Raw genomic sequence first — 57,671 nt, forward strand, 5'->3', positions numbered from 1 at the left:
AAATAAAACTATTTCTCCGCAAAACATCATAAAAAACTGAAAATCAACATATTAATATCATATATAATTATTTCAAGGCTCCGTCAGTATTTTTTAGCTTTTGGTTCAGGATTTCAGCAATTTCAAAAAAATCTACTTTACTTTTCAATTATTTACCCAAATTTTGTTCTTAAATCCTCCTTAAATCAACAGGCGCAATATGCCTTTTTTCAAGCCTTTACAAAACATACAATTCCTTATTTTTAAAAAGTGCCCATCAAAATTAGCATTAGACCGGTTTATATTTGAATAGTTTCTGATAAATGAGTAAAAAAAATGAGTGACCCTTTCGGATCACTCTATTTAAGCTTTCCAGTCTGAATTTTTATTACAGACCAAATTTGTAATTAAGTTTTACCGCAAATGATGTTCTGTCTATACCGTAAAGGTCTGTTGCTTCCTGAGCATTATACATCTGCCCCCATCTTAAAGAATGAATTGATTTTGCACCTGCTAAGAGATCATAAGCATAAACTGAGAAAGAAAGTTTTTCATTTGCCTGAATGTTAACACTCATATTCCATTTCATTATCAGGTGGCTTTGAACCCCATAAGTTGGATATTGATTATTCCAAGCATAAGAGCTTCCATAATCTGCCTGAAGGATTGGGTTAGTTGGATTTGCCGCGCTATAATTATAGATATCACGACGACCAGTCAACCCCCAGAATAATCTAGCATCTGTGTGTACTGTTAACCAATTTGTAACTTTATAATCAAGGTAAATTTTAGTAACGTTAGATGCTAAACTTAAGAAGTTCTTGCTATCAACAGTCACCTGATCACGCACTGAGTTTACAGAGATAGTTGTTACTGAATCTTTAGTTGGATCTACCTGGCTTTTCAATGGTTTTGGGGTATATTTATAAACACCATTTCCCACAGAAACTGAATCATAACCGCTAAACGCAGTTAGCTGATAATTCTCATAATAATCCGAAACTTTAGTGTTAACAAGCTTCGACAACACATGATTAACACCAAACGAAACTTTTGAGGTATTGTATCTCACATCAAGTTCTGCATTAGCAAAATTATAAGAACCGGAATTTATAACTCTGAACAACTTCTGATTCCAAGCAAACAAATCTTTGATACTTGTATAAGAAAGAGACGGTAACACACTTAAACGATTATCTAACATTGAGTGAACAGAAGTAAGCTCAATTGAATTAGACCTTTCTGGTTTCAGCTTATGAAGGATTTCATTTGATACAGGAGGAATTATGTTAGAACCTGAACCTGGCCTTTGAGTCGGATTTTCATAATGATAGTCATTTCCTGCAAATGGTTGACCATTGTCTCCTATAGTATTTCTGTTAAATTCATAATTATCTGCACTACCATTATTGGCTGATGTCTGGTAGATTAATTTGATGATGTTGTTTTCATTAGCTTTTGCAACCAAAGCAATTTTTGGAGTTATAACACCACCTAATTCAGCTGTACGAGTGTGTCTGTCATACCTTAAACCAAACTGCGCATTAAGTTTTTCAGTCAGTTTATACATACCTTCTGCAAATATTGCATGGTTTGTATAAAGTATATTTGAAACAATCGGGTGATTTGCTTTTTCCTCCTGAGAGTTATATCCTGCCATATCTTTCCCGATATCAAATAATCTAAACTGATAACCAAGGGCGAGTTGAAGTTTCGGAACAGTTTTGAGAACATACATTGCAGAGGCATTATACCTGCGCTCTCCGAAAGTTTCAATTCTCATTGTATGTCTGTCTGCAGAATAACTGTTAGCATTTGCGACCACAGCGCTTTTCATATCCTCAAGCTGAATACGATTTGTATTCATATCAAAGCCCGCATTCAGCAATATACTGTTATCTTTAACTGGCAATTCGTAAGAAAATTGATTAGTAAAGTTGTTTACTACATATTGTCTTCTGTTAGTGTTACCTGGCTCTATTTGACCGTAGAACCCTTTAACGCTCTGTAGTTTTCCGTCTATCATTCTATCCGGAGCAAGTGAATCTGTATTCACATAATCTGGCCATCCATCTATAGGGAATAAGCCTGAAGCATTAGTAACCTGATGTGTGTATCGGCTATAATATCTGAAATTTTTGTAGTTGAAATCAACTCCAAATCTATAATTACCAGGAGTTGACCAGGCACTTCCTGAAGTTGGAACTCCATCTGCAGGAGGATTTTCCATCCACTGAGGATATGGCCAAGATGGTCGACCTAACAATCTACCTCTCTCCGTTCCTATACCGTCTGACTTTCTGAAACCGCCAGTAACAACAATGTTGGAATGTTCATTAATTTTTTGAGCAACAGAACCCTCATATTGCTGAGAAAAATTTTCTCCATTCCAAGTACCCTGAGTAGTTGAAATTTTCGCTTCGTCCTTCTTATATTTTTCTGTTACCACGTTCACAACGCCCCCTATAGCACCGGAACCATAGATAAGTCCCGCTGGCCCACGGATAATCTCAACTCGTTCGATATCTCCAAGCATACCAAGATCCAGCTCCATATTTGCACCATCCCTTGCTTCAGTGTTCATTTTATGGCCGTTTACAAGGAAGATAAATTTAGTATTTCTATCGGCTGCAACTCCTCTCATCCCCCATATAACACCATTCCATTTATTATACATATATTGAAAGCCAGGCACATAAATTTCAAGTAATTCGGAAAGGTGTCTTGCTCCTGAAAGGTGAATTTGCTCCTGATTGATTACTGTTAAACTCAAGGCTGAATTCTTAAGATCGAGATCAAGAAAGGATCCCGAAGTCACCTTCATATTCAACAATTCTTCTAATGACAATTCCAGGAGATCACTTTGGGTCGATTCCGTCGTTTCGGTCGGGGCTTGACCGAAAACCTTGGTTGATTCTAAACTTGTCAGCGATGCTATTGCTATAGCTACCCCAACAATTCTTTTCTTGCTCATACTTGCTATCTGGTTAATTTTCTGATACTTGTTCGTGGTCGGTTTTTACGCTCGCCTATAGCATTAGTTAAATAGAGGTTAACCAGCAGCAAAAATACCATGTAATAAAAAAATGTACATTTTAACACGAAATAAGCAACAAGATCACATATTCATCTTCAAAACTTATCACTCGTCTGGCAGATCTCCAGTTTCAAAGGGATAAAGAAAGGGTTGTGTAAAAAATCAATAAAAAATAAGACTATTTCTCATCACCCAACATAAAACACTCAGAAACAAAATATTATATAAAATATAATTATTTCAAGTTTCTGTCAGTATTTTTCATTTTTCACCAAATTCCTCAAAATTTCTGCACTTATTTTACCTTCACTTTTTCAATCAGTTAAACAAATATTGTTCTAAAAAATTTCAAAAAATGAACGTTGTAACATTCATTTTTTTAAAAATATTAACTTTTTCATCTTTCAGGCTAAATAAACCTTTGCATTGTCCAGAGGTTACTCCTAATGCAGAAACTTAAATCATTCCCAAATGTGGATTGTAAGATTAGCATTAGACAGGCCTTATACTTTTGTAGTAGTTTCTCTGCTGATTCTGATACTTGGATTGGTAGCCATCACTCGAATGGCGGTTGATATATTTCCGAACATCAACATTCCTGTAGTAAGTGTTATATGGAGTTACAATGGCATCTCTCCTAAAGAGATGGAGCAAAGGATTGTAACAGTATGCGAAAGGGCCTATACAACCACTGTAAATGACATTGAGCACATCGAATCTCAATCCTATCGGGGAGTATCAGTAATCAAAATCTATTTTCAACCCGGAGCAGAAGTGGAAGCAGCGGTTGCACAGCTTGCATCTAGTTCGCTTAGCTTGTTGCGAATTCTTCCTCCCGGAACTACTGCGCCTTTGATATTAAGATACAATGCTTCCAATGTACCAATTTTGCAGATCGCATTAAGTAGTAAAACATTACCAGAACAAGCTATTAATGATTTAGCTACAAACTTCATCCGCACTGGATTGGCGACAGTTCAAGGGGCACAGATTCCACTTCCATATGGAGGGAAACAACGAAACGTAATGGTAGACCTTGACATAGAAGCTCTCAATGCAAAAAATCTATCTCCAACAGACATATCAAATGCTCTTGTCGCGCAAAACCTGATATTGCCTGCAGGAACAGTAAAAATGGGCGAAAAGGAATATGATGTAAAACTTAATTCCAGCACAGATGTCATAGATGCACTCAACTTCATGCCAGTAAAGGAAGTTAATGGAGCAGTGATTTACGTAAAAGATGTAGCCTATGTACATGAAGGTTATTCCATACAAACAAACATTGTCCGATTTAACGGAAAAAGAGGCAGTTTCCTTACCATTTTAAAAGCTGGCTCCGCCTCGACAATTGACATTATAGACCGTGTAAAAAAAGCCCTTCCGAAAGTATTATCGACAGTAACCAATGAGCTTGAATTAAAATTGCTTTTCGATCAGTCTTTGTTTGTGAGAGCTTCCATAAACAATGTTGTAAAAGAAGCTGCCATTGCTGCATGTCTTACAGGACTTATGATTCTTCTGTTTCTTGGAAGCTGGAGAAGCACTTTAGTTGTTGTACTTTCTATTCCTCTAAGTATTCTTACTTCCATCATTGTATTATATGCACTTGGACAAACATTAAACATCATGACCCTAGGTGGCCTGGCTCTTGCAGTGGGAATACTCGTAGACGATGCTACGGTAGAGATAGAAAATACTACAAGGAATCTGATACTTGAGAAACCCTTGAAACAGGGTATTCTTGATAGTGCTGAAGAAATAGCCTTGCCTGCCCTGGTAAGTACCTTTTCAATCTGCATAGTATTTCTTCCTATCTTTTTTCTTTCGGGTGTCGCTCAGTCTTTATTCTCACCTCTTGCTATTTCAGTAATCTTTGCAATGATGGCTTCTTATTTTCTTTCGAGAACATTTGTACCTGTCTCCATTCAATACCTTATGGGTAAAGAGTTACATCTATATCAACCTCATCGTTATCCTGATAAAAAAATAAATTCTCCCATATGGAAAATACATAAGCGATTTGACAAAAGATTTGAACAAATGAGAGAACGCTATAGAAGAACTCTTGACAGAGCTCTTGCAGGTAAAGCTTTTGCAATCATCATCTTTCTTTGTTTTTGTATTATAAGTGCTGCTTTATTTCCATTTCTCGGAAAGGACTTTTTTCCAAAAGTTGATGCTGGACAATTTAGGCTCCACGTAAGAGTTCCCAGTGGAACAAGAATTGAGCAAACAGAAATAATATTTGGCAAAGTAGAAGACATTATTAAAGAAGTGATACCACCTGAAGAGCTGGATCTGATGCTCGATAATATGGGATTGCCCAATAGCGGAATAAACCTTGCATGGGGAGGCTATTCATCAATAGGATCCTTTGAAGGCGAGATACAGGTTTCTCTAAAGGACCAAAGTGTTCCTTCTGAAGTATACATGAAAAAAATCAGAAAGATTGTTAACGAAAGAATACCTGGACTGGAGATTAGCTACCCTCCTTCTGACATCGTAACACAGATTCTTAACTTCGGTATTTCAGCTCCAATAGATATACAAGTAGTAGGAAGAGATCAACAATCTAATTACAAAATAGCACTTGACATTGCCAATAAGGTTTCAAAAATTCCTGGAGCTACAGACGTTTATATTCCACAGGTTTTCAATATTCCGCAGGTTAAGGTAAATGTAGACCGAACCAAAGCACAACAAATAGGTTTGACCCAAAGAGACGTTGCCAATAGTGTATTAATATCCCTTTCCTCCAGCGGGCAAACAGCACCTAACTTCTGGTTAGATCCCAAAAACGGGATTAGTTATTTTGTCGCAGTTCAAACACCTCAGTATAAAATAAATTCAATAGAAGATCTGGGCAAAACAACAATAACGTCAAGTCAGTTGAAACAGCCACAGTTGCTTACTAACCTGTCTGAATTTGACAGGTCAGTTACTGCAGGTCTTATTTCTCATTATAATGTGCAGCCAGTCATTGATGTGTTCGCAAGTGTTCAGGATACAGACCTTGGAAGTGTATCTGACAAGATCAACGAAATTATAAAGGAAATAAAATCAAAACTACCTAAAGGCACTTCTATTGAAATTAAAGGGCAGGTAAAAAGTATGGATTCCTCTTTTACAGGTTTGGCATTGGGCCTGATCTTCGCCATACTATTGGTTTATCTGCTCATGGTAATCAATTTTCAGTCGTGGCTGGATCCTTTCATCATACTGCTTGGACTTCCGGGAGCTTTATCCGGAATAGCGTGGATGTTATTCTGCACACAAACACCTATAAGCGTTCCCGCACTCATGGGAGCCATCATGTGCATGGGAGTGGCTACATCTAATAGTATTCTTTTAGTAACTTTTGCAAACGACGAAATCCTTACAGGTAAAAATGCATATGAATCAGCTTTATCCGCAGGATATACTCGATTAAGACCAGTAGTAATGACAGCTTTAGCAATGATCATTGGAATGCTTCCTATGTCATTAGGATTGGGAGAAGGTGGAGAACAAAACGCTCCACTCGGCAGAGCAGTAATTGGAGGACTCATAGTTGCTACGTTTACCACTCTTTTTATAGTTCCGGTATTTTATAGTGTATTCAAAAGCAAAAAGAAAGAGATTGAATGAAGAGGCGTAAAATAAAAATAATACCGATACTCATATTGTTAGTAGTACTGGCCGGATTTTTCCTTATCGGTCTGTTACCCAAAATCAGAAATAAAAAATTGCTTAATGAGGAAGCAAATGAAAAAATCAATTCAACTCAACCTGTAATTCTGGTAAAAGCAATAAAAACGAGAGATACGACAACCATAGAACTTCCAGGTGAAGTAAGAGCCTTTAAAGAGACTCAGATTTTTGCGCGGGTAAACGGATACATAAAAAAATGGTACACAGATATAGGTACCTCTGTTAATAATAATCAATTGCTTGCAGAGATTGAAACTCCTGAAATAGATCAACAGCTTGCTCAGACCAAAGCTTCGCTGTCACTTGCAAAAGCAAACTACGACAGGATTTCCAGCGTGCGTATTCCAGGAGCAGTTTCCAAACAAGAGATAGATCAAGCAAGAACAAGCTATGAAGCAAATCTGGCTATTGTAAGACAAACAGAAGCTATGCTTTCCTTTAAAACAATTAGAGCTCCCTTTGCAGGAATTGTTACTGCAAGAAATGTTGATTTCGGAAGTCTCATAAGCCCATCGAATACTATTCCAATGTTTAAGGTAGAACAAATTGATATATTAAGAACTTATGTAAATGTTCCTCAGGTATACTCTTCTAGTATCACACCAGGTATTACTACAGAAGTTATTCTTGAAAAATTTCCTGAATATTCAATTAAGGGACAAGTAGCAAGAACGGCCGAAGCTCTGGATCCAGCAAGCAGAACTTTACTTACAGAAATACACGTTAAAAATTCCGATCTTAAACTTAGACCGGGCATGTACGTGCAAGTCCGATTTAAACCTGCACGAGAAGGTGAAGTTGTATTTATTCCTGCAAACACACTCATCATAAGAGCTGAAGGCACTGAAGTCGCCACATTGGACAAGGATAATACTGTAACACTTAAAGAGATTAAAATTGCGCGTGATTATGGTAAATTTCTTGCGATATACAGCGGAATCAATGGTGATGAATGGCTCGTCACAAACCCTACTGATAAGCTTACAAATGGGACCAAAGTTAATGTAGTTGGAAAACAACAAGCATCTTTCCTTCAAAATACAGGTGACAAAAAATAGAAGAAATGAAGGCCTGTGAACATATCATTCGCAATTGTCCTTACCCGAATCTGCTGGTATTGAGTATTTATCTTTTATTATCATGCTCCTTTCGTCCCAATAATACAAGATTAAAAGAAATTAAAGAGAGCTACGGAGGAGGAGAATGGAAAATTTATTCTTCTCAAAGATTTTCAGACACCATAAAACCCTCAAGCAATGGTGATTTTTATGCATGGTGGACCATATTTAATGATCCTATTTTAGATTCTCTGGAAGACCTTGCTGTAAGTTCAAATCCTGATATCAGAAATGCTATTGCAAGGTTAGATGAAGCAAGAGCCAATATAAAACTTTCTGCCTCAGATTTGTTTCCTGCTATACGATTTTCTCCATCAGCAACAAGAAATCAACTCTCTCAAAACAGACCAAATCCCTTCCAGGCTTCAGGAAACCAACTCCCGGGCACAATCATCAATACTTTTCAACTTCCTTTGGCCTTTGATTATGAGATTGACTTATGGGGAAAATACAGAAATAATGTACAGGCCGAAAGGTATGGCTATGCCTCTTCATCTGCAGACATGAATGGGGTTCTTTTATCCATAACCACTGATGTAGCTTATTACTATGTGTTGGTAAGAATTACGGACATTAAAATTGATATATATACCAAAGCCCTCCAAACCAGAAAAGACAATCTCATTCTTACCGAAGAGCGATATAGAGTTGGCTTAATAACTTTACTTGATCTGAGCCAGGCACAAACTGATTATCAAACTATTCAATCACAGTTTTATGATCTGCAAAACTACAGAAATGCGGCGGAACACGCACTTGCCATGCTATGCGGAGTTCCGGCTTATAGCTTTTCCCTGTCTAAAAAAAATTGGAGCATTCAGCTTCCACACATACCCGAAGGTATCCCTTCAGATCTTTTAAAACGAAGGCCAGATATACAGAGTCAGGAACAGATTGCAGAAGCGGCCAACGCTTCGATTGGAGTTTATAAAGCATACAAATTTCCATCTCTTATGCTCACAGGGTCAGCCGGCACATTGAGTAGAGATGTCAATACCCTACTTTCTTCTGAAAGCAAAACCTGGTTGCTTGGGGCAACTCTATCTTTACCTATATTTATGGGAGGAAGGAATACAGCTTTGATTCAAATCGCAAAAGCCCGGTATTTACAGACAACAGCTCAGTATGAAAGAGTTGTATTAGCATCTTTCAGAGAAGTGGAAGATGCGTTGAACACACTTGCCCAAAGAAAAGAACAATCTATTCTTCAGGATTCAATCATTAAAACTACTGAACTAACTGCAATGCTTTCAAGAGAGAGATATTCCAAAGGTTTGGTGACATACTATGAAGTGGTAAACAATGAAAGAACAGCGCTGAATGCTCAAAGCATAGCAGCACAGATTCGTGGCGATCAGTTTACCTATACGATTTACCTGATAAAAGCTTTAGGGGGCAGCTGGCGATAGTTCTAGTCTGAAATCCACAAACTTTTTATTTCTTTATAATCAGCCGAAACCTCTTTTTTAATTCTTAAAAGCACACCTATAGATGCCTCATCAGCATCCGGTGAATTTTCAATGATTTCTGTAATTTCCTCGATAGTTCCTTCTTCAGCCTGAACAAATGCATCAAGAACAGTTTGTTCTTTATTGATGCCACCATTTTCTATAGCGCTGCCAAGATCAGTCCAGATATTTTTAGAAAACGATATTTCAAGCCGATCTTCAATATTTTCAGTTCCCTGCATTTTGTTTAACTCTTCTTTTAAAATAAGAGATTTTCTGAAATGGTTATGTATTAGATCATGTACCGGACGAGCAAGAGTGAGTGAAAAAGCTTTTCTATAAGCCTCCTGTCTGGATGAAAGCATTTCATTAAGCGCATTAACAGAACTTACAGCTATATTTTTCATATAGAATATCCTCCTTTATCCAAAAACATCATGTAACCGGAAATTAGTTTGAATTATGCAAGCAAACATTCTAACGGAACTTCCGGTCACAGATTTTTCTAATAAAGGATTCCTTGTATGGAGAACAAAATGATGAAATAAGATTCAGTTCATTTAGACTCCACACATTAAATTCTTCTTGCTTCATAACCAGCATTGTGAACCAGTTCTATAATTGATTGTTCGTTCAGCTCCTCACTGGAAACAGTCAATTCAGGCTCATCCCCAAATGGCTCAACATACCAGTAATCTATACCTGGACTATTGTCAAATACAGATCTGATATCCTGAATACATGGTACACAATCTATATTAGTTTTAAATTTAAAAGTTCTTGTTCTCCCCTCCATATTGCTCTCCTTTCTTCGATTTATTCATCCTCCTCCTGCAGATCGTCAAATGAAAATTCAACACTTGATGTGTAGTTAAGATCTATTTTGAATGTAGTGGAATTGCCCCCCAGTGATTGTTCATTTACAATTGCTGATTTGCTTTTTTTCTCATTCAGATTACCTGATTCCGCGTGTTTTCCAGAGATTCTGTTTTTCTTACTCTTTTTCATTCGATCCACTTGTTAATTATACAACACTGCCACAAAAAGAAATACTTCCCTAAAAGAAAATAAAAAAATCCTGAGAAGTCATTTTAGAATAAAGACTAATCTCAGGATTCAAATGTTATGAAAGAACAAGTTAAATTTTCAGGAAAATATTAAAAACAGTGCCCTCACCGGGATTAGAGTTGACTTCAATTTTACCTCCATTATTGTCTACAATTCTTTTAACTATAGACATTCCGATTCCAGTACCTTCCACACCATAATCGATTCTTTTAAAGGGAGCAAATACCTTTGGATAGTCCTCTTTCCTTATCCCTTTGCCGTTATCCTGAATTGCAAGAAGAATAATATCTTCAGAAACAAGCTCCGTTCTGATTCCCACGACAGGCTTTCGTTCTATTGACTTATATTTTATAGCATTGGAGAGAAGATTGAACAAAATACTTCTCATATTCTTCTTTCTGAACTTAAGAGATTTGACTTTGAAGTCTTCCAGAATTATTGCTTCGCTTCCTTCTATCAAATCCTTAATGCTGTCTTTTACTTCTTCAAGTACTTCGTCCAGATTTACTTCCTGAATAAGGAAAGGATCTTCTTCTGTTTTGGCCACTTCAGAAAGGTCGCTTATTGTTTTCTTAAGAATGCTAATGGACCTTGTTACAAGGTTAATGAGGAAATTTAGTTTAACATTATTAGGATCCGGGTTTAACTCATTCAAGAGTAGCTCCATTAATGATTCTAGATTTCTCACTGGTGAGGTAAGGTCGTGAGATGCCATGTAAACAAAGTTGTCCAGCTCTTTATTTATTTTCTTAAGCTCTTCATTTTTTGTATTAAGCTGGTTATTGATATCACTTAATTTTACCTGAGCAGATGCGAAATTATTCAGCATCATCCTTTGATCATGTATGTCAGTGGAAGTCCCTACCCATTTTACATTCTTTCCATTTTCACCTTTAATGGGCACTGCTCTTGAAAGAAACCATCTATAATCGTTTAGGCAGTTCTTAAGCCTGTATTCTACGCTATATTCAGCGCCAGTAGCAAGACTTTGATTCCATTTGTAAAGCGCCTTACTCAGATCATTCTGATGAATAAAGTTGAACCATCCGTTGCCCTTCAGATCGTCAAATGGTTTACCTAAATACTCTTCAGACTTTCTATTGGTAAAAATTATCTCTCCGGTTTCATTTGTAATCCAGACAAGCTGCGGCATTGACTCGGCAAGAGTTCTGTATGTTTCTTCACTTTCAAGAAGTCTGGACTCTATGGCTTTGATTTCCGTGATTTCAGTAAGACATCCTACAATTCTAATAACCTTCCCCTTCTCATCTCTTATAACAAAGCCTCTATCAATCACATAACCATAGGTTCCATTATTCTTACAAAACTTATATTCATTTCTCCAATTTGATTCTTGAGAAAAGAATATGCAGTCAAAGCTATCGAGAATGCGGGCTCTGTCATCGGGATGTATTCTGGTCTTCCAGTAGTCAAGCCCCGCCTTGCCTTCAAGATTTTCAAAACCAAAATGCGCTTTATAAGCATCGTTAAACCAGAATTCATTAGTGATAAAATCCCAGTCCCACATAGAATCATTAGTCGCATTGGATATCAGCCTGAACCTTTCATTGCTTATGGACAAATCAAGAGTTCTTTCTTTCACTTTTATCTCAAGTTCCTCATTCAATTCCTTAAGCGCTTTGGAAATCCTCTCAAGCTGAAGCTTTGACTTTTCCAGATCCAATTCAGCTTTCTTTCTTTTGGTGATATCCATGATACTTCCTACGAGCTTTTTCTCACCTGCAGTATCGATGAATATAGTAGCCTTCATCCAGCAATAAATTTCCCTACCCATGATGGTCTTCACTTTGCATTCAAGCTCCCAGGGTTCATTTGTTTCAATGATGGTTTCAACAAAGGTCATTATGTTAGACCTATCATACTCTTCAACGCAATTTTGAATATCCTTGAAAGTAATAGTTCCTTTGGAAGGATAGTCAAACATCTTTCGCAACTCTGGAGTGACTTTGAAATTATCAGATTTTAATTCCCATTCGAAAGAACAAATATTCGCGGCTTCTTGAGATTGGTAAAGAAAGATTTGATTTTTCCTTAATTCTTCAAGGGCATCAACTCTCTCAGTATAATCTTCAAAACTTATGATACATGAATCTTCATTTCGCACTGCTGAAATCCTTAACCAATTTGAAAACCCATCTTCTCCATAATAGACTTCATTAGTACTCGCCTCTCCCGTTGTCATTACATCTTTGAACTGATCCAGAATGCCCAGTTTTGCCAGACCTGGATATTCTGCAAAGAACCATTTCCCACGTAATTCTCTAAACTTTTTATTAAGGAACTTTTCAGTAAAATGGTTAAAAAATACAGGTTGAAAATCTATAACATCTTTATCTTCATTTCTAACAGGCTTGAGCATCATAAAGCCCATCCCGGAGGAATGTACAATACCTGACAAAAGACTGTCCGTGCGTTTTCTATATGTGATGTCCTGAAAATACCCAAGAAGGCGGACAAGTTTGCCAGCTTCATTAATTACAGGCTTGGCTTTTCCCAGTATGTATTTCAGATTCTCATTAGGAGTTATAATTCTGTAATTAAAATCAATAGATCTCTTTTCTTCACGGGCACAATCAATGACTTGAATAACTTTTGAAATATCTTCGGAATGCACATAGCAAAAAAGATCCTCCAGACGTACCGGTCCCTCCGGATTAATTTCGAATATCTCATAGATCTGATTAGAGCAAAAAGTATAGCCAGTCATTATATCCATTTCCCAGCGCCCCACTCTGGCAAGCGATTCCACCTCTTCAATAAGACCATCTTCACTTAACACCTCCGCTTCTACAAAACCAGGACCAGTAAGTTGGGTAAGACATCCTATACCTCCGAAAAATTTCCCTTCATTATCTAAAACAGGAAACAGATTTCCCTTGAAATAAACTTTTTTACCAGGTTTAAAAGAATATCTAGTAAGTGGAATTTCTACTATTTCTCCATCTTTGACTTTATTATAAAAGGCAGCAAAAGAATCGGGCCAGAAAACATCATTATAACTTAGTTTCACTGCCAGACGAGGTGAATAGTCTGTCAATAATTCCAGAGATTTATTCCAGAAAAATATCTTCCCGAATTCATCAAAAGCAAATATTCCATCGGAAGACCTTTTCAGTGTTTTGATGAAGGTCTCCTTCCACAAAACTGATTCATCTATCATTATCTCGGAAGGGTTCAACATAATTGAATCTTTAAAAGATTTGTTTAATTGAATTTAAAAGACTTTAAAGATAAAAGTAAAAAAAACTCTTCGACCTTAGAGAAGCCAACTTATTAATAATTAAACACTTAAACAATACCCAAAATTAAGTATTTTAGAATACTCATAACTAAAAAGGCCTCTTATTGTTTTTTAACTATTCCAATAAAGAGTTTAACAATTCATCGAAATTAAGATTCTCATTCCTATCAGTTAAATTTATAGGCGAAATTTATCTCGATAGAGTTAAATCCATATTTTAATTTACTTAAAACACCTGTATTATAGGCAAAACAAATAAAAATTTTATCATCCCCAAGATTGGCCTCCACAGACCCAATTAAAGCAAGTCCTTCCCTGCTTCTATATGCCCCACCTAAACTGAGAATGTCATTGTAACTTCCTTCCAAGACCAAGTTTAAAAGATTTGAATTGGATGGTAAAAGCTGATACATAAAATTACCTCTCAACTTTAGTGAAGGGCTTAAGTCTTTTTCCTGCCTAAGTATAAGATTGTAGTACCTTCTTAGTTTTACATTTGACTTTATCGGATTAGACTCAGCATTGAAAACCTGCTGAGAAGAGATCCCTGTAAAAAACTTTTTTCTCCTGAATGTAATACCGAAAGCCCCGTCTGGCATCGTTGAATTACCGGACGCTGTTGCTGAGGGTGCAGAAAAATACACCTGAGTAAATCCTGCAGATAAACCTGCAGACAGTGAAGTCTCCTCTGCTAGCGGAATCACATAAGCATAATTAAAATAAGCTCTGGGCTTATTGATATAGGGACCTTCTTTTTCATTGGAAAAAAATACCCTGGCAAGATGCGCTGTATTGTTTTCTTTTCTGAAAACTTTACTGCAAGTCAGTGAATAGCTGGCAATTTTCTGGAATGCACCGGTTCTTTGTCGGTACATGGAAAAAAATTCTGCTTTGGAATCTTCCGGGACAAATCCGGGATTTACAATTGCCGTATTATTAAAGTAGGTTGTATAGTTCTCAGGAAATATGTCTGTAACCTGCGCAGAAACAGTTAGATATAAAAAAAAGAAAATATTTAAAAGATAAATGCGCATCCGGTTTTAAAATTCAAAAGTGAACATTTTAAATTATTTACCCAACTTCGTTACCTACCGTTTCCTGAAATGTATTAAAAGTAACTTGTGAAAATTTCAGAAGAACAAATACCGGAATTAATACGCAATGGTAAAGATAAGGAAGTTATTCCTCATCTTTATAAAAAAGTATTTCCTCTTGTTGAAAATTATATCCGAAAAAATTCGGGGAGAAAAGAAGATGCTTCTGATGTATTTCAGGACTGCCTTCTGCTTTTCTATAAACAAGTAATAAAGAATACATTTGATCCCAAGTATAGGGTATACGGCTATCTATACAGGATCAGTATTAATCTTTGGATTAATAAAATCAAGAAAGAACAAAGAATTCAGTACCTGGAAACGGTCGGCGATGAGGCATTTGAAGAAGAGCCTTCTCCCTGGGATCGGCCACCAGAGCGTACTGATGAGAATGTTATTAAATCATTATTCTCTGGGATCGGAGAAAAATGTGTAGAGCTGCTTACCAATACTGTTTATTATAACCTTATGATGGAGGATATCATGATCAGGATGGGCTTTAGTTCTGTTGATGCTGTAAAAATGCAACAACAAAGATGTAAGCAAAAATTGATCAAAGAGATAGAAAACAATCCTGCTCTTGCAGATAAGCTAAAAGGAATATGATGAGTGAAGATTCTACATACAGTCAGGTTGAGGATTATATCCATGGAAGGCTTACAACTGAGGAGCTATTAGCTTTCGAAGCGAAACTGTCAAATGATCCTGATCTTGCAAGACAGGTAAAACTTCATGAGCTTGCGGATAACCTTGTAATAGAAAACAGGTTACTTGAGGTTAGTGCAATTATAAAAAATCAGTCTGGCAATTCTGCTTCCGGCAAGATTAAATATACAGCCATCTCAATCTTTGCTGCGGCGACTCTTGGCGTAGGCGGATGGCTCTTGATTCAAAGCAACTCAGAAAACTCAGAACAAGTATTAATGCAGTCAAATCAAGAGATTATTCCTGAAAACAAACAATATTTTCATTCTCCATCAGAACCATTGTATGAAAGCGGTACCGTTCCTGCTCAAAAAAATTCAGTAAAGACAAAAACAAATCAGGAAGAGGTATTGGAAGAAGCTGCCTCTTCTAATACAATTGACAGTATGTCTGTCAAAGTTGAAACAACTGTGCGACAAGAAAAGGATCTTTCTATATCAAATGCTTCTGAAAAAAGCCTTCCAAGTGAAACGACAAATTTAAATCCCTGTGAAAAAACAGAGCTGTCAGCTGCAATAAAGACAATCGAAACCTGTGAAGGAGAAGAACAAGGTGCAATCAAGGTTCAGCAAATTAAAGGAGGAATCGAGCCATACTCCTATTCAGTATTCGATGGAGAAGAAATAAAAGATGCAGCACATTTACAATCCGGCTCTTATAAGGTTGTAATTGTAGATGGAAACGGATGTAGAAAAACTTATGATCATCTTACAGTGAAGGATAAAAACTGTCCTAAAGATTATTCCTTTAACCCGTTCATTGAAGAAAATTGGGAGATACCGTCACATGGTAAAGCAGGTAAACTCCTGATATATGATGCTTCGGGAAATATATATTTTGAAAAACAAATTGTAGAAGGTGAAAAAGATCATTGGTCCGGAGAAGGTAAAACCGGAGAAATTAAGCCGGGATATTATATCTTTGTTATTGACAGAGGTAAGGGAAGTTTGATACAGGGTAGCGTAACCATAGTAAAATGACAAAAAAGGCCTCCATATTCATTATTCTTTTTCTCGGAATTCAAAGTATTCTAAATGCTCAGAATATTTCGATTCCTGACAAAAACTTTCTTGCCTTTTTGAAAAAAGAATACTCTGATGTCATTAAAAATGATAGTCTGATTTTAGAAGAAGCGAAATTAATAGATGGTACTCTTGACTGTTCAGAAAAAAATATTCAGTCACTGGAAGGCCTTCAATATTTTACTAGCCTTGAAGTATTAAAAGCAAACAACAATGTAATTGCTACCCTTCCAGATCTGTCAGGTTTGAAAGAGCTGACAAGGATAGAACTTACGTTTAACAATCTCATTTCTGTTCCTAGTCTATCTAATCTGACCAAACTCAGGACACTCTTTCTTTACAACAACAAACTTACCTCTATACCTGATCTGAGTGGGGATACAGCGCTGGTTTCTCTTATTGCCTCCAACAATTTTCTGACTGCTCTTCCTGAATTAAGCACTTTTGTAAACCTTAAAAAACTTGATGTCGGAAATAACCAGATAACAGCTTTGCCTTCTATAGATAATCTTACTTTACTGGAAGAATTAACAGTCTGGAAAAACCAACTACAGGTCCTTCCCGATTTGCAATACAATGTTAACCTTATTAAAATCAATGCTGGTACTAATAATATTGCAACTACACCTGACGTAAGTAAAAATGTCAACCTGCAAGAGTTTTCCCTTGATAGAAACCTCTTAACCAAAGCACCAGATATCAGCACTCTTACAAAGCTAAAGAAGGTTGAATTTCATTTAAATCAATTTACATTTGAAGATTTTACTCCGCTTACCGGATATCCAAACTTCAAAAACGTATTTATAATTTCCCCCCAGAAAGATTTAGATGTCATTAATCAGAATGGTAAAGAATTTTCAGATCTTACTATTCGTACTGGTATTGATTCCTCAATGAATAGTAATATATATGAATGGTATTTTAACGGAAATAAAATAGCGACAACAAATAAGGATCTCCTTAATATACCGTATGTAACAACTGCCAGTGAAGGTAAATATTTTGTCAAAATAACAAACCCTTCCTTCCCTGGTGTGACACTTAGAACCGATACCTTTTTAGTTTCTGTTTCTACTTGTCTTGATCTGAGTAAGCTTACATTCAACATATCAGGAATCAATTGCCTGGGAACCGGATCTGTATTAATTAAACTGGAAGGTGAAAATCCGGCAACTCTTGTTTATGAATTAAAATCCCAAAGCACTGCGAATATTTACAAGTCGAGCTTTGGATCCTTTACAGGGCTTTCTGACGAATCCTACAACCTGAAAGTATCACTGGACGCTAATTGTCAAAAGGAGTTTCCAGATGCAATAAAAATTCCACTTGAACCATGTAACGAGACCTTCATCACCCCGAATAATGATGGAGATAAAGACGGATTCTTCTTTTCTGAAACTGGAAAGGCTGTCATCTATGATAAAAGTGGCAATAAAATAAAAGAGCTATCTATTCCTGCAGAGTGGAATGGCACGTCTGAAAAAGGAAATCTAGTGGCTATAGGTTACTACATAGCTAATATTAATAACGGGGAAAATTATATCCGAATAAGTGTTCTCTATTAACTAATTTTCCAGATTTAAATTCCTACTGACATAAGGCTGTCATAAACCGGCTTTAGGTTTGTGTTAATATTAACATAAACTAAAAAGCAAAAATGGAAACTAAACTCATCCCATCAAAAAATTATCTTTGTTATACTACCCAAACAACACTTAACAAATTACAGGAATTTGCAGATAAAGCTGTTGATGGTGTGTATGAAGCTGTTGCAAAAGGCGGGTTAAAAGCTTCCGGTCCAATGGAGTTTATTTACTTGAACTGTTCTAATGACAGAGACAAGGAATTTACCCTGGAAATTGCACTTCCGATAGAAAACAGTACGAATTTTAATAGTGAAAACCACAGAATTAAAAAATTCGAAGATTTTAAATGCCTGTCTCACACCCATAACGGAGATCTCCTGAATCTTCCTGGCATTTATCAAAGACTCTTTGAAGAAGTATTCAAAAACGGAATCAAGCCTACTAACCAGATAAGAGAAATTTATAAAAGTTTTTCAGGTATGGAATCTAATGATAATATTACCGAAATTCAGATCGGAATAAATTAAAGATATGAACAGAGTAGATCGCCTTCACGCGATACTTACAATACTGCAAAGCAAGAGGGTGGTAAAGGCTGAAGAGCTGGCCACCCACTTCAATCTCAGCATTCGTACGGTATACAGAGACATAAGAGCGCTTGAAGAAGGCGGGATCCCCATCGGGGCAGAAGCAGGAGTCGGATATTTTCTAACAGACGGTTTTCACCTACCTCCAGTTATGTTTACCCATGAAGAAGCAAGAGCACTGCTGCTTGCAGGAAAATTCATTGAACAGCAAACAGATCAGGGAACAGCTAAAAGTTTTAATGATGCACTAACGAAAGTCAGAGCAGTCATTGACAACGACAAAAAAGATGAGCTGGACAGCCTTAATCAAAAAATTCTTATTCAACCGTACCCTAACTCCAAACCAACGGTGGAGGACCTGAATCTCACGCTCATAAAGGGCGCTTTGATTAATAATAAAATTTTAAAACTGGATTATTCCACTGCAAGAGAAACTACGGAGCGTCAAGTAGAGCCATTAGGAATCTGCTTTTATCGCACCAACTGGCACCTGATAGCATATTGCAGGCTCCGAAAAGGTTACAGAGACTTTCGCCTCGACAGGATCAATAAAATAAATGTTTCCTCAGAAACATTTCTCAGGATCAAACATCCTACTCTTAAGGAATACTTTGATAAAATGCTGCAGGAAGAAGAGCTTTTCTCTGTAGAAATTAAAGTCAGCAAAGATATTCTTGCCCACCTTCAGGAAAGCAAATATAACTTTGGCCTGATCGAAGAAAACCTGGAAGAAGATGGAGCCCTAATGCGATTCGCCACCTATAGCCTTGACTACTTCTCGAGGTGGTTATTGATGATGGGAAATAAAGTGGAGATCATATCTCCTCCTGAACTCAAAGACAAAACCTTAAAACTAGTTGAGAATCTTTCTTCTCATTATTTAAATAGATGATTTATTTTATCAATCTATATGTTAACCAAAACACAAAGACATTAATGAAGTTAAATTAATATGCGGATATCTTGTTTCCTTTTATTACTAACTGCTATCATAGCATTTCATAACTGCGTAGCACAAAGCTCCGGAGAAAAAGAACTGACAGGCAAAACAGATATAAAAGAAGTTGATGCAAATTTTCCGTGGTTTTCTGAAGGTTATAAAGTTTACAAACCCGACAGTACAGTTATAAAGGCAATATCAGACAAAGGAAGTAAACTCACCTTTATTGTCTTCGGAGGTACCTGGTGCGGAGATACAAAAAGAGAGCTTCCCAGATTTTATAAAGTCACAGATCAGGCCAATATCAAGAGTGAGAGGATAACCTTGTATTTACTCAATCACGATAAAAAATCACCGGAAAAGCTAGAGAAAAAATATAAGATACATTCTATTCCAACCTTTATTATTTTTGTTAATGGCAAAGAAGCCGGAAGAATTGTAGAAAGCCCAAACAACACTCTGGAAAAAGACCTGCTGGACATTATAGATTAAATTATAACCCTGCATAATAATCATACCCACGTTCAGCCCAATAATCAGCTGGCTGATTCCCTACAAATGCTATTTTCCCTATTCTCTTGATACTTTTGATACCATACTTACAAGGCACTATCAATCTCAAAGGAGCTCCATGCTCAGAAGAGAGGGGTTTGCCATTCATCTCGTAGCAAAGTAACGTCTGAGGGTGTAAAGCACTTTCCATATCAAGCCCAACATAATAACCTCCGTCAGGAGTTTCCAGACTTACGTGCTCAGCAAGCAAATTATCTTGACCATGATCAGTAAGCCCTCCCAAGCCATAGACAAGCATAAAATCAGAGAATTTAGTACCACCCCAATTTGAAATTTCACTCCACCCTTCAATGCATTTGAACTCAAAAGTGAGCTCTGTTTTAGGAAGCTGTTTAATATCATCAAGTGTTAGTTTCATAGATGATTTATTTATGCCATGAATCAATGAATTATTCTGAACATTTAGCATCCAATTTTCAACATCTATTGATCTTTCGAGGCCAATGTTACCGTTAAGTCTTGGCTCTGGAGCGGCCTGTTCCTTAGGAAAGACCGGGGCAAGATTTTTATTACTGAAAAATATAGTGGCAACTTTTCTATTAGTTTCAAGGACCTTTCTCAGTGGCCGTGACAATCCCTCTGCATCTGTCCCTGCAACAAGCCATTTGATACCACCCAACAGACCCAGAGCTCCCAGAATAAACCCAGCAAGAGACTTGATAGTTGTCCTACGCATCTCTTGTTTAGAAATGTCTTTAAGTTCATCTTCGCTGTCAGACTTCATTTTCTTTAGCGTTTTTATTTACAGCAACAACTTCAATTCCAGTAACCATAGCTCTGAAATTATTCCATCCAGCCCTGATTACCTGGACCACATGAATAACAAAAAAGAAAACATAACTGAGTGCAAGACAGAAATGGATCAGTCTTGCAATCTTATAGCCACCCAGAAAAGAAGTAAGCCAAGACAGCTGCACAGGCTTGTAAATGGCTAATCCTGTGATAACTGAACCAGCACCGAAAACGATAATACTCGTATATGCTATTTGTTGTGCACCGTTAAACTTTGAAGCTGGTGGAAGTTCTTTTCTAAGTCCGATATCATGAAGTGTCACTTTTATTGCGTTTTTAAATGAGTCTTTTCCAGGAACCAGATACTTCCATTCACCGGAAAAGAATGTATAAAATACATAAGCTAATCCATTCAACATAAATACCCACATGAATACAAAGTGCCATGCCATGCCAACAGCGAGATTAAAGCGTATATTGAAGGTATTATAAAACCATTCCGGGAAAAATTTAAATATCATTTTTCCTCCTAAAACAATACTATATTCATCGTTGGCCCAATAAATCCAGAGACCACTCCAAAGCATGAGTGCAAGAATTGGAAAGTTTATCCAGTGAAACCATCTTATCGCCAGTGGATGTTTCTTCTTGACTAAAGGCATACATAAAATCATGAACCGCAAAGTCAACAAGGGAATCAGCTATTTGTTTAAATTAGTAAGTCGAATAAGGAATTTAGGATTTAGAAATCATAAAATAAAAAGTAGTACCTTCATTAATCTCAGATTCAGCCCATACAGATCCGTCATTTTCTTTCAGAATATCTTTGACAATAGATAACCCAAGGCCAGAACTGTCCTTTGAAAGATCTTTATTTACCTGACCGAATCTTTCAAAAATTTTTTCTAATTCATGTTTAGCAATGCCTGGGCCATTATCACTCACAGATATGATATACTTATCATCTGATTGCCTGCAATCAATTTTTATCACTCCTCTTTCTTTATCCATAAACTTGATGGCATTGGATAAGAGGTTTTGAAAAATTTGCATCAGTGAATATTTATGAAAATAAACTGCTGGAAGGTTATGTCTTACAAAAATATTTATGTTTGAAGGTACGTCAAGAGAGGCTATAACCTTATTGAGAATTTTGTTCAAATCTACCAACTCTTTTACTTTTTCTAAGGTAGTTGCAGATTTCAACAGTGAATGAATAAAATCGCTCATATCCCTTACCTTCTTTATTGCCATGTCAAGCAAATGTACCGAATCTTTTTTGAGCACACTTTTATTCTCATCTTTTACAATCTGGAGAATAGGATCGATAGTATTAAGTGGAGCTTTGAGATCATGCGAAGTGGTATAAACAAACTTATCTAGTTCTTCATTCTGCCTTTTCAGTTTTTTGACTACACTCTCAAGTTCGCGTTTATTTTGAACCTTTTCAGTGATATCAGTATTGATGGCAATTGCAGCAATAATTTGACCATCAACAATCACAGGAGCAGCAGAACATCTTACAATTATTTCTTTCCCAGATTTTATATGAGTTGTCAAAACATCTCTTTCATTAGATTCACCGAAAAAAGCTTTATAAAAAGGTTCTTCTTCTGTAGTCAGTCTCTTACCAGTATGGAGGTCTCTGGTTTTTATCTTATCTGCCAGAACTTCTATTTGTTGATTAAGTTCCTCGAGTGTATCAAAGCCAAGCATATCAAGGGCTTTCTTGTTTGCTCTCAGGATTCCGTTAGGACCACCAATATATACTGCATCAGGAATGCATTCAATTATAGCTGCTAACTCGGCTGCCTTTACCTTCAGGCTTGTCAATTCATCATACATCTGAAATTAGGAAATCTTCAGTGAGGTATTTTCTTAGAAACCTTTAAATACCATTATTGTTTGATTTCATAGCTATCCATAAAAATTCATACCTCCTTCCATAAGATGAAAGGAGGTATGAATTTTAAAGTTTAATCCATTATACTTATTTGTTTCCTCGTAGCTGTATAGCAGAAGCAAGAGTGAGAAGGCATGCCAGCAAAGTAATAGATGCTGCAAAAGGGAAAAAATATATAAATTCTATTCCACCCCAGAATAGAAGTGCAAGAGCCAATGATAGAAGAATTTTATAACTTAATTCTCTATTAGTATACGTTGCGCTCGATATTATCCACAAAACAGCAGCCATAAATGCCAAAGCTACTGTTGATGCATAGCCATAACCTTCATAATAATCTCCCATACTTCTGTCTGCTCCCATGAATGGGAATTCATGCCCGACCATTTTGCTTATTATTTCTTGTTTCAATGGTTCTTCCGCACGTTTCCATCCAGAATGTCCCAACGTGTGAGCAACCATATGAAAAATCAGTAGTCCGGAAGCTATCCTTAAAAGGATCTTAATATTCATAGTAGCTAATTATTAGAGTTTATTACTATTTATTTCAATCTGAACCTTGCTTTCTGATCTCCTACAGTGAGAGTAAAATATCCAGGTTCCAAAAGCTTTTTACCCTCTTTGTCCGGAAACCACAAATGTTTATCTGGATCAATTACGAATGAAAATTCAATAGACTGACCTGGCTGTAATTCTTTTTTCTCAAAATATTTAAGTTCTTTGACAGGTCTGGTTATTGATCCATATTCATCAGTAAGAAACCAAAGTACCGATTCTTTACCTGCTATTTTACCTACATTGGATACAACCACTCTAGCCTTAATTTTTCCGGAAGAACTAATTACTGTATCGCTAAGATTTATTTTAGCATATGAAAACTTTGTATAGCTTAATCCTTGACCGAATTCACAGATTGCAAATCTTTTTAATTCCTCTCCTACCGGTCTCAATATTGAATATTCACTTTGCTTGTGATTGTATGGGATAATATGCCCTTGTTTATAAGGATAAGTAAAAGATAGCTTACCACTCGGGTTGGTCTTTCCGCTAAGGATCTCCGCTATTGCCTGAGCTCCCTCTACCCCAGGAAGACCTGCAAAAATGACGGATTTGCACTGGTCGTAAATCTTGCTAATGATCCTTGGTCTGCCTTCCGTAAGAACCAACACTACAGGCTTACCCGTCGCTATTGCAGTCTTTACTAATGAAACCTGAGATTCCGAAAGTTCAAGATCATTAATACTGCCGTCCGTTTCTGCATATGCACTTTCTTCGCCAGCTGCAGCTATAATTATATCTGCAGAAGGGGCTAGTTTTTTTATTTCATTTTCTTTTGCATATATGACCTTCGAATCAGCAAACTCGTCTTTAAGAGCCCCATAAATTGTTTTCATATCTTTAGGAAACCAGTATTCACTTTTAGCCATGAACCTATATGTCCATCCACCACATAGAGGTATTTTTTTATCTGCGGTTTCACCCACCACCAGTATGGTCTTTTTGCCAGGTTTAATCGGTAATAAGTTCTGGTCATTTTTCATCAATACCAAAGATTCCTTTGCGGCTTTCAAAGCTTTTACTTTATGCTCTTTAGAGCCAATTTTATTAAATCTGTCATTTCTCGGGTAAGGCTGATCAAAAAGACCTATATCAAATTTTACTTTAAGAATACGACGTACCGATTGATTGATTCTTTCTTCACTGATTCTTCCCTCCTTCACCAATCCAAGAAGGTTATCACAAAAATCTGTATTTAGGGGAACCATTGCCATATCTACTCCGGCACTGATTGCAAGGAAAGTGGCTTCCTTTTCGTTTTCTGCCACATAGTGCATTTTTTGCAATGCGATTATGTCCATCCAGTCGGTTACTGCAATGCCTTCAAAGCCTAGTTCATTTCTTAGAAGTTTGGTAAGAATGTCATAATTTGCATGCACAGGTATTCCATTGATTTCACCGCTGTTGATCATGACTGTCTTAACACCAGCTTCTACAGCGGCTTTAAATGGAGGAAGGTAAAATTCTCTTAGTGCCTGATCAGAAATTTCAGCAGGTGACCTATCCCAACCAGATTTCGGATCTGAATATCCAAGGAAATGTTTTGCACACGCAGCTGCTTTGTAAGGCGCAATTTCAGTGTTTCCCTGAAGTCCTCGCACGTATGAAGTTCCCATTTTAGAGATCAGATAAGGATCTTCTCCAAAAGTCTCATAATATCGTCCCCAATATTTATTTTTTCCCAGATCGAACACAGGAGCGAATATCCATCGATGATATAAGTCCGCAGTTTCTGTAGCTGTGATCCATCCTTCTTCATAAGCAAAGGTTGTATCAAAAGAACAAGCGATATTGATATTATGAGGAAATATGGTGCCATTACTTAAATAACTACTACCATGAACATGGTCTACACCATATATGATAGGAATTTTATTTTTTGAATTCCTCATATTGACATGTTGAAGTTGGTTGGTAAATCGGAACCAGACATCGGGTGACATTGCCCTTCCATTTAGGAAAGAACCAACATGATATTTTGTTACATAATGAATAACTTTATTGGTATCGATAGCCAGAGTTGTCGCAGAATCATAAGCAGCAGCGAGAGAATCTGTAATAATTTTGGTAATGTTAATCTGAGTCATCTGGCCAATTTTTTCTTCCAGAGACATTTTGGCCAACAATTCTTCTACACGAGGATCAGTATTCTTCTTTTCAGAGGATACTGATGAATTAAATGAAAATATGGCAAATAAGGCTATGCAGAATAAAGTTCCTGCTAAAATGTAACGCATTGCAATATGAGTATGATTTGAGAAGCTAAATATATGAGAATTGAGTAAAGCAACAAAACAAACCCCCTGACCTATAATCAATTTTCTCCAACTAATTCTTTATAAAATCCAGCAATTTACCCAAAATGAATGGGTTACTTGTGATCTTATTAATTGTAGACAAGCTAGTTTTAAAACCAATTTTTAAAATCATCTAAACACATGAAAAAAAACAAGATTTTTATCTTAAAATTTCTGCTTCTGGTTCTTTTCCAGAGTGGGAATTCGCTTCAATCAGCGGCGCAGGTGGATACAATTGATTTTCCACAAGCAGATCTGTACCGGGCTAGTCAGGACATATATCCTTTGACTGTTGAGCCTGGATCAGGAATAACAGTTTTTAGTAAAGTAATAAATTCAGGCTTTGGTACAGCAGGTTCTAGCAGGACTGATTATTATCTAACGGCAGATACTTCATGGACTTTACCTAATAAAGGCGAAGCATATTTTTTGGGTTCTTCTTACCTGCCTTCTGTTCAATCTCAGAATTCAGTATTAGACAGTACCTATCTTTCAATTCCGAAAGATATAATTGGCGGTTATTATTTTCTTGTTTCATTCACAGATGCAGGCAATGAAGTTTATGAAACAAATGAATTCAACAACAGATTTGTATCATCACTAAACGTTGTGCAATCATCCATTTCAGTTGACCTTTACCCTAGTTACATTTCAGTTTCGGACAGCACAAGCAACTCAACTGCAGTTGTCATCCTTAAAGAAAATAATATAGGAACTGATTTTTCAGGAGGTTATGAAGTAGGATATTACATTTCAAAAGATTCCACTCTTGATAGTTTTGATTACCTTCTTGGAACCAGAAAATCCGATGGTCTGGCAGGTAATAGTTCTACCTATTCAGATTTTGGTCTTACAGTTCCTTCGGGTTTACAAGGCTGGTACTACATGATAGCTGCGCTTGATGCGTACAATGCAGTATCAGAAACTCAGGAGTATAATAACAGCATAGCTAAACCTTTTTATATTTCTTCAGGTGGTGGAAGTGCTGATCTGGTTCTTGACAGTATTTCTTACTCAACTAAAAATGGAGTTATACCAGGAGGTGAAATATATTTAAGCTTTACAGAAAGAAACATAGGAACCACTGTGGCTGGTCAACACTATACTAATTTATATCTTTCTAAAGATAACTATCTGGATGGTGGTGATATTGTATTAAGCTCAAGCTATGTATATGAGGTTAACCCTAATGAGGGGACTTACAGATACGAAACTGCAACAATTCCTCCGAGCGTTGGACCGGGAGATTATTTTTTGCTAGGTCAGGCAGACGCTTATAACTATGTTTCAGAAAGCAATGAACAAAATAATTCATTAATTCTACCTCTTTCAATTGGTTCTTCCAATGCAGATCTAACTACTGTATTATTTGATAGTACTATTACAATTAATCAGGGAGATTACTTCTATGTAAACGGATATTTGAGCAATATAGGATCTGGCTTTGCATCTGGAAGCTATGTAGGATTTTATTTATCAAAAGATACTCAACTTGACGACAGCGATGCTTTAGTACAATACCAGTATTTTGATTATCTATACCCAAATAATTTGAGTTATTTTTATACACCAATATATACTGGTGGAACAGGAGCTGGTCAATATTATCTTATAGCAAAAGCTGATTACCAGAATAATGTTTCCGAATCTAATGAACAGAATAATATTGCTCTTGTATCAGTAAATATAGTTCAACCAAGCATTGATTTATCAATTACAAATCTGTACTCTAACAATTCAGTATTAAGAACTGGAGATTATAATTATCTATCATACTCAATAAACAATACAGGTACATCTTATGCAGGATCAAGTTATACTAATTATTATCTTTCTAAAGATTCTATTGCTGATGATACCGATTATTTCCTGGGTCAAAACTATGAATACTCTCTCGCACCAGGCGCTTCAAATTATAACTCTGCAGGATTTTACATATCACCTTCAATTTCTGAAGGAGATTACTTTTTGATTGCTAAAAGCGATATTTATAATTATGTAAATGAGAACAATGAGTACAATAATGAAGCCTACATTAAAGTGCAGGTAAAAGCTCCATCTTATGATATTGCTATCAGCAATTTATACAAAACTGCAGAAATCGCAACTGTAGGATCAGGACTCTATGTTTCATATAGTGAAACTAACCTTGGAGATGCTGCATTCCCTTACCATTATTCAGGATTTGTATTATCTACCGATACAATCTATAATGATTCAATCGACATTAACATTGGTAACTACTATGGATATGACCTGTATCCTGGAAATACAAACTATTTCAACCAGTATCTATTCATACCAACCAATGTTCCAGCGGGAAATTATTATCTGATTGCAAAAACGGATTCATACAACCAAATCCAGGAAACCAATGAAAATAATAATACTTCATTCACCAGAATAAGAATCATTACTCCAAACGTTGATCTATCTGTAAACACTCAGAGAGTAAACCCTACAAAGGCAGTTGCAGGAAGCAATATTAATGTTTCAGGTTATTTGTACAACCATGGTACTGAGAGTTCATATTCTACTGGTTTAGATTTCTATATCTCTAAATCTGAGAATGTGATCGATTCTGCTATCTACTTAGGTTTTTATTATACTAGTAGTGTATATCCAGAAACATCTATTCCGTTTAATCAATCACTTTATCTTCCTGAATATCTTGCTGCTGGAGATTACTACATAGTATTTGTAGCTGATGGTGGCAAGAATCAGCCTGAGATGAATGAAAACAATAACATTGTTTCTAAGAAAATTTCTATTGAAGCTGCTACAAGAGATCTATTTGTGAAGAGTGCTTCTGTAAGTTCAAAGGTTACTGTAGAACAAACAGTATATATCAAAGCTACAATAAGCAATTCAGGAAATTCAGATCTAGGATACTTCAATCTTGGATATTACCTGTCTAGTGATGAAAACCTTTCTTCTGAAGATATATTTATCGGAACAGCGAGCATTCCTGGTATGCTTTCAAAATCTTCTATACCTGTTTCAGGAGAGTTTAAAGTGCCATATTATATCTCTGAGGGAAGTTATAAATTATTATTTGTAGCGGATAATTACAATTATGTACGTGAAACAAATGAAGATAATAACATCTTGGCTAAAGCTCTGCTAGTGACTAATCCTTATGGAGATCAGAATAATCAAGATACTATAACTGAACCGGCATTTGCTGCTCCAGTAATTGCAATTTCAGTAGTACCAAACCCGGTTGGCGATTTCATCAACGTAACGGTACAAACTTCTGAGGCTTCAACTCTTGCTACATATGAGCTATATGACAGCTTCGGTAATAAATTTAAAGGTGGAAGCCAGAATATTACAAATGGTAAATTCTCAATTCCAGCAAGTGATGTTAAACTAGGTGTTTATCTGCTAAAAGTAGCATATGAAGGCAAAGTTGAAACAATCAGAATTATTAAAGAATAGAGGTTAATAGTTAAATAGTTTTGGAAGAGGTCGTCTATTCGGACGACCTCTTTTTTTTATGAGGAAGAAAGTCAAAGAGAGAAAATGATTAATAAAATTACTATATGGAAAAGAAATAATCTGAATAGTTGACACTGACCTTTTTATATATTCTAAGCAAGCTAAATGGAATGATTTAATTTTCTATTGGCAACTATCAGAAGTTTTTATATGTAAAAGAAAAACTTGGTCCGAAGATTGAGGATTTCTATTGTTTCAAAGTACTTATTTCATTTTCGTGAAACCTGAAGGAAGGCTTTTGAGTAAAAAACTCTTATGCCCATTCCCAGGTTAGTTTAATAAACATAATTATATGAATACCCAGGATCTACAAAATGAAAACAATAGCTCTTTCTGCCAAGAAGTTAAATTAGCTTTTGAGCAGCTGATGACTCAGTTTTCTATGAATGTAAATAAAGAATTAAAAGATGAGATTTATCTTGAATCACGCTGGGCAGGCATATTTTTAGGCAAGGACAATAACGAATTAACCATATCTATTTATAGCCCTAAAGGGAAAAACAGATGGTATCCAAAATTTTACCTTTCAGCATTCTTTGGGCTTAATGGAAAGACAAAAATTGATCAGTCTGAAGGTGACTCTAATCTAAAAGAATTGTGCAGTCATGCTGATGAAATCAAAGAAAGTTTTGCATCCATTCTCAGAGGTGATTTTTCCTGGGATTTAGATTTTGAAAAATGGCTAGCATTTTTAAAACAATGCCAGAAAGACCAGGATTGCGACTTACCCTCTTTTCTACAACTTGTTCATGAAGGCCATATAGAGCAATAAGACCAATCCGGACTGAATTTTCCCAACCACATTAAACATTCTCCTCTATTTTCAATTTATTCCTTGTATCAGGATTGTATTGCTATTTTTTAAAATAAGCTAATATATGTTCAACAAGGGGTACTTTCAACTTTTGCTTTACTTTCTTTCCTTAATTTCAACAAGTTGTGTTGGAACCAAAAGCAAAAAAGTAGCCCGTCATTTTGATTCCAAATATTGCTCACCCGCTATTAGTTATCATTATGATTCCACACTTTACCCAAAACCTACACAGGAAGTCTTAAGTGGAAAGAATACGGGAGCTTTTAGTGCTCACACCCTATTGGTTGCGAATGCAGCAGGAGTATACCAAGAACTGTTAAAGCTAGACAGTATCAAAAGAGCTTACGATAAAAGCCCTACTGATTCCACCAGAATTAAATATATCGCTTCTAAGAATAAAGTACTTACACAGGTAATGCTCATTTCCACTGAAATTGAAAGCATTGCTGCAGAACTGGATTGCGAAGGTGAAAGGGCCGAAATACTAGCAGACTATCTTACAGAACGAGAAAACAGGAGAAATAGCATATTAACAGTACTTTCAATAACCTCGGGCGCTTTAATAACCATTGCAGGAACTCTTGCCAGTGAAAAGCTAAATGATACCCAACAAGATGCAATTACTATAAGCGGCGGAGTAATCAGCGCTTCCTTTGGATTAAGTATTTTACTTTTTAAAACCAAGGTTAAATATTATCATAAAAGAAATTTGCTTGGCGAAATTTGGAATGATCCGGAAAACTCTAAGATTTTCCCTCCATCAATCTGGTATCTGCTCAATGAACCCTTTTTCAGCAATGCTCATGAATTTTCAATTGTACATAATATCAAGCACAGATGGAAGGAGCTAAAGCTGGAGGCTGAAGGTTCTGAAGTATCTGACAATGAAAAACAATTGCTTTTTGGAGAGGGAGGAATTTATACCAAAGGGATGCTTCGTACAAGGTCAAGTATGCTTAATGAAGTACAAGCATCTACCAGGCTAATGAACCAAGACCTTCAGGCTTTTATATTGGAGATAACTAGTCGATATTAATTTCGGCCAAAACTCACATTTGTCGGATTTAGTTATTCCCTAAGAAATAATTTCTTTCAAAGCCTTTCCCTTAGCTGGATTCAGCGGCTTAACTTTTACAATTTCAAAAGGTTTTTTACTTCATAATGGTGACAAAATGAAGTATCTGTTAACATCTTTGATTCCAATTTTATTTATTGCGATTACATTAAATTTATCAGCACAAATAAAAGTATACACTAAGCATGTCTCCGGAAATACCGGTAATTTAGCTGATTCAGCTAATCGTCTACCCAAAATTACACTTCAGCCAACAGGACTAAGGACAGCGAAGACCTCCAATGTGATGTTTTCAGTTGACATTGAAGACAAGCCCCCCTACTCTTTCCAATGGAAGAAAAACGGAATCAACATAAAAGGCGCTACATCCCGAAATTTACTTCTTTCTATCGTTCAGCTGAAAGATACAGGTTTCTATCATGTCGAGATCAGCAATGATTTCGGCACTACAAACAGCGATTCGGTTAAACTAGAGGTCGCGGATAATTTCCCTCCCAATGCGATGCTTATTAATCCGACTTTTGGAAATACTTTTAGAATTGGAGACACCATAAGGTTTCTCGGAGGAGGAAATGATTTTGAAAATGGTATTCTTAACAAATCCTCGTTTCTATGGAAACTTGAATTCCATCACAAAGGAAAATCAAAGGATCTATCTTCTGAAACAATCATAACAACAGAAGGCATAAGAGAAGGTTACTTCATTGTCCCCAACCAACAAATACCTGATGATAAAGCTTATTACAGACTTTCACTAACAGTGAGAGATCAGGACGGTTTTGCAGATACAAAATATGTTGATATACATCCCCAAAAGGTACAGATTAAATTACTAACCAATCCTCCAGGATTAAAAATTTCTCTGGACGGCTCTATTGTAGACGCCCCATATAGCTTCACAGATATTGCAGGTATGTCCCGAAATATCAGTAGCGTTTTGGATCAAACAATGGATGGTATACGATACAGGTTTGATCACTGGGAACCTGCAGGCTTATCTGAACAGGCGAAAATTTCACCTCATGAGAATACGACTTATACAGCTGTCTACACACCGGTTCCGGAAGTAAATAAAATCCTGGCAAACAATTTTACATTTGAATCAAAGGATCTGAGTAACAATTCAGACGATCAGTACCTTGAAGAGATTTCGATGGTTACGTCACTTAAGGATACACATAATGTATATTCGAACAAAGGCTATATCCTGCGGGAATTCTGGACTAGCGTAAGAGGAACAACAGTAGATAAAATTCCTTGCCAGTTGCCTCCTAATGGAAAAGTACTTATTACCCAATTTGAGGGACCGGAAAATTTGATGGACAATTATGGTACCAGGATAAGCGGATATATCTATCCTCCTACCTCAGGAATTTACTATTTCTGGATTGCTTCAGATGAGCAAGGAGAATTATGGCTTAGCAAAGATGACAGTATTGAACACAAGGCAAAAATAGCTTATGTGCCTACGTCCTCTTTCTTTCAGGAATGGTCAAAATTCTCCGAACAAAAATCTGAAGGGATATTTATGGAGGCTGGCAAAAAGTATTATATAGAAGCCCTTCATAAAGAAAGCCTGAAGATAGATCATATTTCTGTAGGTTGGAGGCTTCCGGATGGAACGCTGGAACGGCCGATTCCAGGTAATAGACTTTCTCCCTATATTACTCCTTATGAAGAAACGGAAAATGTAGAATTAATACAGGCTTCAGGAGCAGATACTATTGCAAAAATTCTTGCATATATGAACCCTACAGACAAAGGCATAATCACTCTTAGCTTACTTGGATATGTGGATGATCCACGTGTTCATATTTCAGTATTTGATTCAAAAGGAAAAAAACAGTATAATGAAAAAACCACCTGCGATATAACATCTGCCAGAACGGTCTTACCTATTAAAGAACGATTTAAACCAGGTGTGTACGTCATTCAGGTAGCGGTTGGCAACAAGATGTTTTTTGAAAGGATATTGATAAGGTAAAATAACTCAAGCTCCCTTCAATGGATCGTTTGGAAAGACTGAATTCTTCTTATTCAGACTTTCTTGCTTAGCTTATTCAGAAAACCAATCAATTCAGCTAATGCTTCATCTTCGACAGGGTCCGAAACTCTAATTGTATTTTTATTATCACCATCAGTAATGGTGATTGTATACGTTTTTCTATCTGCACCTCTTTGAGGCACTTCATTATAAGAAATGCTAAAGAACCTGCACTTCTGTACAAGTTCCTTAACTTTCATTGAATCCTCATTATTTAATGAGTCTGTGTTAATCAGTTTGGATCTGTTCAATCCCGGGAAATAAGCAATCCCCCCATCTGATTTAAATTCAATGAGCATATTGCAATGGTTCTTTAACTGATGTTTTAATGCCAACTTCATTCCAGGCATTTTGTACCGCCTGTTCTTCCACACTTCCTTGTCCGAATAACCTTACTGCGTTGTAGACTGTAAGATTGGCAAAACGCTTAAATCCTGTGTTAGCTCTCAACCTTGCGTCTTTAAGTGTCTCATACCAGATTTTACCAGCTCTTTCCCAGGAAAAGCCTCCTATGCTTGTTGCTGCAAGATAAAATGCGCGGTTTGGTATACCTGAGTTGATATGGACCCCACCATTGTCTTCAAATGTATTCACGAAAGCATCCATATGCTTCGGCTGAGGATCTTTTCCCAAAACAGGATCATCGTAGGCAGACCCAGGATCACTCATAGATCTTAATGCCTTGCCGTTTATCTTGTCTGAAAGAAGCTCTGCACCAATGAGCCAGTCGGCTTTATCTGATGTTTGATTAAGTTTATATTGCTTAACCATTGACCCGAAAACATCTGACATAGATTCATTTAATGCTCCTGCCTGATTGAAATATACAAGCCCTGCCTCATCCTCTGTAACACCATGTGCGAGCTCGTGACCGATTACATCAAGAGATATGGTGAATCTCTTAAACAAATCATCATCACCATCCCCGAATGTCATCTTCTGACCATCCCAGAATGCATTGTTGTATTCTTTCCCAAAGTGTACAATACCTTGCAACGGCATACCTTCATCATCTATAGAATGTCTTTCGAAGATATTCCAGAAGAAATCATAAGTAACACCAAGACCGTCGTATGCTTCATTAACAGCAGGATCATCAGTAGCAGGATCACCTTCAAACCTTACTATTTTTCCTTCTGTACTCTGCAGATTCTTGGCATCTATGATTGTTCTCTGTTTTTTACCCGGACTAATCATAGTTACAGGACCTGTACCAGCTAAAGTAGCATTTGTAAAGTTCCTTAATGCTCTGAAGGTACTGTCATTAGCAAGGGTAGTGATCGCTTTCTGCCTTTGCTCCGGCGAGCCATTTTTTACAATGGATCGCAGAATATGCGGAGAAAGGATACAGTGAATCGAATGTCTGTGATTAGGATCATGATTATTACACATAGCCAATTAATTTGTTCCTAATTAATTAAGTCTCAAGGGCTAAAAAATGTTGTGATTGGGGTCTCCAAATCCCTTAAGGGACGGAGGGGTGGAACTATTTTTTCTAAAAATCAATCCCGAAAATTAAATTTTATCTCAACACATATTTGACATTTAATATACTTTATAATCTTAAATCCTAAATTTGAGTATTTTTACTTATTTATTACTTAAATTTAAATTAAGTATTTTTACTTATTATTTTTATTCATTATGTTTACAAAACTATGACGATGGAGAAAAAAGACTATCTGGTGAGTGGCCGTATATGGGTTCAAAGCGGTGATGGAGCCTTTTTAGGTTCCGGAAGAGTAGAACTTTTAAAAAAAATTAAAGAGTACGGTTCAATTACCCAAGCGGCCAAATCTATGAATATGGCTTATAGACATGCGTGGAGACTTATTGACTCAATGAATACAATGTCGGCTATCAAACTGGTTTCTACCAAAACCGGTGGTAAAAAAGGTGGAGGAGCATTCCTTACAGAAGAAGGTGAAAAGGCTATTCACGAGTTTGACAATTTGGAAAGAGCATTTAATGAATTTCTTCAGGAACAGTCTTCTAAAATAGTATTTTGATTTTTTTTATTTATCATTATTCCCAAAAAGGAATAGCATAATAAAATGGTATTAAAAAGGAGTTTTCATATACTAATGCTCTTGCTAGCACTGACCTGCAAAGGCATTGCACAGAAGACCGTTACTGTTGCTGTTGCTGCTAACGCCCAGTTTGCAATGAAAGAAATTGAAAAAAATTTCGAAAAGGAAACAGGCATTAATCTGGAGTTGATTATAAACTCGTCTGGGAAAATAACAGCACAGGTGAAAGAAGGTGCTCCCTTTGACATCTTTCTTTCAGCTGATATGCAATTTCCGGAAGCATTATTTAAAGAAGGTTTTACTATAACCAATCCAGAAATATATGCCTATGGCAGCCTGGTTTTATGGTCAATGAGTAAGCTTGAAAAAGGTAATATAAAGGCCCTTCTTTTATCAGACAAATTTGATAAAGTGGCTATTGCCAATCCCAAATTAGCTCCCTATGGGGAGGCAGCTATTGAAGTATTGAACTATTATAAAATATATAAAACTATTGAACCCAGGATTGTTAATGGAGAAAGCATTTCTCAGGTAAATCAATATGTGATATCCGGGGCTGCAGCCATTGGTTTTACTGCCAAATCAGTGGTATTAAGTCCTGAGATGACAAACAAAGGTACATGGATCGAACTTGATGCAACATCTTACAGTCCAATTGCACAAGGAGTAGTGCTTTTAAAGAAGAGTGCAGAACAGAACTTTAAAGAAGCAGAACAATTTTATAAATACCTCTTTTCCGAAAAGGCAAAAAGTGTTTTTAAAAAATATGGCTACAGTGTTAAATAATAATATTTAAGAATTTATTTCAGGGATGGAAACAATCCGGTTCAGAGCTTTATTCTGGCCGGATTGTATTTTTTTTATCTTCCTATTATCATTGCATTGCCAACCCATTGGAATACCATAATACCGATCAAATATATATACCCTAGAGATTGAGCTATTTCCAGTCCGGATGCAAAACAGAATAAACCTGCAATTCCAATCAGAGCAAGTATTGACGTATAAACGACAAGAATCCTCTTATTATTCTTTTTAGGTGGAGTCAACATACTAGATAAAGGAATCATCATAGATAAGCCAAAGATTCCTGTAAACAACAACAGATCATTCAGAAAAAAAGGATATGTTAATAAAGAAGCTAAGCCAATACATAACGAAACACCCACAAAGTTAGATGTTTGGATTTCTGTTTGTGTAAGTGCATACCTTCCATATACATTGAGACGCAGGAAGAGATTGGTAATTGGACGGATGATCCAGGTAGATATTGCAAAAAGAATATACAGGGTTATAAAGGGAAGAATAAATGGATTTAAAGCAGGAATCCTATCAGCAAGAAAGCCCAATATCTTGGATCCGAAAAAAAAGCCAATGAGTATGCCCCACTGAGCACCACTTTTCATATTCCCTATCCAGAAAGCATATTTCAGGAATATCCTATATATCCAATATCTTGCTTTCAGACTTTCTACCAAACCATGCTTGGCATATTCAAGCTCAGGATCTATTTGAAGTGCTTTACCAAAATGAACCAAAGCCTTTTTGTGATCTCCCTTCTCTAGTAATCCCCAACCAAGGTTGGAATGAGTGATGGGATTTTCAGGATCATAATGCAGCGCTTCATGAATGGTATCATAAGACTCTTCCTTTCTATCAAGTTTCAAGAGCGCAGTGGAACGGATATTCAGGCAAGTGAGATTATCTGGCTCCAGGGCGAGTCCTTTGTTTGCATAATGCAATGCAAGTTCCCAATTTTTTCTTTGCAGAAAAACAGAGGCCCTTAGCCCAAAAAAATCAGCTACCAGAGGGTCTATAGAAATAGCCTCTATAATATATTTTTCAGCCTGATCAAGCTTATCCTGATCGAGCAGGACTTTAGAAAAAATATACAGAAGATAAGGATTTGCGGGAGCAAGACTTATAGCACTTTTTATAAAATCTTCAGCTTCATCATACTTACCTTCGTGCCATTTGCAGATACAAAGCAAGGAAAAAACTTCAGGATTATTGGGATCAGAAGACAGGCATTTTCTGAGTTCATCTTCAGCTTCTTTAAACCGCCTCTGATCTATCAGTAACCTAGCTCTCTCGCTGGAATTAAAGATCATTTTTTAATATTTAAATACTTTAAAATATCATCATATAACCCGGACTCGTTAGAATACAAAGCATAATTTCTTGCTGTGGTAAACCATTCCTTTGTAGAAGGTATTACTTTCTTTAAAGCTTTTAGCAAATCTTTTGTTTCTATTGGTTCTGGAATTCCTGTCTTAAAGGATTCACGCAGTTTTTCTTCGATTGTAAAGTCCACCAGTGCTTGAAGGTCTGCACCTGAAAAATCCCTGGTTTCTTTTGCAATTTTATTATAATCTATATCCTTCAGTGGTTTATCTTTCAGCAAAACTTTTAGAATTCCGTTTCTACCTTCTTCATCAGGAGGTTGCACAAAAATTATTCTATCGAACCTTCCCGGTCTTCTGAATGCGGAATCAAGATGCCATGGAGCATTGGTTGCCGCTAATACCAGCACCCCTTCATTGGAATTATCTATTCCATCAAGTTCTGAAAGAAACTGGTTGATCAGATGTCTCCCTGAGGATTGTTTCATGTCAGATCTGCTGGCTCCCAATGCATCTACCTCATCGAAAAATAGTACGCACGGCACGTTTTGTCTAGCCATTTCAAACAAGTGGTGGAGATTTTTTTCGCTACCGCCTATCCACATGTCCAATATGTCATTAATTCCCACAGAAATAAATTTTGCATCGACCTGGCCAGCTGTAGCCCTTGCTAAGTGGGTTTTCCCGCAACCAGGAGGGCCGTAAAGCAATATTCCTCCACCTATTTTTTTACCATAAGCTTTATAAAGCTCAGGATGTTGCATAGGATGGATGATTTTTATTTTGATTTCCTCCTTCACATGGTCCATTCCTCCTACATCTTCGAACGTTATCTTTGGCCTTTCAACAGGCATTGAATTCCTCTCCACTTCTGCCACAAAATCATCATCTTCCGATGCAAAATAGTGATTCGGATTTCTTAAACTGTCAAGCTCTTCATCCAGCAAAGCAGGATTTACTTCAAGCACCCGCTTGTAGTATTTCATCGCTTCCTCTATAGAGTTTTCTTTCAGAAGAAGTTTTGCAAACAAAAGTAAAGACTCAGAATCTGCATTATCTGAATGTACCAGATCCTCTAGCACTACGATGCCTGTTGAATAATTGCCTTGACTTAAATAAATTTTAGCCAAACCAATCTTAGCTTTAGCATTATCAGATGCTTTATTTAAAACAAGCTTAAACTCTTTCTCAGCTTCTTCAAAATTATTTAATTTAAATAAACTTTCGGCAAGGTATATTCTTAGTGGCAGGTTTTCAGGAGAAAAATTTAACGCTTCTCTCAAACTAGCGATAATATCATCACTCATAAAAATTTCTCAGTTTAAATCAGTTCAAGTTAATGATTTAAAGCTGAAGATGCAAAAAAGCTTTAAGCTTAAAGCGGAAAGCTAAAAGCTAAAAAATGATTTACAAAGTCCTCCGTTGAAGATATTGAAATCTTAGCCAAGTATCTTTAAGAAAGTTTAAAATCAGTATAGGAACACTCCTATACTGATATAAAAGCCCTTCCAAGGCTTTTGGATTTTTATTCTATTTCAAAATTTTAAATTAAGTACATTTTTGCCTTTGGCTTTAAGTATTTAGCCTTCAGCTTTAAACTCAACTTCCTTTTCTTTTGGCTTCATAATTAAGCGAAGTGATTGATCATATGTCAGGTAATTCCAGAACCAGTTGATAAAAATTAAAAGTCTATTCTTAACACCTACTATAGACATTAAATGGACAAACATCCAGAATAACCAAGCCAGAAAGCCTTGAAATTTAACATATGGTAAATCTACTACTGCAAGGTTTCTTCCGACAGTAGCCATAGAGCCAAGGTCATTATAGCTGAAGGGTTTCCAAGCTTTTCCTTTTTGACCATTTACCAAATTTTTTGCAAGTAGTTTTGCCTGTTGAACTGCGGGCTGAACTACCTGAGGATGTCCGTTGGGAAATTTTTCCTCTTCCATAAATGCCTGATCTCCTATGGCAAAGATATTTTCAAAGCTCTGTACCCTGTTATATCTATCCACAATGATCCTTCCGTTTTTATGCATTGAAGTTTCAGGAATACCTACAATACCATTGGCTCTGACACCTGCAGCCCAAATGAGATTCTTGCTCTCAATAGTAGAGCCATCACTCAGGTAAATAGTTTCACCATCAAAGTCTTTTACTCCAATTCCAGTATGAACAATTACTCCCAATTTCTTCAGATATTCTGTAGCCTTTTCAGATGCTATGGAAGACATAGGACCTAGCACTTTCTTTCCGGCTTCAATCAGAAATATATTCATTCCTGTAAAATCAAGATCAGGAAAGTCCTTAGGCAATACAGTTCTTTTCATTTCAGCAAGAGTTCCTGAAACCTCCACACCAGTGGGTCCTCCGCCAACTACCACAATATTCAAAAGTCTTTGTTTCTCCTTTTGATCTTCTACAGATAAAGCATCTTCAAGATTCTGTAGCAAAGTATTACGTATAGCAAGCGCTTCTCCAACTGATTTCATCGGCATGGCCTTTTGCTTCACAGACTTATTACCATAGTAATTTGTATCTGCTCCCATAGCAAGTACCAGATAATCGTACTTAAGAGTACCAAGAGATGTAACTACTTCAGAGCTTTGGGCATATATCTCTTTTACTTCAGTAATACGAATATGAACATTGGAATAAGATTGAAATGCCTTTCTCAAAGGAAATGAAATAGCACTAGGCTCCAACCCTGAAGTAGCTACCTGATAAAATAAGGGCTGAAACTGGTGATAGTTATTTTTATCAATAAGAACAATTTGGAAATTTTTGGAAGCAAGCTCGCGTGCAAGGGCTAATCCACCGAAACCGGCGCCGATAATCACGACTCTCTTAAGGTTGCTTTCAGGAATTTGTATATTCATAGTAGTACATCTTTAAATTCCAAAAACAAAAAACTGTTGAAGCTTCATTCTTCCAAGCCTCAATCTATGCACCTAATGTAGGTAATGATACTATGAAAACGAAAAGGATTTGAGCATATTTTTCTTAAAAATATCCATTTCAAAGATACATTTCAGGCTCAGCTTATTAACTAATTTTAAGTAAAATAAAGCCACTTACAACCTCTCTATAATCAAACAAAAAATGAAAATAATGCAAAAACAAACTGTAAATTTGCAGGTGTTTACAGCCGCTTCCCTATCTAACTTACTGAAACTATAAGAGAACACTGAACTAAGAAGTTCTAGTATTTAATCATCAATCATCGGATCAAAGCTTTTCCTATCTTCAGGTTTAGGATGTTGAACTGGATGAGGTTCCAGATGCACTGTTTCTATCTTCCATTCAACTTTCGGATCTTGACTCAGTTTAACTGCTTCTGCTACCAACTTTTCAAAATCAATACCCAAACTCCCATCTTCTTTCTCTTTAGTTACATCTTTAGTCAATGGTACAGATAAATATGCATCTTCATGCGTTATCCTTTGTAATCTAATTGCTATTGAATATGTTTTATTCTCATTTCCCATTTTAATTCAATTATAATCTTGACAAAGCTATTAATCGATCAATTTGCAGCAAACTTTTCTCCCAAAATACGTTTCCATAATTTCCCCATCAATGATTTCGCTTTTTTAAGGTTATTGGGTGCCTGAGAAAACTTTAAACTGTTATTATCAGGTGTTATTTTATAAGCGAATGTAAATGCCTCTTTTCCTTCTCCCCAACCGTCGAGCTGCCCAAAACGAAGATCATTAATAATATAACTTCCATCATGTTTTTCGACAGTGTAATACCCGTCGGTAATTCCTATCAGTGTCTGCAACTTTTCATTCTGTAAATAGTCATTAAGCAATTGATGATCTTTGGAGAAGTATTTAAACTTCACATCTTTATCCTTATCCATTAAAGAATAATAACCTATGTAATACCCAGAATCCACTTCAGCTGTTGCATTCCAAAGAATAGTATTAAATGGCGTGGGCTTTGTTGAATATCTTATCACCGATATATGCTGATCTTTAAAATTCTTTTCAAAGACTTTATTCACAGCAATCTTCTCAACCAAAGTAATCATCATATACACAGAGCTGATACCGATACCAGCATAGGTCCACAATCGCCTTCTTCTATCCTCTTTGTTGTAAAAGAAGACTGGTATTAGACATAAGATAAATGGAACAGTATAAAGAGGATCTATTACAAAAATATTATGAAAGGAAACAGCATAATTACTGAATGGATAAAAGACCTTTGTTCCCCAGGTTGTAAAACAGTCTAGTAATGCATGTGTGGTAAAGCCCAGAAAAAACAGCCAGAACCAGTCCACATATGTAGTAGCATCTCGCTTATAAATTGCCTTCAACACATATGCCAAAAGCGGAGATACAATAACTGCAAATAATATAGAGTGCGTTATACTTCTGTGAAAGGTCAATTCTTCCACCAGATCCTGAAAGGGACTTGCAAGCACATCTAAATCTGGAATTGTACCGGCTATTGCTCCCCACAGCAGAGCCTTATTCCCTGCTCTTTTTCCACAAACTGCTTCACCTACTGCTGCACCTAAAACTATCTGGGTTATTGAATCCATATATTCACAATAATCAACTATGCAAAAATAAAGGAAATAAACTGCTTTAGAAAAAAGCTAAATAAGTTCCATTTTGATTTTTATAATTAATCTATCTGGTAAAACAATGGAGCTCTGAACTTTAAGTTGCAAAAAAATCAAGTCAGAACATTTAAAAATAAGGTAAAGTTTAAATAATGAATATGTTTTACTTGAAAAGTAAGGCATGGTAGTGAAGTTGAATTTTAATTAAGTGGGAATGGGTACAACAATTTTGGAAAAAGAAAAAGTGGATTATGCAGTTGATCCGCGTCTTACAAAAGAGGTAAAAAATTTCTTAAAGGTATTGAATTCGGGAGGTCCTCCTGTTGAAAGTCTTTCTTATGAAGATGCGAAGAATGTATTGGTTGAAGCTCAGAAGTCTGTTAAAGTAGATCTCTCTGGCATTGAAGTGACAGAGAAAACAATTACAGCTGATGGCTTCACTATTGATTTAAATATAGTACGTCCTGAAGGTGTTAAAGGAAAACTGCCGGTTTTTATGTTCATCCATGGCGGTGGGTGGATACTTGGAGATTTCCCAACTCATAAGCGTCTGGTAAGAGACCTGGTAGTACTATCAGGATTTGCTGCTGTATTTGTGAATTATACACGTACACCTGAAGCACAGTATCCAAGAGCTATCAATGAAATATATGCTGCTACCAAATGGGTAGCCGAACATGGAGATGAGATCAATGTAGATGGTACTAATATGGCGATTGTTGGCAATAGTGTCGGAGGTAATATGAGTACCGTAACAACGTTGATGGCTAAAGAAAAAGGTGGACCGCATATCAAATTACAGGTGCTTATGTGGCCTATAGTTGATTCAAATTTTGAAACAGATTCTTATAAACAATTTGGAGAACAACGCTTCCTTACAAAGTCGCTAATGATGTGGATGTATGATCTCTATACTAAAGATCCTAAGCAACGTAAAGAGATTTATACTTCTCCATTGCAGGCAACTAAAGATCAATTAAAAGGGCTACCACCTGCATTAATTCAGGTTGCTGAAAACGATATCCTCAGAGATGAAGGAGAAGCTTATGGCCGTAAGCTTGATGAGGCCGGAGTAAAAGTAACTACTATACGCTACAATGGCGTCATACATGACTTTGGTATGCTGAATGGTCTTGCAGAGATACCTGAAACAAAATCTCTTGTATTACATGCTGCCGCAGAATTAAAGAGGTTTTTGAAATAGAAAAGACCTCGCCCTAAATAGATAAGCAACAGTTTGAGCAAGAACAAGAGAACTTATTTAATGTATTTCTTGCTCTTGCTCAAACTGTTGCTCGTTTAATTTCTTTTCAAAATTCCCGTATTAGTGAATAAATGTCAAACTTTAATAAGTTCCTTCCTAAATTGACCATGACCAGAATAACATGACTTTCAATTATATAGATTACAACTTCGACAATCGCTTTATTCATTAAATACGTTCTGATCAAGCATCCGTTTGATAACAAGTACTATCACTATATTTTGTCAACTTTAAGCTTTATCCATTCAGCCTTTAACAAGTTCAAGCAACACCTCATAATACTTCCTCCTTTGCATTTTAGCTTTGAGCCAACCATAAAAGGTTATAGCTTGAATATCTTCCTGACTTATATCAATGAATTCAAAAGAATTATCAACGAGATTCTGAAACTCTTTAGTTGTAGCAATATCAGGCCTATCATTCATTTTTTTTACAAGACTTAAAAACACTCCCACTCGCTTATATAAATCTCTGTTAAAATACTCCTTAAAGTTTTTATCGATGCCTTTTAAACGTTGCTCAACTATATCAGAATTCCCAAGCTCAAACTGGTTTATACATTCAATAATATTTTTCTTAAATACCCATTCAAACCCCATTACCTTCATAAGCCACTGATCACTATGCTGCACATTCTGGAATACACGAATAGATTTTTGGTAAGCTTCCTGCTGAAAATAGTATGTACTGAGATTCAGATAGGCATTCAATAGCTGGGCTGTGTTCAATTTTATTTTCTTATTATTCACAAGCTTTTCCAACAGTTCAATAGCAGGGGCACTTCTTCCAGAATAATTACAAACAGCTGCTAACAATAACACATACTTAGGATAAAGCATCGAATAATGACTTCTATTATATTCATCCAAACCTTCATGAAGAAGCTTTAAATAACTTTCTGCCTTATCAAATTTTTTATTTCTATACAGGACATGAGCTATCATATACAGAAAATTCACTTTATAAAAATGGTTGTACTTATTAAAACCAGTGCCTTCTTCTATCTCATTATATTTTGCAATAAGGTATGGCTCAAATGAATAAAACTGTTTCCCAGCCAGAACAGCACTGCGGGTTATAGAGACTATATTGAACATTAGCCTTGGCCTCTTGATAACAATATCCTCCAGGCCATATTGCTTCAACACATCTTTAATAATGGCATCAATATTAATTTCTCTGCCTGTACTTAAGGACTTGTTTAGTTCGTACCGAATGAGCTGATTTGCGATATTGGCATTATCATCTTCAATTGCAAGTTGTTGATATTTCCTTTTCTGTTCCAACAATACTTTAAGATCAGGAGCAGATTCACGTTGGGAGTTTTCAATTTCAATACTGAAAATAGTATTCAGAATACTATAGTTTTCAGCCTTCTTTGCAAGCTCTTCCGCTTGCTTCAACATATTCCATGCAGCTTCAAGTTTCTCATTATCTAAAAGATATTCAGCAGTGGAGATAAGATTCAGGATATAACCTTCTGAAACAGTTTCACCTTTTTTCTTCTTAAGTTGAAGATACTCCATCAACTGACGCATAAGTCTCTTCCGCGTCGCATGATAAGCTTCAAGGTTTTTATCTCCCGGATAGAGTTTTAAGAGCAAATCGACTCTCTTAATTTTTCCCTTACGGGATAGAAGATCAAACAGCTCCAGATCTTTTCTGTCCTTTATGTTTTTATGTCTTTTCAGGAAAACTGAAAAATCCTTCCTGTCTTCTGGCGACAAAGTTTCAATAATTTCAACGATCAGGTCCATTTAAAAAAGTAATAATAATCTAATATAGAAAAATTAAACCACCTGGATGATTATTTTTCCAGATGGAAATCAGCCATCTCCGAATCAGCTAAAAATCTTTAGTAAAAGAAATAATCAACCTTTTGATACACTTATTCAGTCATCCTATACACTTAATATTTTTTCATAAAAAGTGATTTTCAAAAAGGTACTTTTTCAGTGTTATTAAAAACTCCCGATTTTGTATGAAACTCAATGTGCTGAAACACCCCGGTGTTATCACAATCATTACCTTACTTTTCATTTCTGTTTTTGCCTATCTACCAAGCAGAAAGAATAAAAATTCAAAAGCTGTAGATTCATATGCAAAATTTATCTCCGCTTATACCGGTGGTGAAATCTCCCGAAAATCCCCCATTACAATCCGATTTGTAGATGAAGTCGTCAAACTTGGGGACTTGTCTTCAAGCTACCAACATTCCGTTTTAAGTTTTTCACCTAATGCATCTGGCGAATTTAAATGGATAGATACCAGAACACTTCAATTTAACCCAGCTTATGGATTCATGGAAAATGAAGTCTATGAAGCCACTGTTGACCTGAAAAAACTCATACCTAATATTCCTGATTCTCTCAGTGCTTTTCAATTCAAATTCAAAACCAGAAAAAACTCCATTAGAGTTGACATCAAAAATCCGACAGCAATGGATTTAGAGAATCCACACTGGCAAAAGATTGAAGGCATCGTTAAGACCTCAGACTATGAACGTTTTTACAGGATCAAAGAGGCTTTTGAAGCCTCCTTTAATGGTAATTCAAGAGATATAAAATGGTATAATTCTTTAGACGGTACGGAGTTCCGATTTCTCATTGACAGTCTTTTGAGAAAAAACAAAACTTCTAACATTGTTATCTACTGGAATAAATATGAAGATGATACGCTCATCAGCGGACAAAAAATGATCCGTCTAGAGCCATTAGATAATTTTGCGCTTATTAACACAGAAAGTCATACCTATCCTGAGCAGTCTCTGATGCTTGAATTCACAGATCCATTAAAAGTTAATCAGGATCTGGAAGGCCTAATCAGAATACCTGATATTGAATTCAGATCTGTAATTGACAATAACAAAATATTAATCTATCCGAAAAAAAGAATTTCCGGAAATATTCAGTTAACTGTTGAAGCTGGCATTTCAAACAATAAAGGAATGCATACAAGGAAAAAGGTTTCCAAAGACTTTACCTTTGAAGAACCCTACCCTCAGCTAAAAGAAGTGAGACAAGGCACCATTCTTCCTCAATCAGATATTCTTCCTTTTACTTTTGAAGCAATCAACCTTTCTGCAGTTGATATAAGAATTATAAAAATTACCGAGAACAATATTCCCCAGTTTCTTCAGATCAATAACCTGAGCGGAGCTGAAGAGCTTAAGAGGGTTGGGACCTTTATTGTTTCAAAGAAAATAAAATTAAATCAAAACAAAGGCCTTGATTTAAAAAGCTGGAACAAACATACAATTGACCTTAGCAAAATATTCAGGACAGAGCCTGGGGCAATCTATCAGGTGGCTATAGGATTTAAAAAATCTTATTCATTATTTTCCTGTACAGACACATCAGATACATCTTATGATGGAGAAAGAGATATGCTAAAGATGTCGGCAACATGGGATCAACCAGGTTATGAATATGATGAAAATTATTGGTCATATTACTATGGAAATTCTTACACACCCTGTGAACATGAATATTATTCAGCTGATAAAGCTATAATTAAAAACATTCTGGCAAGCAACATTGGTCTGATAGCAAAAAAAGGATCTGAAGGCAAAATGCTGGCTGCCGCAAATGATCTGCTTTCTACAGCTCCTCTTTCAGGTGTAAAACTTGAACTATACGACTACCAACAACAGTTAATCTCTTCATCAGTAACAGAAAATGGTATTGCAAATCTCAATGCAGACCGAAAACCATTTCTGCTTGTCGCCAGTCACGGTAAACAAAGAGGATATCTTAAAGTGGATAATAACAATTCTTTATCTCTCAGCAAATTTAATATTGAAGGAAATAAATACATCAAGGGTATAAAAGGTTTTATTTATGGTGAAAGAGATGTATGGAGGCCAGGGGATTCATTATTCCTAAATTTTGTTCTTGAAGATCTTCAGAACTCACTTCCTCCCGGACATCCTGTGGTTTTTGAATTATACGACCCGCAACTGGAAATGGTACAAAGAATTGTGAAGACATCTTCATTGAATAACATTTATACATTTCATACAAAAACAGATGATGAAGCAAAAACGGGAAGCTATACAGCTAAAGTAATAGTAGGCGGCTCTACATATGAGCAAACAATTAAAATAGAATCCATCATTCCAAACAGACTAAAAATAGAATTAAAATTGAATAAGGATTCATTTCACCCTTCAGATAAAGAAATCAAAGGAACCCTTTCTGCAAGATGGCTACATGGAAGTATTGCTAAAAATATGAAGGCAGATGTTAGTATGATCTTATCAGAAAGTCATGCACAATTCGATAAATATAAGGCATATAATTTTAACAATCCTTATAAAAAGTTTCAATCGGAAAAGAAAGAAATTTTCAAGGGAACCATTGATGAAAATGGCAAGGCCGAAATAAAAGCTCATCTGGAAACTAATACAATAGGTGCCGGAGTACTCCATGCTACCTTTAAGACCAAAGTATTTGAACCGGGAGGCTCTTTTAGCACTGACTACTTCAGTACAACTGTTTATCCTTTCGAAACATATGCTGGCATTCATATTCCCAAAACAGAACAAAATCAGATTCTTTTCACAAATAGGGATAATCAAATAGACATTGTAACAATCAATTCTTCAGGTTCGCCTGTTTCCGACAAAAAAGTAATTATGCAGCTTTATAAGACGAGCTGGAGGTGGTGGTGGGAATCTTCAGACAACGATGATTTCTCCTACAACGGAAAACTATTTTCCGAACCAATATTAACAGATACACTTATTACCATAAACGGTCACACAAGATGGAAACTTAATCTGGATGCACCTGAATGGGGAAGGTATTTTATCAAAGCTATAGCAGAAGGAGGACATAGTTCAGGACAAATCATTTACTTCGAGTCACAAGGATGGACTGACCGAAAATCATCTGACAATCCGGAAGGCACCAAGATGCTTAACTTCAGCACGAACAAGGACATTTACACTGTTGGTGAAAATGTTACCCTCAGCATTCCCTCTCCATATGCGGGCTCTGCATTACTAAGCTTGGAATCAGGAACTCAAGTATTAAAGACCTACTGGGTAAAGGCAAAGAAAGGAATAACTCACTATACATTCCCTGCAGAAAGTATGATGGCACCTAATGTGTATGCTCATATCACAATGATTCAGCCACATGGACAAACTTCCAATGATCTGCCAGTAAGAATGTATGGCATACTCCCAATTAAAGTCATCAATCCTCTGACACAATTGCATCCAGTCATCTCAATACCTGAAAAACTCAAGCCTGAACAGGAAGTGAATATTAAAATACGAGAACATAATAATCTTCCTATGACCTATACCATTGCCATAGTTGATGAAGGGCTTTTAGACCTTACCCGATATAAAACACCAGATATCTGGACTGCCTTTAATCAAAAACAAGCACTGGATGTAAGGACATGGGATATGTACAATGAAGTAATCTCAGCTGATGCATTGCATTACAGAAATATCATATCCATAGGAGGAGATGGCAGCAATGGTCCTCTGGATGCAGCAAAGGCAAATAGATTTAAACCTGTAGTAATGTTTCTTGGCCCTTTTCATTGCCATAAAGGTGAAATTAAAAATCACAAAGTAAAACTTCCCAATTACATTGGGTCGGTTAAGACCATGGTAATTGCTGCTTATGAAGGTACCTATGGAAGTTCAGAAGCAAAATCCGAAGTAAGTAAACCATTGATGCTTTTGGGGACACTTCCTAGAGTATTTAGTCCTAACGAAGAAACTTCTTTTCCAATATCTATATTTTCAAAGGATGCATCTTTGAAGATTGTAAATCTTGAAATAAAAACAAACGAATTGATCAACGCCTCCAGATCCTCAGTCAGTATGAGTTTTACATCTCCTGGAGAACAACTGGTTTATCTGCCATTAAAAATCAGCAATGAAACAGGAGTTGCCAAAATAAAAGTACTTGCGAAATCAGGAAAGGAAACAGCAGAGTATACTGCAGAAATAAATGTAAGAAGCCCAAATCCTTTTGTTGAACAACCTTGGGAAAAAGTCCTGCATCCAGGTCAGTCCTGGAAGCTAGGCTCCTCTCCTATTGGAACAAAAGGAACAAATGAAGGCATCTTTGAAATATCATCAATGCCTCCTCTAAACCTCCACACAAGACTGGATTATCTGATACATTATCCTTATGGATGTCTCGAGCAAACTACATCTTCGGTTTTTCCTCAACTATCTCTTCACAAGCTTACTGATCTAACAAAAGAACAGAACAAAGAGATTGAACAAAATATCCGAGCTGCTATTCAAAGACTTAAAAAGTTTCAACTGACAGATGGTAGCCTTTCATACTGGCCCGGACAGAATAAAACCAATAATTGGGGAACTTGTTATGCTGGCCATTTTATGCTTGAAGCAGAAAAATCCGGATATACACTACCTCTCAACTTTAAAACCAAATGGACCAAATACATCAGTGAAACAGTAAAGAACAATCCTGATAATTTTGATGAAGAAATTCAAGCGTATAGAATATACCTTCTAGCGTTATGCAAATCACCAGAGATAGGACCAATGAATAGAATGAGGATAAACGCTCCAAAATCACCTATTGCCAAATGCTTTTTATATTCAGCCTATTATCTGTCTGGACAGAAAGAACTTGCAGTACAAATGCTGAAAGGAATTGACCTTAATGTAATAAGGACGAAGGAACATTCATACACCTATGGTTCTGATATTAGAGATAAAGCTATTATGCTTTATACTCTGAATCAAATTAATGACACTAAGTCAACGAATACATTAGCATCAGATATAGCATCAATATTATCTTCAAAACAAGATTTAAATACCCAGGAAACTTCTTATTGTCTTTTAGCTCTGGCTAATTACAAAGAGAAAAACAGACAGGATGGAATGGCCAGATTTATGTATACACATTCTGGTTATACTGAAAAAATAATAAGTAATAATCTGATATGGCAGAGGAGATTCAAAAATGACGACAATATTGGATTGGAAATAAATAACTCCGGAGAACGAAATTTATATATTAACTATACCTCCAAAGGAATTCCATCTGAAAATAAACCTATTGAATATGCCGCGAATATTAAAATGGATATACAATATCAAACCATGGATGGAAAACCTATCAATATTTCAAATGTCACTCAGGGAACTGATTTTATTGCAAGAATAAGTGTTGAAAACACAGGTACCAAAGGTAACTATGAGAATATTGCTTTATCTGCTGCTTTTCCATCCGGATGGGAAATTCATAATAAAAGGATGTATCATCCTGGGCTAAATGGATCTGCAAGCTATACTTATCAGGACATCAGAGATGACAGAGTTAACATCTTCTTTGATTTGAAAGCAAAAGAGACTAAAACATTCACCGTAATGCTAAATGCCAGTTATGAAGGGAGATACTATCTTCCTTCCGTGTATGTGGAAGCCATGTATGATCATTCAATCCGAGCATTGAAAGCAGGGAAATGGATACAAGTGACGAAAAATAATTCTATTCAATAATATGAATTACTTCAAGAGTATATCAAAGAAGAGCAGCATTGTAATCATACTGCTCCTTTTCATTTCATTTTTATATTTAAACTGTCTGCCTGAAGAATTATTCACTGATCCTGTAGCAACAATAATAACAGACAGAAAAGGATTTTTACTAAGTGCGCGAATAGCTGAAGATAAACAATGGAGATTTCCAACCATTACAGTTGCGCCTGACAAATTCAGTCAAGCATTGATAACCTTTGAAGATAAAAGATTTTATAGTCACCCAGGTGTTGATATCATCGCAATATTCAGAGCCATCAAATCTAATATTGAAAAAGTATCTGTTATCAGCGGAGGCAGTACCATCAGCATGCAGGTAATACGTTTATCCAGAAAAGGTAAACCCAGAACCATCAAAGAAAAAATCATAGAAGTAATTCTTGCTACCAGACTGGAAATAAGGTATACTAAAAATGAAATTATGGCCCTTTACGCTTCTCACGCACCATTTGGGGGGAATGTTGTGGGGGTGGAAGCGGCAGCTTGGAAATATTTCGGAAGGTCATCCGAGCAATTAACATGGGCTGAATCCGCAACTCTTGCTGTATTGCCAAACGCTCCAGGATTGATACATCCGGGAAAGAACAGAACACTTTTGAAAACAAAAAGAGATCTACTGCTTGAAAAACTCAGACAAAATGGAATAATTGATTCCCTGACATGTGTGCTCTCTAAACAGGAAACATTGCCGGAAAAGCCTGTCCGACTTGAAGACAGAGCTCCTCATTTTGCAGAACGCATCAGGTTAAAAAATAAATATTTAAAAGAAGAACTTTCTGTTTTTTACTCATCACTTGACAAAAACATCCAGGAATATACACAGAAAATTCTCGACAAACATCATACAGTATTAAGTGAGAACAGTATTGAAAATATTGCTGCTCTGATAGTAGAAAATAAGAGCAGTAGTGTGATCGCATATGTTGGGAATTCAAGTACAGACATAAATAAAGATGGTAGCTTTGTAGATATGATTACTTCTCCCAGAAGTACCGGGAGCATATTAAAACCTTTGCTATACGCTATGATGTTGAATGATGGATACATTCTACCTCATGCGCTCCTCCCTGACATTCCTTGTAACTTCGGAGGATTCACTCCTAAAAATTTTGATAAAAACTATGATGGTGCTGTTCCTGCCAACGTTGCATTATACAAATCCCTTAACATTCCGGCAGTATACATGCTTGATCAGTATGGGACAGAAAAGTTTATACAAAACCTCAAAGCTTTAGGGATGGGAACTTTGAACAAGCAATCATCTCACTATGGCTTGTCGCTAATACTTGGAGGTGCGGAAGCCAGCATTGAAGACATTGCATTGATCTATTCCAATTTATCTAATAAGCTTTGTAACAGTCATTATATAAATAAAAATGCCATCAATTATAGTAAGGAAGAAATGTCAACTCCAAAAATAAATAATAAGAGATACGCAATTACCTCATCATCCATCTGGTATACATTTGAAGCAATGGCAGATGTAGTGAGACCAGCAATGGAAAGCAACTGGCAGGCATATGAAAATACGTGCAAAATTGCATGGAAAACAGGTACAAGCTTTGGGTTCAGAGATGCTTGGGCAGTGGGATGCACCCCTGAATATACCATCGTAATATGGGCAGGAAATGCAAGTGGAGAAGGACGACCTATGCTCACTGGTATTGAAGCTGCAGCCCCGGTAATGTTCGATTTATTTAATGCATTAAAAACTGATCACAAATGGTTCGACATGCCTGAGAATGAAACAGTCAAAATTGAGGTATGCAGAAAAAGCGGTTACCAGGCAAGCGAATATTGTACTGATTCCTATACCATTTCAGCACCTGAAGCAGGAGTCAGAACAAGAACCTGTCCTTACCACAAACAAATATTTATGGATAATACTGAAAAATATCAAGTAAAAGGATCTTGTTATTCACCCTCAGAGATGATCACTAAGTCCTGGTTTGTTTTGCCACCAATTCAAGAATATTATTATAAAAATAAGAATGCAGATTATATCACTCTTCCTCCATATAAAACAAATTGCTCAGAAATATCTTCAGATGAAGAAAGACCTGAAATCATTTACCCTAAGAAAAATTCCAAGATATACATTCCTGTGAATCTCGATGGAAGCATGGAAAAGGTAGTACTGCAAGCAAATATAAAAGGTTCAAGAAAAACTGTATACTGGCATCTCGATGAAGAATTTATCGGCACAACAAATGATGCACATGAAATAGCTGTAAATCCTCTACAAGGTAAACATAAGCTCACCTTATTTGATAATAATGGCGGCTATGTCTCTCATGAATTTGAAATTATAAAAGCAAAAAAATAAGAGGTTCTAAAAAACAGAACCTCTTAAATCAACAGATCCCCTAGAAAAAATTTCACTTCATTATCTCAATTGGTGTTCCATATTTAATTAAATCCCAGATTTCATCCATTTCGTCATTGGATACTGCAATACAACCATCTGTCCAGTCTTGCTTAGTATGAAAGTCGCCCATCCATTTAATGGAAGGATGTAGTCCATGTATCATGATGCTACCTCCAGGAGATACTTTTAATTTCCTTGCATTTTTTACATCCACTGCATTTGGGTAAGAGATGTGAATGGATCTATAACATGAGCTTTTATTATTTCTCCAATCAAGTACATAATTTCCTTCCGGAGTTCTCTCATCTCCCTCCTGTACTTTATGACCAATAGGATTATCTCCCAAGGCTATCTTATAAGTTTTAATCTTCTTACCATTACTAAGTAAATACATCTCTCGTTTAGACTTTAGCACAAGAACCTTATCTATCCTAACATTTTTGAGTTTATTCAGACTTTTATCTTTGACAAGAAAACACATTGAGGTAAGAATAGTTGAAACCAAGATCAAAGGAATTATTAATATTTTCATAAGCTATTTTGAGATTTAAATATTTCAGGAATATATTTTACTTCCGCAAAGTTTTGGTATAATCTCTTATCTTCAAGAAGCGCACCACCTTTGTGTTTATCGATTTTCTTTCTCCATATTTCATTCTTTCTAAAATATTTTTCATCCTGTTTTAAGAACTCATGATTTCGTTCATAAATGTGATAGGCATAGGGAAGTTCTTCATCTATCCTTAGTTCACCCTCAAGAAGCTTTTCAGAAAGCCACAATTTCAATTGAAAAGTATGCGATGTTTTATTCTCAAACTGATAATCGATATAGTTATAAAATACAGATGCCCCGCTTCCAAAAGGCAATACCCGCCCATTATCAGGAAAAGGATCGAAACTGTGATGATGCCTTTCAGTGATAGTAAGTGGGCTATGTAATACCAGCCAGTGAATCAAATTAGCTATTTGACATATACCTCCTCCAACTCCTGCCCTGGCCTTTCCTCTTGAAAGCTCCATGCCCTTAAGGAAACCTCTCTCTGATGTTGGATTACCTACAAGCTTGCAAAATGAGAACGTCTCTCCTGGTCTTATTACAACTCCATTGATATTCCTAATTGCAATTCTAATGTTTTCAACTTTATTATATTGCAACACCATATCAGAATTGCCCAATTTCCTTATAAGTACTGACTGATGCTTTTTCACACGGTATGGAAGATTATAATGAGATAGCATCCCCGCATATTCTCTTTTATCAAGATACCACGCTATAAATCGCCTTAATCTTTTTTCCCTTACTGATAAGTAATACAATAAAGGATGTATTTCGCATAATAGTTTTCCTTTCATAATGTATCCATAGTTTGCTTTTCCAATTCTTTCTTGGCATTCAACTTCTTTTCTCTTTTGATTAAAAAGAATGCACCCATAACCAGAAATGAGATCACAGACAATAGATAAGCATATCTTCGTAGACCGGTCCAATAGGTCATGCGGATTAATGAATCACGTCTTTCAAGGATTTCATTAAAGTTATTGGGAAGATATCGTAATGATTGATTGTAAAGGGGAATAGCAATCTCTATAGATTCTGTTATAGCTACAAGGTTGGCGAAATCAAAAAGGAGGTCAGCTACAATTGGATCAGGAGGGGCGATTAAGGATATTCTCTCCTCCAATTGCCATAGCAATTGATTCTTTATCTCAAATAATTGTAGTTTCTTTTCCTCATTCAATGAATTATAATATGCTTTAATGTCATGCGGTATCTGAAGATTAAGAATGCTATTCTGCTTAAAATAATCAGGGTTTGTTTTCAATGCTATCTTAGCCTTAAGTATTTCCTCATGGATCCATTCAGATTCATTGTGAGAAAGTGGATTTAGCTTGACGGCTTTACTGATATATTTGAGTGCAAGTTCCGGATTATTGTTCAGCTCATATGCGGTTCCAAGATTTACAACAATGTTATATTCATTTGGATACTCTTCAATAAGATTCTCTAAAATCGATAATGCCTCTTTAAACTCCCCCAGTCTCAGTAATGCAGCTGCATAATCAGTTCTGTCTTTATAGCCTGTTTTATATTTCAGCTCATATTTTCTTTCAAGGAACTTATCTTTATTGATCTCGTGATAAAAATAATACCTATCAGATCCATTCAATTCATCGGTAATATGTTTATAAGAACCATCTAATCTGGTATAATCTTCATCATATTCATTAATACAGGAATATCCATTGAAGCAGCTAAAACAAAATAAAATTGTAAAATAGAAGGTTATAGTTTTACCCATATGTTTGTCTTTTAAGTAAAACCTAAAAATAAAAAAGTTGCTATTGAAAATTAGGGAGATTAAATAAATGATGACATCCGTCTATTATCTGTCAGGAAGAAATGAATAATTGTTTCTGTAGAGATACTAAGCTGGAATTTCAAAACTATAATAGTGATATAATATTGATTATTCAATCAGGCAAAAAATGAATAAAAAACAACAGGTATATGAATATCTATCGCATTAACACAGTTTTGAGACGCCAGCATGGCGTCTCTGCGAATGGACAATGAATTAGATCCCCAAAATCCTGAGTAACTGTTCTCTTTTCCTCACAGAAACAGGTACTTGAGAATTATCAGACATTACTGCATATCCACCTTCTGTTTTAACATATTCCTTCAAATGCTTTAGATTAATGAGGTGTGAATGATGAACACGTAGAAAGCCATCTCCTTCCAGCATCTCATCAAACTCTTTAAGAGTCTTGGTTACCAGAATTTGCTTATGATTCAAAAGATAAAATAAAGTATAATTCTTCTGGGACTCACATTGAATAATATCCGCAATATTTACAAGCTGTACTTTATCTATACTGTTAAGCGCAATTCGCTTCGAAGAAGTTTGCATCCCCTTGATGTTCTCAAGCAGCAGACTTAAATTTTCAGTAAGTACATCTTTAGGTTCGCTTCGTTTAATTTTCTTTACAGCTTGTATCAGGTCATCTGGATCTACTGGTTTCAGAAGATAATCAATTGCACTGAATTTAAAAGCTTTAATTGCAAACTCATTATACGCTGTTGTAAATATAATCTGAAATGTAACAGCACCCTCTCGCTTCATCTTATCAATCAAATCAAATCCACTGCCATCTGACATTTTAATATCAAGAAAAACTACATCAGGCATTGTAGCTTTTATAAGCTTCATCCCAGTTTCTACACCATCCGCTTCTCCTATTATATCAATTTCCGGACAATAGGTTTTTATGTCACTTCTCAAAGCCACTCTGGCTTTCTCAACATCATCAATAATTAAAGCCTTTATCATAATTGCTGAAATGGAATAAACAATTCTACTCTGGTACCTGTAGGCTGCCCGTTCTGACTTTTAATATCTGTAATCTGAATTTTCATTTCCTTTTGATTCAGTTTCCTGTTCAAAATATTTAAACGTTCTTGAGTTACTGAAATAGCTGCAGATTTATGTTTTGTAATTGATTCATCTTCCAACATCTTTGCCTTTTCTCTTCCTACTCCATTATCTTCAATAGTACATTTCAAATACTCTCCTTCAATATTAAAAGAAACAATTACTAATCCTTTTGTTGATTTTGCAGCTAGACCATGAATAATTGCATTTTCAACAAATGGTTGTATTAACATCGTAGGTAATCCAGTAAACTCTTTATCTATCGCATCTTCTACATCAACCTGAAAGTCAAATCTATCTTCTCTGCTAAGTTTTTCAAGTTCAACATAATTTTGCAATGAAGCTATTTCATTTTCCAAACTAATGAATGAATCCATTGAATTATCTAGCATGGTTCTCATAAGCTTGGAAAACTTAGAAAGATAAATCTTTGCTTCATTGTTTTTGCTTTCTGCAATGAGACCTTTTATCGAATTCAGACAATTAAATAAAAAGTGAGGATTCAACTGCATACGCAATGCTTTCTGTTCCAATTCCAGCAAACTTCTATCAGTTTCAAGTTTTAATCTTTCCCTTTCATTCTGCTCCCGAATGCGCCTTAATGCATATCTTCCGGCTAATATTAGAACTATTATTAACCCGATTAAAACAATAGTTGTAAACCACAAAGTTTTCCAGAAAGGGGGATTTATCACAAAATGAAACTTTGCCGGTGTTCTTGACCAAATCCCCAATTCATTGGAAGCAACTACTTCAAATGTATAATCTCCTGCAGGTAAATTGGAATACACGGCTTCTCTTTTCTGTGAAAGAGGAGACCAATCCTGATCAAAGCCTCTAAGTTTCCATTTATACTGAACAGCTTCAGGATTCACTTGTTCTATTCCAATAAACTCAAATGTCAGATGGTTCTGGTCATAAGGTAAGACAAGGTGTTCAGGAACAGGATACCATTTTACAAGGCTTTTTCCAAAAGATGTATTCTCTATATGATTATAAAATAAATTCATTCCTGTTATATGCACTAATGGCTGCTTTACAGGAAGCTCTTTTGCACTATTAAATACTGTTGCAGACTTTATACTGCCAAACCAAATATTACCTTCATGGTCTTTATATACAGCATTCTGAATGGTTTCTATTCCGACAAAACCTTCTGCTTTACCGAAGTGCCTGACAGCTCCAACAATTAGATCGCCATCAAGCTCAATTCTATCTATTCCTTTTTCACTTCCCGCCCAGAGACTTCCTTCATTATCAAAAATTAAAGAATATATGTTATTGGATGTTAATC

Annotated in this window: 42 protein-coding genes (1 of these 42 running past the window's edge); 18 read left to right on the forward strand and 24 right to left on the reverse strand. The window is 36.1% G+C overall.

The window, feature by feature from the left end:
- Positions 1-367: 367 nt before the first annotated feature.
- On the reverse strand, positions 368-2,953 hold the full coding sequence (locus J7604_RS04755; protein ID WP_293891842.1) for a TonB-dependent siderophore receptor: 2,586 nt from the start codon (positions 2,951-2,953) through the stop codon (positions 368-370).
- A gap of 534 nt (positions 2,954-3,487) precedes the next feature.
- Here J7604_RS04755 and J7604_RS04760 point away from each other — a divergent pair.
- Genes J7604_RS04760 through J7604_RS04770 form a run of 3 tightly spaced genes read left to right on the forward strand, consistent with a single transcriptional unit; the run spans position 3,488 to position 9,236 of the window.
- Positions 3,488-6,646, forward strand: a complete 3,159-nt coding sequence (locus J7604_RS04760) for an efflux RND transporter permease subunit (protein ID WP_293891845.1) — start codon at positions 3,488-3,490, stop codon at positions 6,644-6,646.
- Positions 6,643-7,767: an efflux RND transporter periplasmic adaptor subunit gene (locus J7604_RS04765; RefSeq protein WP_293891848.1), complete on the forward strand. Its 1,125-nt coding sequence runs from the start codon at positions 6,643-6,645 to the stop codon at positions 7,765-7,767. Before J7604_RS04760 ends, J7604_RS04765 begins: the two co-directional genes overlap by 4 nt.
- 5 nt (positions 7,768-7,772) lie before the next feature.
- Positions 7,773-9,236, forward strand: coding sequence for an efflux transporter outer membrane subunit (locus tag J7604_RS04770; RefSeq protein WP_293891851.1), 1,464 nt, complete (start codon positions 7,773-7,775; stop codon positions 9,234-9,236).
- 2 nt (positions 9,237-9,238) lie between these two features.
- Here J7604_RS04770 and J7604_RS04775 read toward each other — a convergent pair whose 3' ends face one another.
- From J7604_RS04775 to J7604_RS04795, 5 genes are all read right to left on the reverse strand, one after another.
- Positions 9,239-9,682, reverse strand: coding sequence for a hypothetical protein (locus tag J7604_RS04775; RefSeq protein WP_293891854.1), 444 nt, complete (start codon positions 9,680-9,682; stop codon positions 9,239-9,241).
- A gap of 167 nt (positions 9,683-9,849) precedes the next feature.
- Positions 9,850-10,071, reverse strand: a complete 222-nt coding sequence (locus tag J7604_RS04780) for a hypothetical protein (RefSeq protein ID WP_293891857.1) — start codon at positions 10,069-10,071, stop codon at positions 9,850-9,852.
- Positions 10,072-10,091: 20 nt separating this feature from the next.
- Positions 10,092-10,283: a hypothetical protein gene (locus J7604_RS04785; protein ID WP_293891860.1), complete on the reverse strand. Its 192-nt coding sequence runs from the start codon at positions 10,281-10,283 to the stop codon at positions 10,092-10,094.
- Positions 10,284-10,413: 130 nt separating this feature from the next.
- Entirely contained in the window at positions 10,414-13,545 is a 3,132-nt protein-coding gene (locus J7604_RS04790) for a PAS domain-containing protein (RefSeq protein ID WP_293891863.1), read from the reverse strand.
- Positions 13,546-13,772: 227 nt separating this feature from the next.
- Positions 13,773-14,639, reverse strand: a complete 867-nt coding sequence (locus J7604_RS04795; RefSeq protein WP_293891866.1) for a PorP/SprF family type IX secretion system membrane protein — start codon at positions 14,637-14,639, stop codon at positions 13,773-13,775.
- Positions 14,640-14,726: 87 nt separating this feature from the next.
- Here J7604_RS04795 and J7604_RS04800 point away from each other — a divergent pair, with 87 nt between their 5' ends.
- The 6 genes from J7604_RS04800 to J7604_RS04825 all read left to right on the forward strand — a co-directional run bounded on the left by J7604_RS04800 (position 14,727) and on the right by J7604_RS04825 (position 20,031).
- A complete protein-coding gene (locus tag J7604_RS04800) occupies positions 14,727-15,305 on the forward strand; it encodes a sigma-70 family RNA polymerase sigma factor (protein WP_293891869.1) in 579 nt (192 codons plus the stop codon).
- Positions 15,302-16,384, forward strand: coding sequence for a hypothetical protein (locus tag J7604_RS04805; protein WP_293891872.1), 1,083 nt, complete (start codon positions 15,302-15,304; stop codon positions 16,382-16,384). Before J7604_RS04800 ends, J7604_RS04805 begins: the two co-directional genes overlap by 4 nt.
- Positions 16,381-17,991 carry a leucine-rich repeat domain-containing protein gene (locus J7604_RS04810; RefSeq protein WP_293891874.1) on the forward strand — a complete coding sequence of 537 codons (1,611 nt, stop codon included), beginning with the start codon at positions 16,381-16,383 and terminating at the stop codon, positions 17,989-17,991. The genes J7604_RS04805 and J7604_RS04810 overlap by 4 nt, the downstream gene beginning before the upstream one ends.
- 92 nt (positions 17,992-18,083) lie before the next feature.
- On the forward strand, positions 18,084-18,539 hold the full coding sequence (locus J7604_RS04815) for a GyrI-like domain-containing protein (RefSeq protein ID WP_293891877.1): 456 nt from the start codon (positions 18,084-18,086) through the stop codon (positions 18,537-18,539).
- Positions 18,540-18,543: 4 nt separating this feature from the next.
- On the forward strand, positions 18,544-19,491 hold the full coding sequence (locus tag J7604_RS04820; protein ID WP_293891880.1) for a YafY family protein: 948 nt from the start codon (positions 18,544-18,546) through the stop codon (positions 19,489-19,491).
- A 60-nt stretch (positions 19,492-19,551) separates the two neighbouring features.
- A complete protein-coding gene (locus J7604_RS04825) occupies positions 19,552-20,031 on the forward strand; it encodes a thioredoxin family protein (protein WP_293891883.1) in 480 nt (159 codons plus the stop codon).
- A 1-nt stretch (position 20,032) separates the two neighbouring features.
- Here J7604_RS04825 and J7604_RS04830 read toward each other — a convergent pair whose 3' ends face one another.
- The 5 genes from J7604_RS04830 to J7604_RS04850 all read right to left on the reverse strand — a co-directional run bounded on the left by J7604_RS04830 (position 20,033) and on the right by J7604_RS04850 (position 25,542).
- Positions 20,033-20,836: a molybdopterin-dependent oxidoreductase gene (locus tag J7604_RS04830; RefSeq protein ID WP_293891886.1), complete on the reverse strand. Its 804-nt coding sequence runs from the start codon at positions 20,834-20,836 to the stop codon at positions 20,033-20,035.
- Positions 20,826-21,506, reverse strand: a complete 681-nt coding sequence (locus tag J7604_RS04835) for a cytochrome b/b6 domain-containing protein (RefSeq protein ID WP_293891889.1) — start codon at positions 21,504-21,506, stop codon at positions 20,826-20,828. Before J7604_RS04835 ends, J7604_RS04830 begins: the two co-directional genes overlap by 11 nt.
- Positions 21,507-21,579: 73 nt before the next feature.
- Positions 21,580-22,689 (reverse strand): PAS domain-containing sensor histidine kinase, encoded by a 1,110-nt coding sequence (locus J7604_RS04840; protein WP_293891892.1) that lies wholly within the window; start codon positions 22,687-22,689, stop codon positions 21,580-21,582.
- A gap of 145 nt (positions 22,690-22,834) precedes the next feature.
- Positions 22,835-23,260, reverse strand: a complete 426-nt coding sequence (locus tag J7604_RS04845) for a hypothetical protein (RefSeq protein ID WP_293891894.1) — start codon at positions 23,258-23,260, stop codon at positions 22,835-22,837.
- 29 nt (positions 23,261-23,289) lie between these two features.
- Positions 23,290-25,542, reverse strand: a complete 2,253-nt coding sequence (locus J7604_RS04850; protein WP_293891897.1) for a glycoside hydrolase family 3 N-terminal domain-containing protein — start codon at positions 25,540-25,542, stop codon at positions 23,290-23,292.
- A gap of 201 nt (positions 25,543-25,743) precedes the next feature.
- Here J7604_RS04850 and J7604_RS04855 point away from each other — a divergent pair, with 201 nt between their 5' ends.
- From J7604_RS04855 to J7604_RS04870, 4 genes are all read left to right on the forward strand, one after another.
- On the forward strand, positions 25,744-29,043 hold the full coding sequence (locus J7604_RS04855) for a CARDB domain-containing protein (RefSeq protein WP_293891900.1): 3,300 nt from the start codon (positions 25,744-25,746) through the stop codon (positions 29,041-29,043).
- A gap of 352 nt (positions 29,044-29,395) precedes the next feature.
- The gene (locus J7604_RS04860; RefSeq protein WP_293891903.1) at positions 29,396-29,875 is read left to right on the forward strand and encodes a hypothetical protein; all 480 of its coding nucleotides are present in this window, start codon (positions 29,396-29,398) and stop codon (positions 29,873-29,875) included.
- A gap of 106 nt (positions 29,876-29,981) precedes the next feature.
- Entirely contained in the window at positions 29,982-30,953 is a 972-nt protein-coding gene (locus J7604_RS04865; protein WP_293891907.1) for a hypothetical protein, read from the forward strand.
- 136 nt (positions 30,954-31,089) lie between these two features.
- On the forward strand, positions 31,090-32,976 hold the full coding sequence (locus J7604_RS04870) for a PA14 domain-containing protein (protein ID WP_293891910.1): 1,887 nt from the start codon (positions 31,090-31,092) through the stop codon (positions 32,974-32,976).
- Positions 32,977-33,029: 53 nt separating this feature from the next.
- Here J7604_RS04870 and J7604_RS04875 read toward each other — a convergent pair whose 3' ends face one another.
- Together J7604_RS04875 and J7604_RS04880 are read right to left on the reverse strand one after the other, a co-directional pair.
- A complete protein-coding gene (locus J7604_RS04875; RefSeq protein ID WP_293891913.1) occupies positions 33,030-33,335 on the reverse strand; it encodes a protealysin inhibitor emfourin in 306 nt (101 codons plus the stop codon).
- On the reverse strand, positions 33,325-34,428 hold the full coding sequence (locus J7604_RS04880; RefSeq protein ID WP_293891916.1) for a M4 family metallopeptidase: 1,104 nt from the start codon (positions 34,426-34,428) through the stop codon (positions 33,325-33,327). Before J7604_RS04880 ends, J7604_RS04875 begins: the two co-directional genes overlap by 11 nt.
- 272 nt (positions 34,429-34,700) lie before the next feature.
- Between J7604_RS04880 and J7604_RS04885 the strand changes: the two genes are divergently transcribed.
- Both J7604_RS04885 and modA read left to right on the forward strand, forming a co-directional pair.
- Positions 34,701-35,045, forward strand: coding sequence for a LysR family transcriptional regulator (locus J7604_RS04885; RefSeq protein WP_028981756.1), 345 nt, complete (start codon positions 34,701-34,703; stop codon positions 35,043-35,045).
- A 75-nt stretch (positions 35,046-35,120) separates the two neighbouring features.
- Positions 35,121-35,852, forward strand: a complete 732-nt coding sequence (gene modA / locus J7604_RS04890) for a molybdate ABC transporter substrate-binding protein (RefSeq protein WP_293891925.1) — start codon at positions 35,121-35,123, stop codon at positions 35,850-35,852.
- Positions 35,853-35,926: 74 nt separating this feature from the next.
- On the opposite strand, the gene J7604_RS04895 is transcribed toward modA, so the two are convergent.
- From J7604_RS04895 to J7604_RS04915, 5 genes are all read right to left on the reverse strand, one after another.
- The gene (locus J7604_RS04895) at positions 35,927-37,177 is read right to left on the reverse strand and encodes a tetratricopeptide repeat protein (RefSeq protein ID WP_293891928.1); all 1,251 of its coding nucleotides are present in this window, start codon (positions 37,175-37,177) and stop codon (positions 35,927-35,929) included.
- Positions 37,174-38,496: an AAA family ATPase gene (locus tag J7604_RS04900; protein WP_293891931.1), complete on the reverse strand. Its 1,323-nt coding sequence runs from the start codon at positions 38,494-38,496 to the stop codon at positions 37,174-37,176. Before J7604_RS04900 ends, J7604_RS04895 begins: the two co-directional genes overlap by 4 nt.
- 273 nt (positions 38,497-38,769) lie before the next feature.
- Positions 38,770-40,068: an NAD(P)/FAD-dependent oxidoreductase gene (locus J7604_RS04905; RefSeq protein WP_293891934.1), complete on the reverse strand. Its 1,299-nt coding sequence runs from the start codon at positions 40,066-40,068 to the stop codon at positions 38,770-38,772.
- 330 nt (positions 40,069-40,398) lie between these two features.
- Positions 40,399-40,677, reverse strand: a complete 279-nt coding sequence (locus J7604_RS04910) for a hypothetical protein (protein WP_293891937.1) — start codon at positions 40,675-40,677, stop codon at positions 40,399-40,401.
- A 38-nt stretch (positions 40,678-40,715) separates the two neighbouring features.
- The gene (locus tag J7604_RS04915; protein WP_293891940.1) at positions 40,716-41,741 is read right to left on the reverse strand and encodes a metal-dependent hydrolase; all 1,026 of its coding nucleotides are present in this window, start codon (positions 41,739-41,741) and stop codon (positions 40,716-40,718) included.
- A 238-nt stretch (positions 41,742-41,979) separates the two neighbouring features.
- On the opposite strand from J7604_RS04915, the gene J7604_RS04920 reads away from it, so the two are divergent.
- Positions 41,980-42,969, forward strand: a complete 990-nt coding sequence (locus J7604_RS04920; RefSeq protein WP_293891943.1) for an alpha/beta hydrolase — start codon at positions 41,980-41,982, stop codon at positions 42,967-42,969.
- 305 nt (positions 42,970-43,274) lie between these two features.
- On the opposite strand, the gene J7604_RS04925 is transcribed toward J7604_RS04920, so the two are convergent.
- On the reverse strand, positions 43,275-44,786 hold the full coding sequence (locus J7604_RS04925) for a hypothetical protein (RefSeq protein ID WP_293891946.1): 1,512 nt from the start codon (positions 44,784-44,786) through the stop codon (positions 43,275-43,277).
- Between the two features lie 224 nt (positions 44,787-45,010).
- On the opposite strand from J7604_RS04925, the gene J7604_RS04930 reads away from it, so the two are divergent.
- Positions 45,011-50,536, forward strand: a complete 5,526-nt coding sequence (locus J7604_RS04930; RefSeq protein ID WP_293891949.1) for an MG2 domain-containing protein — start codon at positions 45,011-45,013, stop codon at positions 50,534-50,536.
- Between the two features lies 1 nt (position 50,537).
- Complete coding sequence (pbpC, locus tag J7604_RS04935) at positions 50,538-52,901, forward strand: penicillin-binding protein 1C (protein WP_293891952.1); 2,364 nt, start codon at positions 50,538-50,540, stop codon at positions 52,899-52,901.
- 52 nt (positions 52,902-52,953) lie between these two features.
- Here the strand turns inward: pbpC and J7604_RS04940 are convergent, their stop codons facing one another.
- From J7604_RS04940 to J7604_RS04960, 5 genes are all read right to left on the reverse strand, one after another.
- Positions 52,954-53,475, reverse strand: coding sequence for a L,D-transpeptidase family protein (locus tag J7604_RS04940; protein ID WP_293891955.1), 522 nt, complete (start codon positions 53,473-53,475; stop codon positions 52,954-52,956).
- The gene (locus J7604_RS04945) at positions 53,472-54,296 is read right to left on the reverse strand and encodes a VanW family protein (protein WP_293891958.1); all 825 of its coding nucleotides are present in this window, start codon (positions 54,294-54,296) and stop codon (positions 53,472-53,474) included. Before J7604_RS04945 ends, J7604_RS04940 begins: the two co-directional genes overlap by 4 nt.
- Complete coding sequence (locus tag J7604_RS04950) at positions 54,293-55,243, reverse strand: tetratricopeptide repeat protein (protein WP_293891961.1); 951 nt, start codon at positions 55,241-55,243, stop codon at positions 54,293-54,295. The genes J7604_RS04945 and J7604_RS04950 overlap by 4 nt, the downstream gene beginning before the upstream one ends.
- 276 nt (positions 55,244-55,519) lie before the next feature.
- On the reverse strand, positions 55,520-56,275 hold the full coding sequence (locus J7604_RS04955) for a LytTR family DNA-binding domain-containing protein (RefSeq protein ID WP_293891964.1): 756 nt from the start codon (positions 56,273-56,275) through the stop codon (positions 55,520-55,522).
- On the reverse strand, positions 56,272-57,671 hold the 3' end of the coding sequence (locus tag J7604_RS04960) for a sensor histidine kinase (RefSeq protein ID WP_293891967.1). 1,657 nt of this gene lie beyond the right edge of the window; the window shows 1,400 of its 3,057 coding nt (coding positions 1,658-3,057); the start codon falls outside the window, past its right edge — the gene reads right to left on this strand; it ends in the stop codon at positions 56,272-56,274. Before J7604_RS04960 ends, J7604_RS04955 begins: the two co-directional genes overlap by 4 nt.

The organism is Sporocytophaga sp. (genome assembly GCF_017745095.1).
GTDB lineage: Bacteria > Bacteroidota > Bacteroidia > Cytophagales > Cytophagaceae > Sporocytophaga.

What these genes read in the sequence shown, in the direction of transcription:
- J7604_RS04880 (WP_293891916.1), bottom strand. Translation starts at nt 34,428, where the DNA reads ATGTGTAATAATCATGATCCTAATCACAGACATTCGATTCACTGTATC.
- J7604_RS04780 (WP_293891857.1), bottom strand. Translation starts at nt 10,071, where the DNA reads ATGGAGGGGAGAACAAGAACTTTTAAATTTAAAACTAATATAGATTGT.
- J7604_RS04785 (WP_293891860.1), bottom strand. Translation starts at nt 10,283, where the DNA reads ATGAAAAAGAGTAAGAAAAACAGAATCTCTGGAAAACACGCGGAATCA.
- J7604_RS04820 (WP_293891880.1), top strand. Translation starts at nt 18,544, where the DNA reads ATGAACAGAGTAGATCGCCTTCACGCGATACTTACAATACTGCAAAGC.
- J7604_RS04930 (WP_293891949.1), top strand. Translation starts at nt 45,011, where the DNA reads ATGAAACTCAATGTGCTGAAACACCCCGGTGTTATCACAATCATTACC.
- J7604_RS04815 (WP_293891877.1), top strand. Translation starts at nt 18,084, where the DNA reads ATGGAAACTAAACTCATCCCATCAAAAAATTATCTTTGTTATACTACC.
- J7604_RS04795 (WP_293891866.1), bottom strand. Translation starts at nt 14,639, where the DNA reads ATGCGCATTTATCTTTTAAATATTTTCTTTTTTTTATATCTAACTGTT.
- J7604_RS04825 (WP_293891883.1), top strand. Translation starts at nt 19,552, where the DNA reads ATGCGGATATCTTGTTTCCTTTTATTACTAACTGCTATCATAGCATTT.
- J7604_RS04835 (WP_293891889.1), bottom strand. Translation starts at nt 21,506, where the DNA reads ATGCCTTTAGTCAAGAAGAAACATCCACTGGCGATAAGATGGTTTCAC.
- J7604_RS04860 (WP_293891903.1), top strand. Translation starts at nt 29,396, where the DNA reads ATGAATACCCAGGATCTACAAAATGAAAACAATAGCTCTTTCTGCCAA.
- J7604_RS04925 (WP_293891946.1), bottom strand. Translation starts at nt 44,786, where the DNA reads ATGGACCTGATCGTTGAAATTATTGAAACTTTGTCGCCAGAAGACAGG.
- J7604_RS04850 (WP_293891897.1), bottom strand. Translation starts at nt 25,542, where the DNA reads ATGCGTTACATTTTAGCAGGAACTTTATTCTGCATAGCCTTATTTGCC.
- J7604_RS04870 (WP_293891910.1), top strand. Translation starts at nt 31,090, where the DNA reads ATGAAGTATCTGTTAACATCTTTGATTCCAATTTTATTTATTGCGATT.
- J7604_RS04940 (WP_293891955.1), bottom strand. Translation starts at nt 53,475, where the DNA reads ATGAAAATATTAATAATTCCTTTGATCTTGGTTTCAACTATTCTTACC.
- J7604_RS04810 (WP_293891874.1), top strand. Translation starts at nt 16,381, where the DNA reads ATGACAAAAAAGGCCTCCATATTCATTATTCTTTTTCTCGGAATTCAA.
- J7604_RS04915 (WP_293891940.1), bottom strand. Translation starts at nt 41,741, where the DNA reads ATGGATTCAATAACCCAGATAGTTTTAGGTGCAGCAGTAGGTGAAGCA.
- J7604_RS04920 (WP_293891943.1), top strand. Translation starts at nt 41,980, where the DNA reads ATGGGTACAACAATTTTGGAAAAAGAAAAAGTGGATTATGCAGTTGAT.
- J7604_RS04760 (WP_293891845.1), top strand. Translation starts at nt 3,488, where the DNA reads ATGTGGATTGTAAGATTAGCATTAGACAGGCCTTATACTTTTGTAGTA.
- J7604_RS04775 (WP_293891854.1), bottom strand. Translation starts at nt 9,682, where the DNA reads ATGAAAAATATAGCTGTAAGTTCTGTTAATGCGCTTAATGAAATGCTT.
- J7604_RS04955 (WP_293891964.1), bottom strand. Translation starts at nt 56,275, where the DNA reads ATGATAAAGGCTTTAATTATTGATGATGTTGAGAAAGCCAGAGTGGCT.
- J7604_RS04895 (WP_293891928.1), bottom strand. Translation starts at nt 37,177, where the DNA reads ATGATCTTTAATTCCAGCGAGAGAGCTAGGTTACTGATAGATCAGAGG.
- J7604_RS04945 (WP_293891958.1), bottom strand. Translation starts at nt 54,296, where the DNA reads ATGAAAGGAAAACTATTATGCGAAATACATCCTTTATTGTATTACTTA.
- J7604_RS04905 (WP_293891934.1), bottom strand. Translation starts at nt 40,068, where the DNA reads ATGAATATACAAATTCCTGAAAGCAACCTTAAGAGAGTCGTGATTATC.
- J7604_RS04950 (WP_293891961.1), bottom strand. Translation starts at nt 55,243, where the DNA reads ATGGGTAAAACTATAACCTTCTATTTTACAATTTTATTTTGTTTTAGC.
- J7604_RS04900 (WP_293891931.1), bottom strand. Translation starts at nt 38,496, where the DNA reads ATGAGTGATGATATTATCGCTAGTTTGAGAGAAGCGTTAAATTTTTCT.
- pbpC (WP_293891952.1), top strand. Translation starts at nt 50,538, where the DNA reads ATGAATTACTTCAAGAGTATATCAAAGAAGAGCAGCATTGTAATCATA.
- J7604_RS04790 (WP_293891863.1), bottom strand. Translation starts at nt 13,545, where the DNA reads ATGTTGAACCCTTCCGAGATAATGATAGATGAATCAGTTTTGTGGAAG.
- J7604_RS04865 (WP_293891907.1), top strand. Translation starts at nt 29,982, where the DNA reads ATGTTCAACAAGGGGTACTTTCAACTTTTGCTTTACTTTCTTTCCTTA.
- J7604_RS04830 (WP_293891886.1), bottom strand. Translation starts at nt 20,836, where the DNA reads ATGAAGTCTGACAGCGAAGATGAACTTAAAGACATTTCTAAACAAGAG.
- modA (WP_293891925.1), top strand. Translation starts at nt 35,121, where the DNA reads ATGCTCTTGCTAGCACTGACCTGCAAAGGCATTGCACAGAAGACCGTT.
- J7604_RS04885 (WP_028981756.1), top strand. Translation starts at nt 34,701, where the DNA reads ATGGAGAAAAAAGACTATCTGGTGAGTGGCCGTATATGGGTTCAAAGC.
- J7604_RS04805 (WP_293891872.1), top strand. Translation starts at nt 15,302, where the DNA reads ATGATGAGTGAAGATTCTACATACAGTCAGGTTGAGGATTATATCCAT.
- J7604_RS04910 (WP_293891937.1), bottom strand. Translation starts at nt 40,677, where the DNA reads ATGGGAAATGAGAATAAAACATATTCAATAGCAATTAGATTACAAAGG.
- J7604_RS04770 (WP_293891851.1), top strand. Translation starts at nt 7,773, where the DNA reads ATGAAGGCCTGTGAACATATCATTCGCAATTGTCCTTACCCGAATCTG.
- J7604_RS04840 (WP_293891892.1), bottom strand. Translation starts at nt 22,689, where the DNA reads ATGTATGATGAATTGACAAGCCTGAAGGTAAAGGCAGCCGAGTTAGCA.
- J7604_RS04755 (WP_293891842.1), bottom strand. Translation starts at nt 2,953, where the DNA reads ATGAGCAAGAAAAGAATTGTTGGGGTAGCTATAGCAATAGCATCGCTG.
- J7604_RS04855 (WP_293891900.1), top strand. Translation starts at nt 25,744, where the DNA reads ATGAAAAAAAACAAGATTTTTATCTTAAAATTTCTGCTTCTGGTTCTT.
- J7604_RS04765 (WP_293891848.1), top strand. Translation starts at nt 6,643, where the DNA reads ATGAAGAGGCGTAAAATAAAAATAATACCGATACTCATATTGTTAGTA.
- J7604_RS04875 (WP_293891913.1), bottom strand. Translation starts at nt 33,335, where the DNA reads ATGCTCATTGAATTTAAATCAGATGGGGGGATTGCTTATTTCCCGGGA.
- J7604_RS04845 (WP_293891894.1), bottom strand. Translation starts at nt 23,260, where the DNA reads ATGAATATTAAGATCCTTTTAAGGATAGCTTCCGGACTACTGATTTTT.